Below are 54462 nucleotides of genomic sequence, written 5' to 3'. Positions count from 1 at the left end.
TACGGGGTTTGGCGCAAGGCTGCCTGCCGGTTCGGCCGCATTCCGCCATGCATTCCAGGGCCGCGGCAGGCGGCCCCGGTGCCGGAAGGCTGTCCGGTGCCCGCGCGACCACGCGCGCGAGGCGTTCTGGAACCTTTGATTAAACGCCGCGCAAAAGTTCTTCAGAAGTTTCACGCGGCATGGCACGACATTGCGCGGCTCGATGCCGCGCCCGCCCGCCGGGCCTAATCAGAGGATCCGTGTGCGCGCCGACGGCGGCTCGGGCGGCACGGCCGGATGGTGACTTGGGCGTCACTGCCAGCGGTGCCTGCCAGCTCGTGTGGCGCAGGCGTTGCCGAAGATCGGCAACAGGTAATGATACCTTATAATTCCCCCTGTTTCGGGGGCATTGGCCTCGAAAAAACCTGTAACTTTGTCCAACCGGGGCGCACTGCCCGGCACCTCCGTGGTGCCGGCCGGCTGTCCGCGCCGCGGTCGGTCCCGCACTCTAGCACGCCATGGCCCTCGACCTTTCCGACGTCAAGCGTATCGCCCACCTGGCCCGCATCGAGATCAGCGATGAGGAGGCCGGACAGACGCTGACGCAGCTCAACAATTTCTTCTCCCTGGTCGAACAGATGCAGGCAGTCGACACCGCCGGCCTGGAGCCGCTGGCCCACCCGCTGTCGGCGGTGCGCGAGATGTCCCAGCGCCTGCGCGACGACGCGGTGACCGAGGCCGACCGGCGCGACGACTACCAGCGCCCGGCGCCGGCGGTCGAGCGCGGGCTCTACCTCGTGCCCAAGGTCATCGAGTAAGCCAGGCCGGCGCCCGCGCCGGGGCCGACCGGCCCGCCGCGTTGCGCCGCCACCCGACCCGGCACGCCCCGGACCCGACCGGGCCGCCAGGCCACACCAGACGCCATCCCGATTGTCATGTCCCTTTCCGTCGATACCGTGACTTCCCTGCGCCAGCTCTCCGATGCCCTGGCGGCACGCACCGTTTCCGCCGAGGAACTCGCGCGCGAGTACCTGGCCCGCATCGAGCGCGCCGGCGCGCTGAACGCCTTCGTCGATGTGAATCCCGAGCTGACGCTGGCCCAGGCCCGCGCCGCCGACGAGCGCCGCGCGCGCGGCGAGGCCGGCGCCCTGACCGGCGTGCCCATCGCGCACAAGGACGTCTTCGTCACGCGCGGCTGGCGCGCCACGGCGGGCTCGCGCATGCTGGCCGACTACGAAAGCCCCTTCGATGCCACCGTGGTCGAACGCCTGGCCGCGGCTGGCATGGTGACGCTGGGCAAGACCAATATGGACGAGTTCGCCATGGGCTCGTCCAACGAGAATTCCTACTTCGGCGCCGTGCGCAATCCCTGGGACGCGGCGCGCGTGCCCGGCGGCTCCTCTGGCGGCTCGGCCGCCGCGGTCGCCGCCGGCCTGGCGCCGGCCGCCACCGGCACCGACACCGGCGGCTCGATCCGCCAGCCGGCGTCGTTCTCCGGCATCACGGGCATCAAGCCCACCTATGGCCGCGTCTCGCGCTACGGCATGATCGCCTTCGCCTCCTCGCTCGACCAGGGCGGCCCGATGGCCCGCAGCGCCGAGGACTGCGCGCTGCTGCTGTCGGCGATGGCGGGTTTCGACACGCGCGATTCGACCAGCCTGGCGCCCGAGCAGGGGGGCGTGGACGAGGACTTCACGCGGCTGCTGGGCCGGCCCTGGGCCAGTGCCGACGCCGCCAGGCCGCTGGCCGGCCTGCGCATCGGCCTGCCCAGGGAATACTTCGGCGCCGGCTTGTCGGCCGACGTCGAGCAGGCGGTGCGCGCCGCGCTGGCCGAGTACGAGAAGCTGGGCGCCACGCTGGTCGAGGTGTCGCTGCCCAAGACCGAGCTGTCGATCCCCGTCTACTACGTGATCGCGCCGGCCGAGGCTTCGTCCAACCTGTCGCGCTTCGACGGCGTGCGCTACGGCCACCGCGCCGCCGAGTACCGCGACCTGCTCGACATGTACAAGAAGACCCGCGCCGAAGGCTTCGGCGCCGAGGTCAAGCGCCGCATCCTGGTGGGCGCCTACGTGCTGTCGCACGGCTACTACGACGCCTACTACCTGCAGGCGCAGAAGATCCGCCGCATCATCGCCGACGATTTCCAGCGCGCCTTCGCCCAGTGCGACGTGATCATGGGCCCGGTGGCGCCCACGGTGGCATGGAAGCTGGGCGAGAAGAGCGCCGATCCGGTGCAGATGTACCTGGCCGACATCTTTACGCTGTCGACCAGCCTGGCCGGCCTGCCCGGCATGAGCGTGCCGTGCGGCTTCGGCGAGGCCGGCATGCCGGTCGGCCTGCAGCTGATCGGCAATTACTTCGACGAGGCGCGCCTGCTGCAGGCGGCGCACGCCTTCCAGCAGGCGACCGACTGGCATCTGCGCCAGCCGGCCGAGGCATGATGAAAGCGGGGCGCTGGCCGAGCCGAACGGCGCTGGCGGCGCTGCTGGCGCTGCTCGCCGCGCTGCTGGGCGGCTGCATCCCGCTGCCGCGCATCGGCGGGCCGACCCCGATCGCCTACCGCACCATCGACCTGGCCGGCGATTGCCGCCGCACCGAGGAAGACGGCTTCCGCGAGGATGCGCAGCTGCGCGTGGTCAACAACAATGTGCAGCAGCTCTCGTGGAAGCTGTGGGTGGGCAAGCGCGGTTCCTGCAGCTTCAACCTGGCCGACTTCCACCAGGTCAAGTCGCGGCCGAGCATCGCGCTGCGGGCCAATGACGGCAGCGCCTGCGAACTGATGATCTGGCAGGACCCGCGCCGCGTCACGCTGGCGCACGCCAACTGCCAGCAGCGCTGTACCCCGGGCATCTACGAGGAAGCCTGGCCGGTGCTGTTCGAGCCGGGTGGCGGCGGCTGCGCACAGACGAGGTGACAACGATGGGTGCCCGCCGATCCCGCTCCACCGCCACGCCGTGGCGCCGCCTGCTCCGCCTGGGCGGGAGCGTCGCCGCACTGCTGGGCGCGCTGGTGTGGTGGCAGGAGCCGGCGGCGGCCCACGCGCACGCCCATGCCGGCGCGCCGGGGCCGGCCGTGCAGGCGCTGCAGCTGCCCGGCGCGCCCGGCGAGCCGGACCTGCCCGCCTACTGGTTCCGCCCGTCGGAGCCCGAAGGCGTGCATGCGCCGCCGCAGCCGGTGGTGGTCGCGCTGCACGGCTGCGCGGGCCTGTACCGGCGCAGCGAGATGTCGGCGTCGGCGCTGGACGCGCGCTACCGCGACTACGCCCGCTGGCTGACCGCGCGCGGCTACGCCGTGCTGATGCCGGACAGCTTCGGCGCGCGCGGCAAGCCGCGCGGCATCTGCAGCGAGCGCTTCGACAGCCGCGCCATCGACGCCGCCACGCGCCGCGCCGATGTGCTGGCCGCGCTGCGCTGGGTGGCGCAGCAGCCCGGCGTCGACGCCGGGCACATCGTGCTGCTGGGCTGGTCGAACGGCGCGCAGGCGGTGCTGGCCACGCTCGACGGCAGCCGCGGCTGGCCTGTCGGCACGCCGTCGGTGGAGCGCGCGGTGGCGTTCTACCCGGGCTGCAACCAGGCGCTGCAGCAGCGCGACTTCCGGCTGCGCTCGCCGCTGCTGCTGATGATCGGCGGCGCCGACGACTGGACGCCCGCCACCCGCTGCGTCATGCTGCGCGACGCGGTGAAGGCGCGCCAGCCGGATGTGCGCTTCCAGCTGCAGATCTTTCCCGGCGCCTATCACGGCTTCGATGGCAGCGATGCCCTGCACCTGCGCCGAGACGTCCCTGGCGGCGCCCGGCCCGGCAAGGGCGTCACGGTGGGCGGCGATCCGGCCGCGCGCGATGCGGCGCTGCTGCAGCTCGATGCCTGGCTGGCGGCCGAGGAGCCCTGAGCGCCGGCGGCGACGCGCACGAAGACACGAATGAAGACGCCGCGCGGGCGGATGGCCCGGGCGGAACGAACGATAGTCAAGATCAAGATACGAACAGGAATACCGCCATGCAATGGGAAGTGGTGATCGGCCTCGAGACGCACACGCAGCTGTCGACGGCCTCCAAGATTTTCTCCGGCGCCTCCACCGCCTTCGGCGCGGCGCCCAACACCCAGGCTTCGCCGGTTGACCTGGCGCTGCCGGGCGTGCTGCCGGTGCTCAACCGCGGCGCGGTCGAGCGCGCCATCGAGTTCGGCCTGGCGATCGGCGCCACCATCGCGCCGCGCAGCGTCTTCGCGCGCAAGAATTACTTCTACCCTGACCTGCCCAAGGGCTACCAGATCAGCCAGTACGAGATCCCGGTGGTGCAGGGCGGCGCCATCACGGTCCAGGTCGAGGGCAAGAAGGGCGAGTTCTACGAGAAGACCATCCAGCTGACGCGGGCCCACCTGGAGGAGGATGCGGGCAAGTCGCTGCACGAGGACTTCGCCGGCATGACCGGCATCGACCTGAACCGCGCCGGCACGCCGCTGCTGGAGATCGTCACCGAGCCCGACATGCGCAGCGCGGCCGAGGCGGTCGCCTATGCCAAGGCGCTGCACTCGCTGGTGGTGTGGCTGGGCATCTGCGACGGCAATATGCAGGAAGGCAGCTTCCGCTGCGACGCCAACGTCTCCGTGCGTCCGCTGGGCCAGAAGGAATTCGGCACGCGCCGCGAGATCAAGAACCTGAACTCGTTCCGCTTCCTGCAGCAGGCCATCGAGTACGAAGTGCAGTGGCAGATCGCCGAGATCGAGGACGGCCGCAAGATCCAGCAGGCCACCGTGCTGTTCGATCCGGACACCGGCGAGACGCGCGCGATGCGCACCAAGGAAGACGCGCACGACTACCGCTACTTCCCCGATCCCGACCTGCTGCCGCTGGAGATCGGCGCCGACTGGATCGAACGCGTCCGGAGCGGGCTGCCCGAGCTGCCCGCTGCGATGCAGCAGCGCTTCACCGGCGACTATGGCCTGCCCGCCTATGACGCCAGCATCCTGACCGCCTCGCGCGGCATGGCCGACTACTTCGAGGCGGTGGTGGCGGAGGCCGGCGCGGCCAATGCCAAGCCGGCGGCCAACTGGCTGATGGGCGACGTGGCCTCCCAGCTCAACCGCGAAGGCATCGCGCTGGAAGCCGCGCCGGTCAAGCCGGCGCAGCTGGCCCGGCTGCTGCAGCGCATCGCCGACGGCACGGTGTCGAACAACACGGCCAAGAAGGACGTGTTCCCGGCCATGTGGGCGGGCGAGGCGGGCGGCGATGCCGACGCCATCATCGCCGCCAAGGGCCTCAAGCAGATGTCCGACTCGGGCGAGCTGGAGAAGATCATCGACGAGGTGCTGGCTGCCAACGCCAAGTCGGTCGAGGAATTCCGCGCCGGCAAGGAAAAGGCCTTCAACGCACTGGTGGGCCAGGCCATGAAGGCGACCAAGGGCAAGGCCAACCCGGCCCAGGTCAACGCGCTGCTCAAGCAGAAGCTGGGCTGACGGCAACCGGCGCGGCGGCCAGCGCCGCGCGCCGGCACGATATTGCTAAACTCCTGCGAGACCACCAGCCAGAACGCCATGAACGCCCAAGACGTCGCCGCCTACCTGCAAGCCAATCCGCAGTTCTTCGAGGAGCATGCCGAGCTGCTCGCGACCGTGCAGCTGACCAGCCCGCACAGCCATCGGGCGGTCTCGCTGCAGGAGCGCCAGATGGAGATCCTGCGCGAGAAGAACAAGGGCCTGGAGCTGCGCCTGGCGGACCTGGTCCGGCACGGGCACGACAACGACCGCACCCAGCAGCGCCTGCACGGGTGGCAGTTGCGCCTGCTGGCGGAGGTCGACTCGCATGCGCTGCCGTATGCGGTGCAGGATGGCCTGCAGCAGGCCTTCGACGTGCCGGCGGTGGCGCTGCGGCTGTGGGGCCTGGCCGAGCCCTACCAGCACATGGAGGTGGCGCAGGGCATCCACGACGATGTGCGCCTGTTCGCCGACGGCCTGCGCGCGCCGTACTGCGGTCCCAACAGCGGCTTCGAAGCGGCCGCGTGGCTGGAGCGCGACGACATCGCTTCGCTGGCCATGGTGACGCTGCGCGCCCCGGCGCGCGAGGCCGCCGCCGGCCCGGCCTTCGGGCTGCTGGTGCTGGGCTCGCCCGACGCGCGCCGTTTCCACGAAGGCATGGGCACGGCCTACCTGACCCGCATCGGCGAAGTCGCCGGCGCCGCGCTGGCACGCCTGCGCGACTGAGGCGGAGCGGGACGGGCCGCGCCGGCACCGTCTCCGCCCCCATCCCCGCCACCACGCGCTCCCGGCATGGCCACCCGCAAGCCCACCACCCGCGCCAAGGTCCAGGCAGCACCCGAGACCGCGGCGCCCCCCGCCTCCCCTCCCGCCCCGCTGGTGGTCGCCTACCTCGACTGGCTGGCCACCGGCCGCAAGCTGGCGGCCCACACCCTGTCCAACTACGCGCGCGACCTCTCCGTGCTGCAGGCCCAGGCGGCCCGCCACGCGCCGGGGGTGGCGCTGACGGCCCTGCAGACCCGCCACATCCGCGCCATGGCCGCGCGCCTGCACGGCCGCGGCCTGGCCGGCAGCAGCATTGCGCGCACGCTGTCGGCCTGGCGCGGCTTCTTCCATTGGGCGGCGCTGCATGGCCACGGCGTCGAGGCCAATCCGGTCGACGGCGTGCGCGCGCCCAAGATGGGCAAGCCGCTGCCCAAGGCGCTGGCGGTGGACCAGGTGGTGGCCCTGGTCGAGCACCCGGCCGGCGACGGCGCCGAAGGCCGGCGCGACCAGGCGGTGTTCGAGCTGTTCTATTCGAGCGGGCTGCGGCTGTCCGAACTGGTCCAGCTCGACCTGCGCTATACGGAAGACGGCGACTACCGCTCGGCCGGCTGGCTGGACCTGGCCGGCGCCGAGGTCACCGTGATCGGCAAGGGCTCGCGCCGGCGCACGGTGCCGGTCGGCAGCAAGGCGATGGCAGCCCTGCGCGCCTGGCTGGCCGTGCGCGACACGCTGCTGTCACCCGCCGCATCGCCAGCCGACGCCGCCGCCCTGTTCCTCAGCGCGCGCGGCCGGCGCCTGCCGGCGCGCACCGTGCAACTGCGTCTCAAGCAGCATGCCCTGCGGGCCGGGGTGCCGGCCGATGTGCATCCGCACATGCTGCGGCACTCCTTCGCTACCCATGTGCTGCAATCCTCCGGCGACCTGCGCGCGGTGCAGGAGATGCTGGGGCATGCCAGCGTGGCGACCACGCAGATCTATACGGCGTTGGATTTCCAGCATCTGGCCAAGGTCTATGACCGAGCGCATCCGCGGGCGAAGAGGGAGGGGCCGGCTGCGGCGGTGGGGCAGGAGGATGAGGATTGAGTGGGTTGGGGGGCTTGTTTCGGCTCTCGTAACTTGACGCTTGTCGTGTGGGTTCTGGCGTTGTCGGTTTGCGAGGCAACAGCCTGTTTCGACTCCCCTGCGGGGAGCCGACCTACTTTCTTGTCTTGCCAAGAAAGTAGGCAAAGAAGGCGCGCCGGGTGCGGCTCAAAGACTCCTCGCGTGCTGAGGCAAAGAGCGGCCGGGCCCCAACTCGGATCGCCTTAAGGCGATCCTCAGACAGGGGGCCCTCTAATCCGCTCTTTGCCCCAGCACGCGAGGCGCCGCACACGGCAGGGAACAGACGCCACGCCTCGCTTCGCTTCGGGTGGGGGGTGTGCGGCCAGCTTGCTGGCCGCACACCAATGCACTCGTGACTTGATGCCTTGTCGCTTGTCTTCGGGCGGTGTTGGTTTGCGAGGCAACGACCTGTTTCGACTCCCCCTGCGGGGGAGCCGACCTACTTTCTTGGTCTTGCCCAAGAAAGTAGGCAAAGAAGGCGCGCCGGGTGCGGCTCACCCCCCCCCTCGCGTGCTGGGGCAAAGAGCGGCCGGGCCCCAACTCGGATCGCCTTAAGGCGATCCTCAGACAGGGGGCCCTCTTTTCCGCTCTTTGCCCCAGCACGCGAGGCGCCGCACACGGCAGGGAACAGACGCCACGCCTCGCTTCGCTTCGGGTGGGGGTGTTCGGCCAGCAACTGGCCGAACACAAAGGCTCAGCAAACCTGGCCGCTATGCAAAAGTGAGCCCGCTCGCAGACCAACGGTTGGCCTTTCCCTCCCGTGTGCGGCGCCTCGCGAATGGGCCCCGGCCGCCGATGAAGCCCGTCCGCTGTCTGAGCGGCCGCAGGCCGCGAGTTCGGACGGGCGCGGCGGCCGGGGCCCATTCGCGAGGGGGGGCGCCGCACCCGGGTCGCCTTCTTTGCTTACTTTCTTGGGCGAGACCAAGAAAGTAAGTCGGCTCCCCGCAGGGGAGTCGAAACAGGCTGTTGCCACGCATACCAACACCACCCGAAGACAAGCACAGAGTCACGAGAGCCGAAACAGGCTGTTGCCTCGCAAACCAACACCGCCCGAAGACAAGCACAGAGTCACGAGAGCCGAAACAGGCTGTTGCCACGCATACCAACACCGCCCGAAGACAAGCACAGAGTCACGAGAGCCGAAACAGGCTGTTGCCACGCATACCAACACCACCCGAAGACAAGCACAGAGTCACGAGAGCCGAAACAGGCCGTTGCCTCGCAAACCGACACCGCTCGAACCCACACGACAAGCCCTAAATCACCGGCGCCCAAACACCCCCGAAACTCACCCCTCCCACCGCTTCAACACCTCCCGAAACGCCGCCATCTCCGGCAACAGCCACTCCCGGAACGCCTTCACCTTTGGCAGTTCCAGCGTGCCCGGCGCACAGACGAAATACAGCAGCCAAGGGCAGGGAATGCTGACGTCGAACAGCCGTACCACCCGCCCGGACAGCAGGTCGTTATAGGCCAGCGAGGAGCGGATCAGGGCGATGCCCTGGCCTTCGGCGGCGGCCTGCAGCAGCAGCGAGGAGTCTTCCAGCAGCAGGCCCTTGCGCGGTTCGGGCAGGTCCAGGCCGGCGGCCTCGAACCAGGGCCGCCATGGATCGCCTTCGCCGCGCAGCAGGGGCATCCCGGCCATCTCGCGCGGCGTCCGCGGCAGCTTGCCGCTGTTGAATTGCGGGCTGCATACCGGGAAGAACACATCGTCCAGCAGCTTTTCCACATAGAGGCCCGGATAGTCGCCGCTGCCCATGCGCAGCGCCAGGTCGACCTCTTCGCGTGCGAAGTCGACCAGGCTGTTGGAGGACAGCAGTTCGACGTCGAGTTCGGGATGGCGCTCGATGAAGCTGCCGATGCGCGGCGTCAGCCAGCGCGCGGCGAAGGAGGGCATGGTGCTGATGGTCAGGCGCTTGTCGCGCTTGCCGGCCTGCAGCACGCGGGTGGCGTCGGCGATCTGCAGCAGGGCGTCGCGCACGCGCTCGGCGTAGACGCGCCCGCCGGGCGTCAGGCTGACGCGCTTGCCGTGGCGTTCGAACAGGGGCTGGCCCAGTTCGGCTTCGAGCGCGCGGATCTGGTGGCTGATGGCGCCATGGGTGACGAACAGCTCGGTGGCGGCCCGCGAGAAGCTCTCATGGCGGGCGGCCGCCTCGAAGGCGCGCAGCGCGCCCAGCGCCGGCAGGCGGGGCAGTTCACGATGCCAGCCGCGCGGCAGGTCCTTTTCCGAAGCGCTCTTCCAGGCCATGGCGGTCCCTCTTTTTATGTGAGGATATTTAGCAAGTAGACGGAAAATATATCGTTTTGAGGGTGCGCCGGCAATCACTAGAATCCAATGCACCGATAGCGAAAATGCCTGGAAAAACTGATCAGGCAAATGGACCAGGCCAGTTTCGGCGCGCTATGCCGGTGCCTGCCGTGCGGAGAACATCATGGAAGCCCTGCTCACAACGACCCAGTTCACACTCGCCCCCGGTGAAGTCGCGTCGCTGTCGATCCACGCCGCCCAGCGGCTGCATGTGGAGGACGCGGCGGGTATCGACCTGTGGCTGACCCGCGAGAACGATTCGGAAGACTATTGGCTGCGCTGCGGCGGCAGCCTGCAACTGGCGCACGGCGACCAGGTCGTCCTCAGCGTCGATCCGCGCGCGGCACGCGCCGTGCGCCTGGCGCTGGCGGCCGAGGCGCGCCAGCCGGCCGCCACCCTGGCGGACGTCGCGCATGCCCTGTACCGCATCGTGCGGCGCCTGGTGCGCGGCACCGAATGGACGCCTTCCCAGGACGATCCGAAGGTCGCCTGAGCCCCGTCTGAGCCTCATGAGCCCCACCTGAAGCCCACCTGAGACGCCTGGGCCACACCCCCCGGGCCGTCCCGGCCGCCTCGCGCGGTGGCCGGCGGGGCCTGGGCCGGCGCGCCCACGCCCTTTTCGCTACACTGGCGGCATGCACGAAATCCAAGTCATCGAGCGGGGCCGCGAGGACTACCAGCCCTGCTTCGACGCGATGCGCGCCTTCACCGACGCGCGCAATGCCGATACTCCCGACCAGATCTGGCTGGTCGAGCATCCACCGGTCTACACCCTCGGCCAGGCGGGCGATCCTTCGCACCTGCTGGCGCCGGACCCGTCGATTCCGCTGGTGCGGATCGATCGCGGCGGCCAGATCACTTACCACGGCCCGGGCCAGGTGGTGGCCTACCTGCTGCTCGACCTGCGCCGCCGCAAGCTGATGGTGCGCGAGATGGTCCACGCGATCGAGCAGGCCGTGCTCGATACGCTGGCGGCGTATAATCTGGCCGCCGAACGCAAGTCCGGCGCCCCCGGTATCTACCTGTCCGACGGGCCGCACCGCGGCGCCAAGATCGCCGCGCTGGGCCTGAAGATCCGCAACGGCTGCAGCTATCACGGCGTCAGCCTGAACGTGCAGATGGACCTGGCGCCGTTCCTGCGCATCAATCCTTGCGGCTACGCCGGCCTGGAAACGGTCGACATGGCCAGTGCCGGCGCGACCGTCGCGCTGCCGGACGGGCAGGGCGGCGTGCTGCGCCAGCCTGTCGGGGCGGCGCGGCAGGGCGAGGTGGCGCAGCGCCTGGCCACGGCGCTGTGCGAGGTGCTGGCAGCGGCACAGGCACGCAGCCTGGCGGCGCAGGCCGTGCCGGCTGCACAGGCGGCCGAGGCCTGAGCCGGATCCCGGCCCCGTGTCACCGACCCGAACCCCGAACCGGCCACAGCGGCCGCAGACCGAACAGAACTGGCACGCCGAATGCGTGCGGAGAACATCATGAGCGACGCCCTGAGCGCCCCTTCCAGCCAGGCCCCGCAAGGCCAGGCGGCCCCCCAGCCCGAAGCCCAGACCCAGTACGATCCCACCCGCAAGCAGAAGTCGGCGGACAAGACTGCGCGCATCCCCATCAAGATCGTGCCGGCCGAGAAGCTGAAGAAGCCGGAGTGGATCCGCGTCAAGGCGGCCACCGGCAATTCGCGCTTCTACGAGATCAAGGACATCCTGCGCGCCAACAACCTGGTCACGGTGTGCGAGGAGGCGAGCTGCCCCAATATCGGCGAGTGCTTCGGCAAGGGCACCGCCACCTTCATGATCATGGGCGACAAGTGCACGCGCCGCTGCCCCTTCTGCGACGTGGGCCATGGCCGCCCGGACCCGCTCGATACCAATGAGCCGGGCAACCTGGCGCGCACCATCGCCCAGCTCAAGCTGAACTACGTGGTCATCACCAGCGTCGACCGCGACGACCTGCGCGACGGCGGCGCCCAGCACTTCGCCGACTGCATCGGCCAGACCCGCGAACTGTCGCCGGTGACCCGCATCGAGGTGCTGGTGCCCGACTTCCGCGGCCGCCTGGACAAGGCGCTGGACATCCTGCAGGCCTGCCCGCCGGACGTGATGAACCACAACCTGGAAACGGTGCCCCGCCTGTACAAGCAGGCGCGCCCGGGCGCCGACTATGCGCACTCGCTGACGCTGCTGAAGGAGTTCAAGCAGCGCTGCCCGGATGTGGCGACCAAGTCCGGCCTGATGGTGGGCCTGGGCGAGACCGACCAGGAAATCCTCGAAGTGATGCGCGACATGCGCGCGCATGACATCGACATGCTGACCATCGGCCAATACCTCGCCCCGTCGAACCACCACCTGCCGGTGCTGCGCTACGTCCATCCGGACACCTTCAAGATGTTCGAGGAAGAGGCCTACAAGATGGGCTTCACCCATGCCGCCGTCGGCGCCATGGTGCGCAGCTCGTACCACGCCGACCAGCAGGCCCACCAGGCCGGCTTCGCCTGATCCCCCGCGCCCCGGCGCGCCGTGTGCGCCGGGGCCTGCCGCCTCGCCGGGCCTGCCCGGTCTCTCTCCCCGTTTCTCGCCGTGCCGGCTGGCACTGTCCGCCGACAGCCGCGATGCCGTGATGCCGTGATGCCGCGATGCCGTGATGCACGGTGTCCCTGATCGCACCCCTCATCAGGCACCCCGCCAGATCCCACTCCGCCTTCGGCTGTTGCATTGACGCAACGTCCGCGGCATTGTTTTCCGATCGATCCATCCAGCGCCGTGATCCGGGCCGACTGCCCGGGACATGGGCGCTTGCACCATCCGGGTGCCGTGCGCGCCTGCGCGGGCCCGGGTGGCGAGTCGTGCCCGCGCGCCGCGCACCAGCCCGGTTCGCCCTCCAAGCCCCCTGCACCCACGGCGTGCGCCGTGCCGAAGCGCTGCCCGGACGGCAGGGCCGGGGGCTAGGGTCAATCCCTAGCCCCACCTTGTCATCATTTCGTTATGATTAATTTATCGATAAATTGTCAATTAAACGGATGTGATTCGCTTGGCATGCCGGTCGGGAAGGTGTCCTGCCTGACGACTGCTGTGCTGCCGCCTAGACTGCAGGCAGGCCCTTCACCGCGATGTGCCCATGACCCGATGTTCCGTTCACCGCCTGGCCGAACAGGCGCTGCTGTGCAGCGTGCCGCCGCCGGCTTCCCTCGACGTCCAGCGCCGCATCTGGGCGATGGCGCAGCGGGCGGTCGGCTGGCGCGGCGTGGTGGACGTGGTGCCGGGCATGAACAACCTGATGCTGGTGTTCGATGCCGAGGCCGATGCCGAGGCGCTGGAGCGCAACCTGAAGCTGGCCTGGGCCTCCGGCGAGTCGCGCGAGGCGGTGGGCAGGCTGGTGGAGATCCCGGTGCGCTACGGCGGCGAGGACGGCCCCGACCTCGCCGAGGTGGCCGCCCATACGGGGCTGGCGCCCGAGGAAGTGGTGCGCCGCCACACCGCCGGCGAGTACGTGGTCTATTTCCTCGGCTTCCAGCCCGGCTTCGCCTACCTGGGCGGGCTCGACCCCGCGCTGGCCACGCCGCGCCGGCGCGAGCCGCGCCTGGCGGTGCCGGCCGGTTCGGTCGGCATCGGCGGTGAGCAGACCGGTATCTACCCGGCCAGCGCGCCGGGCGGCTGGCAGCTGATCGGCCGCACCGACAGCGCGCTGTTCGACGCGCGCCGCGATCCGCCTTCGCTGTTCGCGCCCGGCGATACCGTGCGCTTCATCGCCGAGCGGGTGGCCGCGTGATCGAGATCCTGCGCCCCGGTGCGCTCGCCTCGGTCCAGGACCTGGGCCGCAGCGGCTTCCGCCATGTCGGCGTGGGCTTGTCCGGTGCGCTCGACCGCATGGCGCTCGCCACCGGCAACCTGCTGCTGGGCAATCCCCGCGGGGCGGCCGCCATCGAGTTCACGCTGGGCCGCGCGGCGCTGCGTTTCCATGCCGACCTGCGCGTGGCCCTGGCCGGCGCCGACTGCGCTGCCCACCTCGACGGCGAGCCGGTCTGGTCCTGGCATGCCTTCGATGTGCGCCGCGGCGCCACCCTGGTGCTGGCGGCGGCGCAGGGCGGCACGCGCAGTTATCTGTGCGTGGCCGGCGGCATCGACGTGCCGCTCGTGATGGGTTCGCGCAGCACCGACCTGAAGGCGGGCTTCGGCGGTTTCGCCGGGCGCGCGCTGCGCGAAGGCGACCGCCTGGCGGCGGCCGGCCCGGGCCAGCCGGCGGCTGCCGCGCGCGGCGTGGCCGCGCCGGCCTGGGCGATGCCGCGCGCACGCCTGGAGCGGGCCTGGCCGATCCGCCTGCTGCCGGGGCCGGAATACGAGGCGTTCGACGAGGCCGCGCGCGACGCGCTGTGGCAGTCGGCCTGGACCGTCACGCCCAACAGCAACCGCCAGGGCATGCGCCTGCAGGGTCCGGCGCTGGCGCGCACCCCCGGCCGCGACGCCGACCTGCTGTCGCACGGCGTGCTGCCGGGCGTGGTCCAGGTGCCGCCGGCCGGCCAGCCCATCGTGCTGATGGCCGACGCGCAGACCACCGGCGGCTACCCCAAGATCGGCGTGGTGATCGGCGCCGACCTGTGGCGCCTGGCGCAGGTGCCGCTCGGGGCGTCGCTGCGCTTCGTGCCGGCGACGCTGGCGGAGGCTGCCGTGGCGCAGGCGGAACTGGAGCGCTACCTGCAGCAGGTGGCGCAGTCATTGCGCTGGCAGGAGGGCGGCATGGACATTGCAGCGCGCCGCCGCGCGCAGACACGTGCCGCGGCCTGAACGGGGCGCGGCGGATACGGACTGGACGGCGTCGAAGGACGACCGCGGACGACAAAGTACGAAGGAGCAAGGCAATGCAGATCGATTTGAACGCCGACCTGGGCGAAGGCTGCGATAACGACGAAGCGCTGCTCGGCCTGATCAGCTCGGCCAACGTGGCCTGCGGCTGGCACGCGGGCGACGCCGCCACCATGCTGCAGACGGTGCGCTGGGCGATCGAGCGCGGCGTGGCCATCGGCGCCCACCCGAGCTATCCCGACCGCGAGAATTTCGGCCGCACCGAGATGCAGCGCGCCCCCGAGCTGGTGTACGCCGAAGTGCTGTACCAGATTGGCGCGCTGGCCGCGATGGTGCGCGCGCAGGGCGGCGAGCTGGCCCACGTGAAGCCGCACGGCGCGCTCTACAACCAGGCCGCGCGCGATCCGGCGCTGGCCGAGGCGATCGTGCGCGCGGTACGCGATTTCGACTCCGACCTGGTCTTCTTCGGCCTGGCCGGCAGCGCCATGGTCAAGGTCGCGCGCGAGGCCGGCCTGCGCGTCAAGGAGGAAGTGTTCGCCGACCGTGGCTACAACCCCGACGGCTCGCTCGTCAAGCGCGGCACGCCCGGCGCGCTGCACGAGGACGAGGCCGTCGCGCTCGACCAGACGCTGACCATGGTGCGCGAGCAGCGCGTGCGCGCCATCGACGGCAGCTGGGTACCGATCCGCGCCGAGACCGTGTGCCTGCACGGCGACGGCGCGCACGCGCTGGCCTTCGCGCGCCGCATCCGGGAACGGCTCGGCGCCGAGGGCATCGCGATCCGCGCCGGCAACTGAGGCAGGGGGCGCGCCAGCGCCTCCTGCCCCGGCTGCCGGGCTCCCCCCGCGGCGCGCACCCCTGCCGGCCCGCTTTGCAGGCCGGGCGGGCGCTGCGCCTGCTTCCTCCCTCCTTACTGGTGTCTCACATGGAACACGCAGTCAATCTTTGGCCCCTGCTCGGGGTCGGCGTCATCATCCTGGGCTTCGTGCTGCGCTTCAACCCGATGATGGTGGTGGCGATCGCCGCGATCGTCACCGGGCTGGCCGCCTCGATGCCGGTCGTGCAGATCCTCAGCGCGATCGGCACTGCCTTCGTCAAGGCGCGCAATCTGCCGCTGATCATCCTGCTGCCGCTGGCGGTGATCGGCCTGCTGGAACGGCACGGCCTGCGCGAGCACGCGCAGGCGTGGATCTCGCGCATCGCCTCGGCCACGGTGGGCCGGCTGCTGATCGTCTACCTCGGCGTGCGCGAACTGACCGCGGCGGTGGGCCTGACCAGCCTGGGCGGCCACCCGCAGATGGTGCGCCCGCTGCTGGCGCCGATGGCGGAGGGCGCGGCGGAGAACCGCTTCGGCGCCTTGCCCGAACCGGTGCGCCAGCGCGTGCTGGCCTTCTGCGCCGCCACCGACAACGTCGGCCTGTTCTTCGGCGAGGACATCTTCGTGGCCTTCGGTGCCATCGCGCTGATGCACACCTTCCTGCTGTCGTCGAACATCGACGTGGAACCGCTGCACATCGCTGTGTGGGGCATCCCGACCGCGGTGTGCGCCTTCCTGATCCACTCGGTGCGGCTCAGGCGCCTGGACGGCTGGCTCGAGCGTGAACTGGGCGGCCAGCGCGCCGCCGCCGCCGCCGCTGGCGGTAACGGTAACGGCAGCGCTGCCAAGCACACGGCCAAGAGCGGGGAGTAAGCCATCATGATCATTTCCATCGACTACCTCTACTGGCTGGCCGGACTGGTGCTGGCCATCACCGCGCTGCTGACCTTCGCCGACCGCACGCATCCGCGCCGCTTCACCACCGGCCTGTTCTGGCTGCTGTATGCGGCCGTCTTCCTGGTCGGCGACAAGCTGCCGCCGGCGGTGGTCGGCGCCGGTGCCGTGCTGATGGCGCTGATCGCCGGTTTCGGCGGCGTGGGCCTGGGCAAGCACGACACGCTGCCCGAGGCCGAGCGCCGCGCCAGCGCCAAGCGCCTGGGCAACAAGCTGTTCGTTCCCGCGCTGCTGATCCCGGTGGTCACGGTGCTGGGCACGGTGCTGTTCAAGGACGTCAAGATCGCCGGCCTGGCGCTGCTCGATCCGAAGAACGTGACCTTCGTCTCGCTTGGCATCGGCTGCCTGGTCTCGCTGGCCGTGGTGTGCTGGCTGACACGCGACAGCGTGGTCCAGGGCGTGCGCGAATCGCGCCGGCTGACCGAGTCGCTGGGCTGGGCGCTGGTGCTGCCGCAGATGCTGGCCATGCTGGGCCTGGTGTTCGCCGACGCCGGCGTGGGCAAGGCGGTCGCGCACCTGACCACGGCCTACATCAACATGGACTACAAGCTGGTGGCGGTGGCGGTCTACTGCGTCGGCATGGCCCTGTTCACGGTGATCATGGGCAACGGCTTCGCCGCCTTCCCGGTGATGACCGGCGGCGTCGGCGTGCCCATCCTGGTCGGCACCTTCAACGGCAATCCGGCGGTGATGGCGGCCATCGGCATGTTCTCGGGCTACTGCGGCACGCTGATGACGCCGATGGCGGCCAACTTCAACATCGTGCCGGCCGCGCTGCTGGAACTGCAGGACAAGAACGCGGTGATCCGGGCGCAGGTGCCGACCGCGCTGGCGATCCTGGTGGCCAACATCGCGCTGCTCTACTTCCTGATGTGATGCGATGTGAGCTGATGTGACGCGAGGCGATGCGGCGGGCGGGTCCCGCCGCATCGCCTCCGTCGCCCCACCCGACATCAGCAGACATCAGCAGACACCGGCCGACATCCCCTGAGACCACCCGACTGCCCAGCGAGGTCCATCATGCCTACCGTCCTGCTCACCGGCTTCGAACCCTTCGAGGGCGAACCGATCAATCCATCCTGGGAGGCGGTGCGCGCGCTGGACGGCGAGCGCTTCGGCGATGCCGCCATCGCGGTACGCCAGATGCCCTGCGTATTCGGTGCCGCCATCGACGCCATGGCGCAGGCCATCGACGCGCTCGATCCCGTGCTGGTGATCGCGGTGGGGCAGGCGGGCGGGCGCAGCGAGATGTCGGTGGAGCGCGTCGCGATCAATGTCGACGACGCGCGCATCGCCGACAACGCGGGTGCCCGTCCCATCGACGAGCCCGTCGTGGCGGGCGGGCCGGCGGCCTATTTCTCCACGCTGCCGATCAAGGCCATGGTGCGCGACCTGCGCGCGGCCGGTATCCCCGCCGCGGTGTCGCAGACCGCCGGCACCTTTGTCTGCAACCATATCTTCTACGGCCTGATGCACCTGCTCGCCACGCGCGCGTCAGGCGCGTCAGGCGCGCCAGGCATGTCAGGCGCGCCGCGGGCGCGCGGCGGCTTCATCCACATTCCCTATCTGCCCGAACAGGCCGCCCAGCATCCGGGCCAGCCCAGCATGGCGCTGCCGCTCCTGGTGGCGGGCCTGCGCCGCATGGTGCAGACGGCGCTGGCGACCGAGGTCGACGTGCGCGAGCAGGGCGGCCAGACTCACTGAGCGTCGCGCGGCGGACGGTTCGGCTCGCCAGGCTCGCCAGGCTCGCCCGGGGTGTCCGGGGTGCCGGGTGCCGCCGCCGCCGCCGCGGCCGCGGCCGCGGCCTTGCGCCTGGCCTGGCGCCTGGCGCGGCGCAGCGCGTGGCGGTCCAGGTTGAACTGCTCGAAGCGCCAGACCAGGTAGCTGGCCGCCGCGAAGGGCCAGACCCAGCCCAGCCACTGGGCCAGGCTGTTGAAATGGATCAGGCGGCCCATGCGCCAGCCCTGCTCCGAGATCCAGGCATAGGGATTGGGCGGCAGCAGGTTGGTCAGCAGCACCAGGCCGATCAGCGCCAGCAGGGCCAGCAGGCCGCGCAGCCAGCGCGGCAGCTGCAGCAGCAGCGCCAGCACCAGCGAACCCGTCAGCAGCGCGAAGCGGCCGCCTTCGGACAGCCAGTTGAAGGGCGTGTCGTCGGGGAACTGCAATTCCGCCACGGCTGCCTTGAGCAGCAGCGCGCCGGCCAGCAAGGCGGTCAGGATGCGCAGCATCGGCGCATGGCGGCGCATCGCCACCGAGGCGAACAGCCCGGTGCCCACCCAGCTCAGCGCGGTGACCAGCGATTCCAGCAACTGGCGGTTCTGCATGTCGTCGGGGCCCAGGCCGATGTCGGCCTGCCAGTCGGCCAGCGCCGGCACCACCGACTGCAGCACCTGCATCGGCCACGAGTCGGGGTCGGTGAGCCACTCGCGCACGATCGCGCCCATGCCGAACAAGTGTTCCTGCGGGAAGATCTGTGCGAACGGCCACAGCAGGACCAGGATGATGGCGAAGCTGGCATAGGGCTCGAACCAGGCCAGGCGCAGCCGGCGCAGGTTGCTGCGGTCGATCAGCGCGGCGCAGAAGGGGGCGGTCAGCGCCGCGCCCAGCAGCGCGCCCATCGCATTGGTGGCGAGGTCGATATTGGACGGGATGCGCGTCGGCAGCCAGGTCTGCAGTCCCTCCATCACCGCCGACAGCGCCGTGCCTGCCGCCAGCGCGGCCAGCACCGCCGGCACGCCGCGCACGCGCGGGTACAGCGCCAGCACCGCCAGCGCGCCGAAGGGGCTGTAGCCCATCACATTGGTCAGCAGGTCGAAGCTGGTGATGTAGCGCGGCTTGGGTGCGGTCAGGTAGGCCCATGGCGCGATGCCGTTGCCGGTCCAGCCGCTGAACGGGTACAGGCTGGCGTAGATCACCAGCAAGGTGAAGCACAGCAGGCCGACGCGTGCCAGCGGAGAGTGCCGGGGCACCGCATCGTCGCCGCGCGGCGCGGGCGGCGGGACGGTTTCCATCACGGCATCCTCGGCATCCCGGCCGTCCTCAGTTCAGCGGCAGGGTGGCGACCCAGTCGAGCATGGCCCCGACCAGCGCGTCGGACCCCGCGGCCAGCGCCTTGACCCCGCCGGCGCCGTCCGGCGTCGGCGCGGGCTGCTCCACCACGAAGGTCTTCTGCCCGATCATGCGCTCGCGGTACACGGTGGCGCGCGCGCGGATCAGGCCGTGGCTGGCACTCTCGCCGTCGAAGACCTGCTCGAAGGTGATCAGGTCGACGTGCAGCGCGGGCGCGCCGGTGTTGCCCTGCCAGGCCAGCGTGCCGCGCGCGGCGACCGCCTCGCGCAGGCGTTCGTCGAGCAGGCGCGCCGGCGACATGACCCAGCGCTGCGTCGCATAGGGCTGCAGGAGTTCGACCTGGGCATAGCGCAGCCGGTAGAAGATGGAGTTGCTGTCGAGCCAGGCGGGGCTGTCGGTCTGGGTCACGCGCAGCGGTGGCAGCGCATGCGCGGCAGGGGCCGTGCCTGCCGTCGCGGCCGAAGGCGGCGCGCCCGCGGCAGGTCCGAGATCGTAGCTGATGGTGGGGCGGCCGGGCGTCAGCGCGCAGCCGCCGAGCAGGGCCAGCGCGGCAAGGGCTGCGGCGCCGGTGGCCGGGCGCAGGCTGCCGGCGGGGAAGGGGAGGATGCGCATCATGTCGGGCCTCGGGTCGGTGGCTGGCGGCGGTTGGCGGCGGATCAGGGCGCCCGGAAGCCGGGCTCGCCCGGGCCCGGCGCCGGTGCCGGTGCGCCGAACAGCACGCTGCCCGGGCTGTCGTTGAACTGGCTGGCGGCGCGATCGATGCTGCGCACCGCCTGGCGCGCGTCGCGCGCCAGGCCGCCGACCTGCGGCAGCGTGTTCTGCGAGACGTCGCCGGCGGCGGACTGCAGCGATTCGCTGACCGCCTGCACATCGTGCCCGACCTTGTCGACCGTGCGCAGCAGCTGGCCGTTGGGGCTGGCGAGCTGCTCGGCCAGGTGGCGGGTCGCCGCCAGGGTGGCGTTGAGGTTCTCCGCCACCTGCGGCAGTTGCTGCGCGGCGGGCTCCATGGTGCGGGCCAGGTGCGAGTAACTCTCGGCGGCGCTGTGCACCGAGCGGATCGCATCCATCAGTTCGCGGCGGTTGTCGGCCTGGAACATGCTGTTGACCGAGCCCATCACGGAGTCGAGCTGGCTCAGCAGCGAGTCGCCGCGCCGCTCCAGCTCCTCGAAGAAGCCGGGCCGCATGGGGATGCGCGCCACCGCCTTGGCCGAGGTGGCCAGGCGTCCGGCCTGCGGGCCGGCGCCGGTGCGCGCGGCGGTGTCGTCCAGTTGCACGTAGGCGACGCCGGTCACGCCCTGCAGCCCCAGCGTGGCGTAGGTCGTGCCGGTGATCGGCGTGTCGTGGTCGACACTGATGCGCACGATGATCTGGCCCGACACTTCGGGATCGAACTTGATCGACACCACCTTGCCCACGTCCAGGCCGCGGTACTTGACGTCGGCCTGCGGGCCGAGGCCGTTGACGGTCGAGCGGGTGACCAGGTCGTACGGCACGCGCACGGTGTGGTCGCTGCTGAACCAGAAGATGGCGAACACCACCAGGATGGCCAGGCCCAGCGTGAAAACGCCGGCCAGGAAGGCATTCGACTTGTTTTCCATCATGCTTCTCCAGAGGGCGCGTGGGGCGGCGGCAGGGCCGTCAGGGCGCGCCGGGCCCGTTCACCGAGGAAGTACTCGCGGATGAACGGGTGGTCGATGTGCAGCAGCTCCGGGATCGGTGCGGCCGCCAGCACCTTGCGGTCGGCCAGCACGGCCACGCGGTCCGACAGCGCCACCAGCGTGTCGAGGTCGTGCGTGACCATCACCACGGTCAGGCCGAGCTCCTCGCGCAGCTCGCGGATCAGTGCCACGTAGTCGTCGGCGCCCATCGGGTCCAGTCCGGCGGTGGGCTCGTCGAGGAAGACCAGCTCCGGCTCCAGCGCGAGCGCGCGCGCCAGCGCCACGCGCTTGACCATGCCGCCGGACAGGTCGGCCGGCATCTTGTCCGCATCGCGCGCCGACAGTCCGACCAGCTGCAGCTTGAGCAGTGCCGACTGGCAGATCAGATTGTCGGGCAGGGTGCGAAGTTCACGCAGCGGCAGCGCGATATTGTCGATCACCGACAGTGCGGAGAACAGCGCGCCGCGCTGGAACTGCAGGCCCCAGCGGTTGCGCAGCGCCTGCATGCGCGCCGGCGGCAAGGTCATCACGTCCTCGCCGAACACGCGGATGGTGCCCGAGGTCGGGCGCTCCAGGCCGACGATCTGGCGCAGCAGCACGGTCTTGCCGGTGCCGGAGCCGCCGACGATGGACAGCAGCTCGCCGCGGTAGACCTCCAGCTCGAGCCCGTCGTGCACGACGTGGTCGCCGAAGCGCTTGACCAGCTTGTGTACCTCGATGATGGCCTGGCGCCGGGCGGGCGCCGCGCCGGTGCCCGGGACCAGGCCGGCCGGGGCGGGGGCGGTGCTCATAGGCCGATGTCCTTGAACAGGATGGCGAGGACGGCGTCGGCCAGGATCACGGCCGTGATCGACGTCACCACCGAGGCCGTGGTGCCGGTGCCCAGGCTGGTCGTATTGGGTTTGATGCGCAGGCCGAAATGGCAGGCGACCAGGGCGATCAGCATGCCGAACACCACGCCTTTGCCGAGGCCGAACCAGAGATTGGCCACCGGTACCGCGTCGGGCAGCGTGCGCAGGAAGAAGGCGGCGCTGATGCCTAGCTGGGAGTGTGCCGCCAGCATGCCGCCGGCCAGCGCCATCAGGTCGGTCCAGGCCACCAGCAGCGGCATCGAGACCGCCAGCGCCAGCACGCGCGGCATGATCAGCCGGAAGCCGTGCGAGATGCCCATCACGCGCATGGCGTCGAGTTCCTCGGTCACCCGCATCACGCCGATCTGCGCCGTGATGGCCGAGCCCGAGCGGCCGGCGATCAGGATGGCGGCCAGCACCGGGCCGAGCTCGCGGATCACCGCCATGCCGAGGATGTTGACGATGAACAGGCTGGCGCCGAAGGTGCGCAACTGGTTGGCCGACAGGTAGGACAGCACGATGCCGATCAGGAAGCCCACCAGCGCGGTGATGCCCAGTGCCTTGTAGCCGATGCTGTAGATATTGGCCGAGATCTCGCGCCAGGGGCCGAGGTGCGGCGCGCGCGCGAAGCGCAGCAGGTCGAAGGTGAACTGGCCCACCATGGTGACGCCGCTGACCAGCTGGGCCAGCAGCGACAGCGTCGAGCCGCCCAGCAGCGTGACCGGGTTGAAGCGCTCCACCACGTGCTTCTTCCAGCCATCGGGGCGCAGCGACATGATGCGGCCGAACACGCGCCGTTGTTCGGCGCTGACCTCGATGCCGAGCGGCAGCTTGCCGTCCCAGGCCTGCCACATCAGCTGGGCGCCGATATGATCGAGGCGGCCGACGCCGGCCAGCGACCAGCGCGTGGCGCCGTGCGCGCCGGCGCCGTCGAGGCCGCGCATGGCTTCGCGCAGTTCGCCGGCGCGTCCGCATTCGGCCAGCGCGAGCGCCGTCCAGTCGCCGCGCAGTTCCACGCTGGCGGCGCCATCCTGTCGCGTGATGTGGAGGGCAGGCGTGATCAGACTGTCCAAGGCAGGCATGATGTGATGGGACAGTCCCGATTCTAATCCATGCCGCCGGCCAGGCTGCCGCGCTGCAGCAGGGCTACAATGCGGGCTGGATGGCGCCCGCCAGGCCCGCCAGGCCGCGAGCGGGCGCCGCGTCTGTCCGGTGGACCGTCGCGCCCGTCCGCGGCGCACGCTACCGGACCGCCCGACTGCCCGACTGCCCGACTGCTCGACCGCCCGCCCCCCGACCCCCGCCCCCCCTGATCGCCCGACCGCACCTCCATCCCATGACAGCCCCCAGCCCGAACGATGCCGCGCCGCCCGCCAAGACAGCCACCGAGGCCGCCACGCTTGCCGCCTCCGGCGCCTGGCGCATCGATGCCGCCGCCCTGCGCGCCGCGCTCGATGCCGGCGCCGCGCGCGGCTGGGCCGTGGCGCTGGTCGAGGAGACCGGCTCGACCAACGCCGACCTGACCCAGGCCTGCCGCCAGGCCGCCTGGTCGGATACCGCGATGGTGCGCCTGGCCTATCGCCAGACCGCGGGTCGCGGCCGCCAGGGACGTCCGTGGCAGGGGCAGGCAGGCATGACTTTCTCGGTGGCGCTGCCCTTGCCGCTGGCGCCGGCCCGGTTGAGCGGGCTCAGCCTGGGCGTCGGCCTGGCGGTGGCCGAAGCGCTGGCGGACTGCGATGCCGGCCTGGGCGCCGCGGTCGGCCTCAAGTGGCCGAACGACCTGCAGATCGACGGCCGCAAGCTGGCCGGCATCCTGATCGAATCGGTGCCGTCGGGTCCGCAGCAACTGTGGGCGGTGATCGGCATCGGCCTCAACCTGGTGCGCGATGCCGCCATGGAGGCCGCGCTCGGGCGCCAGCTGTCGGGCGTCAGCGAGCGCATGGCGGCCTTCGATCCCGCGCGCGACCCGACCCGCCTGCTGGCTGCCATCCTCGGCCGGCTGGCGGAGATGCGCCAGGCCTTCGTCGCCCATGGCTTCGCGCCGCTGGCGCCGCGCTGGTCGGCGCGCGATGCCTACCGTGACCAGCCGGTGCGCCTGCTGCACGACGGCCGCGTGCTGTGCGAGGGCATCGCGCGCGGTGTCGACGGCGAAGGTCAGCTGCTGCTGGAGACCGCCACGGGGCTGGAACGCATCAACAGCGGCGAGCTGTCGCTGCGGCCGGCCGGAGGCGCGCAAGGATGAGCGTGCGGTCGTCCAACGCCACGGCGGCCGCGGGCCGGCCGCCGCGCCTGCTGATCGATGTCGGCAACACCCGCCTCAAGTGGGCCTGGAGTGTCGCCGGCGCCGGCACCTTGCCCACGCCCTGGCAGCAGGACGGCGCGGTCGCGCATGGCGAGACGGCGGCGCTGGCCGAGCTTGCCGGGCGCTGGCGCACGCTGGCAGGCGCCGGGCCGGCGCCGGAAGTATGGGCCAGCAATGTGGCCGGCCCGGCCATCGCCGGTGAGGTCGACGCCCTGGTGGATGCGGCTTTCGGGGCCGCGGCGAGTGTGCGCTGGGTGCGCGCCGAACCCCGCCACGACGGCCTGGTCAACGGCTACCGCGAGCCGGCGCGGCTCGGCGTCGACCGCTGGGTCGGCTGTATCGGTGCGCGCTGCTGGCAGCCCGATGGCACGCTGCTGATCGTGACCGCCGGCACCGCCACCACGCTTGACGTGGTCAGCGCCGCGCCGGCCAGCGTCGGCGCGGCGGCGCAGGCGGTGCGCGGGCGCTTCGAGGGCGGGCTGATCCTGCCGGGGCTGGAACTGATGTTGTCGTCGCTGGCGCGCAATACCGCGCAGCTGCCGGCGCTGGAGGTGAGCGAGGCCGAGTCGGCGCCGCCCTGGGCCGACAACACGCACGATGCCATCGCGGCGGGTTGCCTGGCCGCGCAGGCCGGCGCGGTCGAACGCACCTGGCGCGTGCTGCAGGCGCGCGGGCCCACGCGCTGCCTGCTGTCCGGCGGCGCGCGGCACGTGCTGGCGCGCGCGCTGTCGATGCCGTTCGAGATGCACGATAATCTGGTGCTGCTCGGCCTGCACACGATGGCGGGGCATCGTCCCGCGGCCCGCTGAGGCGCGCCGCGCCTGTCCGTCTTGTTCCACCGGGACCCCGATCGCGCCATGCCCTTCCGAGGCCTGCTCCCGACGCTGCTGATCCTGCTGTGCCTGCTCAACGCGCTGCTGCTGGCGGCGGCGCTCGGTGCCTTCGGCCGCGAGCCGCTGGCCGGCCGGCTGGAGAGCCCGCGCGAGCCGCAGCGGCTCGGCCAGCAGGTCCGCGCCGAGCGCTTCCTGCCGGCGGCGTCCGAAGCGGCATCCGAAGCGGCATCGGCCGCAGCCGGCGAACCGGCGAGCGCGCCCGCGACCGCGCCGGCAGGCGCTTCAGGTCCGGTCGCGCCGGCGGCGGCCAACCCGGCTGCCCGGCCGGCCGCAGCGGCGCCCTTGGCCGCCTCTGCGATCCAGGCGGTGGCCGCACCGGCCCAGCCGCTTGCGGCGGGGCGTCCGCTGCCGTGCGTGGAGATCGGCGGCTTGAGCGGCGATGCCGCGCGCGAGCTGTCGCAGGCGCTGGCCGGTGCCGGCCGTGTCGAGGCCTTCGAGCGGCAGGAGCAGGTGCGCTGGTGGGTCCACCTGCCGTCGCAACCGAGCCGCGAGCAGGTGCAGCGCAAGCTGGGCGAACTGCGCCGGCGCAACGTTACCGATGTGTCGGTGGTGGCGGCGGGAACGCCGCAAACCTTCACGGTGTCGCTCGGGCTGTTCCGCGAGCGGGAACGCGCCGAGCATTATCTGGAAATCCTGCGTGGCCTCGGCGTACGGACGGCGGTGCTCAGCGACACGCCGCACCAGCTGACCCGGCAGTGGCTGCGCGTACGCGACGTGGATGCGGCGCAGCGCACGCGCCTGGAGGCGATCCGGCGCCGTTTCGGCGCCGCCGACCTGCAGGCCTGCGCCTGAGCGGGCGGCCCGGCGCGGCGGCTTACTGGCCCTGGCGGACCTTGGCCACCAGCTTGGTGGTGGAGCGGTCGTGCAGGAAGGGGATGGCAACCGCATGGCCGCCCCAGCTGCGTACCAGGCGGGTCTCTTCCAGCGTGTCGATGTCGTAGTCACCGCCCTTGACGTAGACGTCGGGGCGCACCAGGCGGATCAGTTCCACCGGCGTACGCTCGCGGAACATCGCCACCAGGTCGACCGAGGCCAGCGCGGCCAGCAGCGCCATGCGGTCGGATTCCTGGTTGAGCGGCCGGTCGTCGCCCTTGCCCAGCATGCGCACCGAGGCGTCGCTGTTGACGCCCACCACCAGGCTGGCGCCCAGTTCGCGGGCCTGCGCCAGATAGGTCGCGTGGCCGCGGTGCAGGATGTCGAAGACGCCATTGGTGAACACCAGCGGACGCGGCAGCGCGGCGATGGCCGCGGCCAGTGCCTGGGTGTCATCGGCGGGGACGAGCTTGGATTCGAAACGGGGTGCGGACATGGCGGAAGGCGGGAAGGCGTTGGCCCGGTGGAAGCCGGGCAAAACAAAGCCCCATCGCGGGATGGGGCTTGTCTGGCTGCCGGCGCGGGCTCAGGCCTGCGCGGGCTGCAGGCGCGCGTTCAGTTCCTTGCGGTAGCGGTTCAGGTCCTGCACGCTTTCGAAGGTGCGCTCCATCAGCAGCGACATATTGTGCAGGATGCGCTCGATCACCTTCTTCTCCCAGCCTTCGTCGAAGCGGATCTGCTCGTCGAGCCAGCGTTCGAGCCAGTCCGGGTCCGGCAGGCGCGACTGGATGGTGTCGTGCGGGAACAGGGACTTGTTGACGTGCAGGTTGGTCGGGTGCAGCGGCTTTTCCGTGCGGCGGGCCGAGGCCATCAGCACGCCGATCTTGGCGAAGGCCGAGCGCGCGCTGTCGCCGAACTGCGTCAGGTACTTCTTCATGTAGCGCAGGTAGGCGCCGCCGTGGCGGGCTTCGTCCTGCGACAGCGTGCGGTAGATATGCTTGATGACCGGTTCGGTGTGCCACTCGGCGGCACGGCGGTACCAGTGGTTCAGACGGATCTCGCCGCAGAAGTGCAGCATCAGCGTTTCCAGCGGCGGGGCCGGATCGAACTCGAAGCGCACCGCGTGCAGCTCTTCCTCGGTCGGCACGAGGTCGGGGCGGAAGCGGCGCAGGTATTCCATCAGTACCAGCGAGTGCTTCTGTTCCTCGAAGAACCAGATGCTCATGAATGCCGAAAAGTCCGAATCGTGCCGGTTGTCGCGCAGGAACATCTCCGTGGCCGGGAGGGCGGACCACTCCGTGATGGCGTTCATGCGGATGGTCTTGGCCTGGTCTTCGGTCAACAGGCTGGCGTCGAAACTATCCCAGGGGATGTCCTTGTCCATGTGCCAACGCACCGATTCAAGCGATTTGAACAGTTCGGGGTAGAGCATGTTAAGCCTTTGAAATTACGGGCAGATTCTACCAGATGCGAATTATTCTCTATTCCCTTTTTTAGGTGGAAAGCGAGTGAATGCAACCGTTTTGATGGTTTTCTGCGAATTTTCCTGGCAATTGGGTCGACCCCGCCGCTTGCAGCGGGCAGCAGATGCCCAATCGGCGCCTGCCTTGGCGCTGGTGTCTCAGGCGAGCGCGGGCGCCGGCGGCTCCCGGTCCAGCTCGGCCTGCGGCCGGTGCGGCGTCGGGATCACGCCATACAGGAAGGCGGCCAGCTCGTCCTCTTGCGCCGCCGCATCACGCTCGCCCAGGGCCAGCAGCGCCTGAGTGAACTCGGGCTCGAACAGCAGGTAGCTGGCGAAGGCGGCGCCACGCGCCTCGGTGCCGCCGAGCGGTGTCAGCAGCGCACGCACCGTGCGCGGCAACCGCTCCACATGCTCGGCGGCGATGGCCTCGATCGGTTCGCTCGGCGAGACGGTCATCACTTCCACGGGGCGCCAGCCCTCGCTGTCGCTGGCCAGCTCCGGCATGCGCGCCAGCAGGCTGTTGATGTGCTGGAGCCGCTCCAGGTCGGCCGACAGGCCGTCGAGGAAGATGCTCGCCAGCGCCTGTCCGCCGACCTGCGCGAGCGAGGGATAGCCGCCGGCCGGCACGGTGTCGAACCAGCCCGGCCGCTGCCGCGAAGCCGCGCCGATGGCGAGGACGCGCGAGGCGCCCAGGTGGATGGCCGGCGACAGCGGCGACATCTGCCGCATGGTGCCGTCGCCGAACCACTCGTGGTGCCCTTCCAGCTCCAGCGGCATGGCCGGGAACAGGAAGGGGATGGAGGACGAGGCCAGCAGGTGGTCGACGCCGATGCGCGCCTCGACCGCCATGCGCTGGCTGCGCCGCCAGGGATGGATGCGGTGGTGCGACTGGTAGAAGGTGACGTGGCGACCGGTGGTATAGGACAGCGCGGTCACGGCGAAGGCCTGCAGCGACCCGGCGTCGAGGCTGGCCTGGACCCGCTCGGTGTCGAACAGCTCGCCCAGCATGGCGCCCAGTGGCGCGTTGTCGAACAGGGCGCGCGGGGCGCGCTGCACGGCCCAGCCCAGCGCCAGCGCGGACAGCCAGCGGGCGCCCGACACGCCCACGCGCAGCACGTCGGTGCGGTAGACGTCATCGGCATGGATGCCATGCCACAGGGCGGCCAGCCGTTCGGCGGCCGCCTGGAAGTCGTGGGCATGGATGGCGAGCCCGGCACCGTTGATGGCGCCTGCCGAGGTGCCGCAGATGATCTCGAAAGGAATGCGCACATGGTCGAGCCCGTGGCGCCGGGCGATGCGCGCCAGTCCCCGCAGCACGCCGGCCTGGTAGGCGGCGCGCGCGCCGCCGCCCATCATCACCAGGGCCGTGAGGCGCGGCGCACCGTTGCGGCGGGGGCTGGCCATGCGTGTCAGGCCTTGCCTCCGGCCTTGCCGCCGGCAGGCTTGGCGGCGCTTTTCCTGGCGGCCGGGCGCTTGGCCGCCGGCTTGCGCGCGGCGGTGCCGCCGGTGGCCTTGGCGGCGGGCTTGGCCTTGCCGGTGTCGCCGGCGGCCTTGCCGGCCCCATCGTCCCCCTTGCCCGCCTCGCCCGCGCCGGATGCCGGCGCGGTCCCGAAGGCCGCCAGGTTGCCGAACGGCGCCAGGCTGGCGGCCGCGGCGCTGCTGGCGATCTGGTTGAACTGGTGCTGCAGCATGTCCCACCAGATGCCGGCGTTGGGCGGCGCCTCGCCGTGGGCGGCGCCGTTGCCCTGATGGGCGCCGGCCGCGCCGGGACGGGCGCCGGCTTCGCTGTCAGGCGCCGGGGCGTCGGGCTCGGGAGCGGGCTCCGGCCGGCTTGCGCTGCGGAAGACGGGCGCCTCGTCCCGGCTGGCGTGCTCGGGCGGTGCGGCGCTCGGCGCAGTGGCCGCGCGCGCTACGTTTTCCATGGCGTTCTGCATGGCTTCGGGCGACAGCGCGCTGCCGAAGGTCTGCAGCGCGACCAGTGTCGCGCGTTGCACTTCGAGGCCCTGGATGGTGGTGCGCAGCAGGTTGGTGTTGAGCTGCAGCCAGCTTTCCACGGCCTTCAGGTCATGGATGCGTTTGTCGAGCTCGTCGAGGTCCATCGGCGGCGTCATGGCCTGCAGGCCGGGCATCAGGCCGCCGGGCAGGCCGCTGGCGTTGCCCCAGAGCTTGCGCAGGAACTCGAAGCCGTTGGTGAAATCGGGAATCTGTCCGAACATGCGCTAACCCTCCTGGTGGGGCGCGCAGCCCGCGCCGGGCTGCGGCCATCGTAGTGTCTCGTGTACCGCTTACCTGAAGCCGGGCGGCCGCTTTTCGCGCAGGCTCGCCATGCCTTCGTGCACATCCGGGCCGGCGAAGCCCATGAATTCCAGGGCCAGCGAGGTATCGAAGGCGGGGCCGGCCATGCGCAGCCAGTTGTTGAGCGCGTACTTGGTCCAGCGGATCGCGCTCTGCGATCCCGCCGCGAGCCGCCGCGCCACCTCGAAGGCGCGCTCGACCAGCTCCGACTCGTCCACCGCCAGCGATACCAGGCCGATCCGCTCGGCTTCCTCGCCGCTGACCGACTCGCACAGCATCAGATAGTACTTGGCCTTGGCCATTCCGCACAGCAGGGGCCACACGATGGCCGCATGGTCGCCCGCGGCCACGCCCAGGCGGGTGTGCCCGTCGACGATGCGCGCGTCCCTGGCCGCGATCGAGATGTCGGCCAGCAGGCCGGCCACCAGGCCGGCGCCGACGGCGGGGCCGTGCATGGCCGAGACCACCGGCTTGTCGCAGTTGATGACGTTGTAGACCAGGTCGCGCGCCTCGTGCCAGACGCGGGTGCGGGTATCGAAGTCGTTGGCCATGTCCTCGACCAGCGACAGGTCGCCGCCCGCCGAGAAGCCTTTGCCCTCGCCGCGGATCAGCGCGACGCGGATGTCCGGGTCGGCCGACACGTCGCGCCAGATCTCGGCCAGCTCGCGGTGCATATTGGCGTCGGCGGTGGCGAGCTTGCGGTTGGCCGATTGCGCCGCGCCCATCACGATCTCGAGGATGGGGCCGTGGCGGCGCAGGGTCAGCGCCTGGTAGCGGTCATAGCGGGGCGACAGCTGGCTGTCGGCGGAAGACGGGGCGGAAGCGGTCATGTCAGCGGGCCTGTGGTCGGGCTTGCGGAAAGCGTGAGGGGAGCCGGGCGGGGCCCGGGGCGTGGCGGTCGCGCACCCCTGGCGGGATTCGTCGACCGAACGGTCGGTGAATTATAGGCAATCCCGCCATGTCGTGTCCCGCCCCGACCGGGGCCGCGCTGCCGGCACTCAGCCCTGCGCCACCGCCTGGTCGATCGCGCCGAAGATGGAAGCGCCCTCGGCATCGAACATCTCGATCTTGACCGCGTCGCCGAACTTCATGAAGTCGGTGACCGGCTTGCCGCCGTCGATGATTTCGAGCATGCGCTTTTCGGCGATGCAGCAATAGCCCTTGCTGCGGTCGACGTTGGAGATGGTGCCGGAACCGACGATGCTGCCGGCGCGCACATTGCGCGTCTTGCAGATATGTGCGATCAGCTGGCCGAAATCGAACACCATATCGGTGCCGCAGTCCGGCGCGCCCACCTTCTTGCTGTTCCACCACACCGTCATGGGCCGGTGCACCTTGCGCTCGCGCCAGGCCCCGCCCAGTTCGTCGGGCGTCACTGCCACCGGCGAGAAGGCGGTGGCGGGCTTGCTCTGGAAGAAGCCGAAGCCCTTGCCCAGTTCCGCGGGGATCAGGTTGCGCAGCGAAACGTCGTTGGCCAGCACCAGCAGGCGGATCGATTCGGCAGCCTGCTCGGGCGTGGCGCCCATGCGCACGTCGCCGGTGATGACCGCGACCTCGGCCTCGAAGTCGATGCCCCAGGCCTCGCTCGCACAGACGATGTCGTCCTCGGGGCCGAGGAAATCGTCGGAGCCGCCCTGGTACATCAGCGGGTCGGTCCAGAACTCGGGCGGCATCTCCGCGCCGCGCGCCTTGCGCACCAGCTCCACGTGGTTGACGTAGGCGGAGCCGTCGGCCCACTGGTAGGCGCGCGGCAGCGGCGCCATGCAGTGGGCCGGCTCGAAGGGGAAGGGATGGCGCGCGCGGCCGGCATTGAGGGCGTCGTACAGGTCCTGCAGCTGCGGCGCGTAGAACTGCCAGTCGTCGAGCGCGGTCTGCAGGCGGCTGGCGATGTCGGTGGCGTAGTGGGCAGTCTTCAGGTCGCGCGAGACGACGGCCAGCTGGCCGTCGCGGGACCCGTCCTTGAGGGTGGCAAGTTTCATGAGTGCAAGGCGAGGAGGATCGGATGGCGCCGGGACCGCGGTCCCGGCGCCTGGACTAGTCTACCGTGATGCCCTTGGCCTTGATCAGCTTGCCCCAGCGCTCGGCCTCGCTGCGCGCGTACTGGGCGAATTCCTCCGGCGTGCTCGACACCGGCTCCACGCCGATGCCCTCGAAGCGCTTCTGCACCTCGGGGCTCTTCAGCGCCTTGACCAGCTCGGCATTGAGCCGCGCCACCACCGGGCGCGGCGTGCCAGCCGGCACCACCACGCCCTGCCAGGCGTAGGCCTGGAAGTCGGCCGTGCCGGCCACGCCGCTTTCGGCGACGGTCGGCACATTGGGCAGCACGCCCAGGCGGCGCGGCGTGGCCACCGCCACCGGACGCAGCTTGCCGGCCAGCACGTTCTGCTGCCCCGAGGCGAGGTCGACGAACATCAGGTCGACCTGGCCGGCCATCAGGTCCTGCACCGCCGGGGCGGCGCCCTTGTACGGCACGTGGGTCATCTTCGTATGGGTCTGGTCCATGAACAGCTCCATGGCCAGGTGGTGCGGCGAGCCCGCACCGGGCGAGGCGAAGTTGACCTTGCCGGGATGCTGCTGCGCATAGGCCACGATGTCCTTGAGCGTGTGCGCGGGGAAGCCGGGCGAGGTCACCAGCACCAGCGGGAAGCGCGCCACCAGGCTGACGTGGGCGAAGTCCTTGTCGGCGCTGTAGGGCAGCTTTTTGTACAGCGACGGGTTGGCGGCCAGGGTGCCGGTGTCGGCGGTCAGCAGCGTGTAGCCGTCGGGCTTGCTGTGGGCGACGGCATCGGCGCCGACGATGGTAGCCGCGCCCGGGCGGTTGTCGACCACCACCGGCTGGCCCAGCGCCGGGCTGATGGCCTGGCCCAGCGCGCGTGCCACCACGTCGGTGCCGCCGCCGGCGGGGTAGGGCACGATCCAGCGCAGCGGCTGGCCGGGCCAGTTGTCGCCGGCGGCGCTGGCCGCGCCCGGCAGGCCCAGCGCGAGCGCGCCCAAGGCCAGCGCGGCCGGTGCGGCCAGGCGCCGCGACAGCAACGGAAGGGACAGCAAGGGAAGGAAAGCGGACAAAGGCCAGGGGTGGCGCGTGCGCGTCATCGGTTGTCTCCAGGGAGGGTTGGGGCATCGTCCGGTGCCGCTGCGTGGCGCGGCAGCCGGGAGCCGTTCTTGTGGTGGGAAAGTCTACCGGCGACTTAAAAATTGGTAAATCGGTTTCGCTATAGTAAATTCGATGTGGATGCCAAGCCGCTCTGCTCTGACGACCCGCCCCGGCCGGCCGGCGACCTGGCGCAGGCCGCACCCCGATGCGGCCGGCTCCTCTTCCTCTTCTGCTACTCTCGCGCGCATGAGTGAAATCGAAGACGACGACTCCAAGCTGCGTTCCGGCATCCAGTCCATCGAGGTCGGGTTCAAGCTGCTGCAGGCCCTGGCCTTGTCGCCTCGCGCCATGATGCTGCGCGACCTCGCCGCCGCCGCCGACATGAACCCCGCCAAGGCCCACCGCTACCTGGTCAGCTTCCAGCGCCTCGGCCTGGTGGCGCAGGATCCGGTCAGCGGGCGCTACGACCTCGGGCCCTTCGCCCTGCAGCTGGGGCTGGCCGGGCTGAACCGGCTCGACCCGGTCAAGAAGGCGCGCCCCATCCTGTCCCAGCTGCGCGATGACACCGACCTGACCGTCGGCATCGCGGTCTGGGGCAATCACGGGCCGACCATCGTGCACTGGGAGGAGTCCAGCCATCCGGTCACGGTCAGCCTGCGCCTGGGCGATGTGATGCCTATGCTCAACTCGGCCACCGGGCGCCTGTTCGGCGCCTTCCTGCCGAAACAACAGACGCTGCCGCTGGTCGAACGGGAACTGGCCGCGCGCGGGCAGGACGATATCCCCGACATGCCGCGCACGATGGCTGCCTACGAGGCGATCTGCAGCGAGGTGCGCGAGCACGGCGCGGCGCTGACCCGCGGTGGCGTGCTGCCGGGCATCAATGCCTTTTCGATGCCGGTGTTCGACGCCAACGGCCATGTCGCCATGGCCCTGATCGCGCTGGGCGCGCAAAGCGTGTTCGACGCCGACTGGGGCGGGGCGGTCGATCGCCGCGTGCGCGCGATCGCCAGCCAGCTTTCCTCGGAACTTGGCTACCTTGGCGCAGACGCCCGGGCCGGGCAAGACGGCCACTCCTGACGGTTTCCCCCGGCGCCGGCTGCGCTGGGTGGCGGTGCTCGTGCTGGTGCTGGCCGCGCACGCGCTGGTGCTGCTCGGCCTGGTCCACATACCAGGGCCGCTGGTTCCATTGCCCGCGACCGACGTGCCGGCACTCGAGGCCATCCTGCTGCCGCCGCCCGCGCCGCCGCAGCCCCAGCAGCAGCCCGCGCGGCCTGCCCCCCGGCCCGCGCCCAGGCCGGCGCCGCGTCCGGCACCGGTGCCGCGCCAGGCGCCCGAGGCGGCGCCCGCGCCGCCCGTGGCCACGGTGCCCGCGGGTGAGACCGAGACGGCCAGCGCCGGCGGCACCAGCGGCACCGCGCCGGCCGCTACCGAGGCCGCCGAGCCCACCCCCCCGGCACCGCCGGCGCCTGCGGTGCACTACGTCGTGCCGCCCCCGGTCACGCTGCACTACGCCAGCTATGTCAATGGCGTGCGCAACCCGGACGGCCTGATCCGCTGGCAGCAGGACGGCGGCCGCTACCAGCTCGCGGTGGAGACGCGCGTGCTGTGGTTCCGTTTCGCTTTCCACAGCGCCGGGGCGCTGGGGCCGGCCGGACTGGTGCCGCAGCGCTACGAGGAGAGCCGGCGCGGCCGTGTGGAAACCGCGCAGTTCGACCCCGCCGCCGGCACCGTGACCTTCGTCCCCGGCAATCGGCAGGTGCCGCTGCCGGCCGGTGCGCAGGACCGCTTCAGCGTGTTCCTGCAGATGGTCGGCCTGGTGCGAGGCAATCCCCGGCGCTATGCCGTGCCGGGCGTCACCGAGCGCTTCCAGGTGGCGGATACCCGCGACATCGAGCCGATGCAGGTACAGTATGTGGGCGAGGAGGAAGTCGAAACCGGCCAGGGTTTCCTGCGCGCCAAGCACTTCGTGCGCCTGCCGCGCCGGGCCGACGACCGCCGCCGCGTCGAGATCTGGCTGGCCGAGCCGCTCGGCTGGATGCCGGTCCAGCTGCGCCAGACCGAGCCGGACGGCACACAGATCGACCTGATCTACCGCGGCAGCGAGGCTGCCGCCGGCGGCGCCTGAGTCCGCAGCGCGTTTTCCGGCGCCGCCCGTCCGCCGTGATTCATCGATGCCAAGGAGGTTTGCCATGAGCGCCGAATCCACTGTCCAGCCGCTGCGCCGCGTGCCGGTCGACGACATCGAGTTGCAGGTCCGCGTCGATGGCAGCGACGGTCCCTGGGTCGTGATGGTCCATGCCCTGGGCGCCAACCATACCTTGTGGGACGCTGCCGCCCGCCACCTGGCGCCGCGTTATCGCGTGGCGCGCCTCGACCTGCGCGGCCACGGCGGCAGCAGCGCGCCGATCGGCGCCTATTCGATGCTGCGTCTTGCCGATGATGTCGCCGCCGCGATGGATGCCCTCCAGATCCCGCAGGCGCACTACGTCGGCATTTCCCTGGGCGGCATGATCGGCCAGGTGATGGGGGTGCGCCATCCGGAGCGCCTGCTCTCGCTGACGCTGGCCGACACGGTCGACCGCACGCCGCTGGAGGCACACCCGATGTGGCACGAGCGCATCGGCCAGGCCGAGGCGCATGGCATGGCGGGCCTGGTCGAGGCGACGCTGGCGCGCTGGCTGACGCCGGAGTTCCGCGCCGCGCAGCCCGAGGAGAGCGAGCGCATCCGGGCCATGATCCTGGACACGCCGGTGCACGGCTACGTCGGCGCCGCGCTGGCCATCCTGGCCTTCGACATGGCGAGCGCCATCCATCGCATCCAATGTCCGGCGCTGGTGGTGGTGGGTGACCAGGATGCCGGTTCGCCGCTGCCTGGCGCGCGGGCCATGGCCGCGGCGATTCCCGGCGCCCGGCTCGAAGTGCTGCCGCAGGCCGCGCACTTGGCGCCGATCGAGCGCGCCGAGCGCTTTCATGCGCTGCTGGACGCATTTCTCGGCCATTCCGCCTGCGGCGCGCAATGCGACATTCCGTGACCCGGCGCGCGTTTCGAGGCGGCATTCAAGAACTTGCACGCGGCGCCGTTGCCCAATGCATGAGGGATGCGATGGAACGATCGCGAGGGCGCCGGCCCCCTGGACTTGAATTGCCGGCGGGCATCCCCAGTTAGGAGAAGAAATCGCGGAAGGTAGCCAGGCTCGCGCTGGCGGCAGCAGTGAACCCCTTCCGCCCACAAGACGCCAGGAGGTATGCCATGCAAATGATCTACAACAGCGACAACTATTGTGTTGTCGAGTTTGGTGCGGACGTCGAGCATGCGCCTCTCGCCTCGGGCGGCTACGAGATCGTCGACAAGAACCTGAAACGCGAGATCTTTCTCGGCGGCTCTCTGGCCGAGCATTTCCGCGCCGACGTGAAACGTCTGATCGAGAGCGAGCCGTCGGTGGAAGAGGTGGACGATTTTCTCGCCAAGTTCGATACCGTGATGACCCATCCGCTGGTCATGCACTGATCCGGCATCGCGCAGCCGGGGACGCGGCCGCTGCCTGTCCCCGGGGAAGCAAAAAGCCCGCGGCCTGCCGCGGGCTTTTTGCTGGGCGACGCTGGCCCGGCTGTCTCGCCCCGCGCTGCCGGGGCATGCTGATCAGTACTGTTCCCAGGGCAGGCCGTCGTGGCGCCAGCCGTTGATCGTGTTGCGGTGGCGCTGGGTGTCGAGGTCGCCCTCGAAGCCGTGCAGCACGTTATAGACGCTGGCGAAGCCGGCGCCCTCCAGCGCGCGCGCCGCGGCCGTCGAGCGGTTGCCGCTGCGGCAGATCAGCAGCACCGGGCGGGCCGACACGTGGCCGGCCAGTTTCTTCACCGCCTGCACGAAATGCGGGTTGACCTCCCAGTCCGGGCCGTCGTTCCAGGGCACGTTGTGGGCGCCCGTGGGGTGGCCCACGAACAGGTATTCCATCTCGCTGCGGCAGTCGATGAACAGGGCGTCGGGGTTGCCCGCCAGCAGGGACTGGGCGTCCGCGGGGCTGAGGTGTTGCATGGTTTCCGGAATGATGTGCGCGACACATTGCAGTGTAGGCCCGCGACGCCCGCGCCGGCAACCGGCGCACCCGCGGCGGCGGCCCGCAAGGCCTTGACGGGACTGATAAAATCGACTCTTTCCGTCAGTCTTCCCGCCACGAGTCCCGCATGAGCGCCCCCTCTCCTTCCGCCGCCCGTCCCGCCGACCGTGCCGCCAGCACGCGCGCCTATACCCGGGCCGCCGACCTGCCCCGCCTGCTGCGCGAGCGCATCCTGATCCTGGACGGCGCCATGGGCACCATGATCCAGCGCTACAAGCTGGGCGAGGCCGAGTACCGCGGCGAGCGCTTCGCCGACCATGCGGTCGACGTCAAGGGCAACAACGAACTGCTGCTGCTGACGCGCCCGCAGGTGATCAGCGAGATCCACGAGCAATACCTGGCGGCGGGCGCCGACCTGATCGAGACCAATACCTTCGGCGCGACCCGGGTGGCGCAGGAAGACTACAAGATGGCCGAGCTGGCCTACGAGATGAACGTCGAGGCGGCACGCCTGGCGCGCGCGGCCTGCGACAAGTACAGCACGCCGGACAAGCCGCGCTTTGTCGCCGGTGCCTTCGGCCCGACGCCCAAGACCGCCAGCATCTCGCCCGACGTCAATGATCCGGGTGCGCGCAATGTCACTTTCGAGGAGCTGCGCGCGTCCTACTACGAACAGGGCAAGGCCCTGCTGGAGGGCGGCGCCGACGTGTTCCTGGTCGAGACCATTTTCGACACCCTGAACGCCAAGGCGGCGTTGTTCGCCATCGACCAGCTGTTCGAGGACAGCGGCGAGCGCGTGCCGGTGATGATCTCCGGCACGGTGACCGATGCCTCCGGCCGCATCCTGTCCGGCCAGACCGTGGAGGCATTCTGGAACAGCCTGCGCCACGCGCGGCCGATCACCTTCGGGCTGAACTGCGCGCTCGGCGCCACGCTGATGCGCCCCTATATCGCCGAGCTGGCCAAGGTGTGCGATACGGCCGTCTCGTGCTACCCGAACGCCGGCCTGCCCAACCCGATGAGCGACACCGGCTTCGACGAGACGCCCGACGTCACTTCGGCCCTGGTCGACGAGTTCGCCGCGTCCGGCCTGGTCAACCTGGTGGGCGGCTGCTGCGGCACCACGCCCGAGCACATCGCCGCCATCGCGCAGCGCGTGGCCGGCAGGGCGCCGCGCGCCTGGCCCGGCCAGTACCGCGACGCCGACCAGCGCGACGCCGCCTGAGCGTCGCTGCGACGCCCGTCCCGCGCATCCCGAATACACCAGGCCGCCCGCGCCTCCCGCATTCCAAGACAACGCTATGACCACCGCCAAGCTGCCGCCGCGCCCGATGCGCCTCTCGGGCCTCGAGCCCTTCACGATCGACGAGGGCACGCTGTTCGTCAACGTCGGCGAACGCACCAACGTGACCGGTTCCAAGGCCTTCGCCCGCATGATCCTGAACGGCCAGTTCGACGAGGCGCTGGCCGTGGCCCGCCAGCAGGTCGAGAACGGCGCCCAGGTCATCGACATCAACATGGACGAGGCCATGCTCGACTCCAAGGCGGCGATGGTGCGCTTCCTGAACCTGATCGCCTCCGAGCCCGATATCGCGCGCGTGCCCATCATGATCGACTCCTCCAAGTGGGAGGTGATCGAAGCCGGGCTGCAGTGCGTGCAGGGCAAGGCGGTGGTGAACTCGATTTCGCTGAAGGAGGGCGAGGAGCAGTTCCGCCACCATGCGGCGCTGATCCGCCGCTATGGCGCCGCCTCGGTGGTGATGGCCTTCGACGAGCAGGGCCAGGCCGACACCTTCGCGCGCAAGACCGAGATCTGCAAGCGCAGCTACGACATCCTGGTCAACGAGGTCGGCTTCCCGCCCGAGGACATCATCTTCGACCCGAACATCTTCGCGGTCGCCACCGGCATCGAGGAACACAACAACTACGCGGTGGACTTCATCGAGGCCACGCGCTGGATCAAGCAGAACCTGCCCTACGCGAAGGTCAGCGGCGGCGTGTCCAACGTGTCGTTCTCCTTCCGCGGCAACGACGCCGTGCGCGAAGCGATCCACACGGTCTTCCTCTACCACGCCATCGCCGCCGGCATGGACATGGGCATCGTCAACGCCGGCCAGCTCGGCGTCTATGACCAGCTCGATGCCGAGCTGCGCGAGCGTGTGGAAGACGTGGTGCTGAACCGCCGCGAGGACGCCACCGACCGCCTGCTGGAGATCGCCGACCGCTTCAAGGGCGGCGGCGCCCGCAAGGAAGAGAACCTGGCCTGGCGCGGCACGCCGGAAGCGCCGGTGGCCGTGGCCGAGCGTCTCGCGCACGCGCTGGTGCACGGCATCACCACCTTCATCGTCGAGGACACCGAGGAAGCGCGCCAGCAGATCGCCGCGCGCGGCGGCCGCCCGATCGAGGTGATCGAGGGCCCGCTGATGGACGGCATGAACGTCGTCGGCGACCTGTTCGGCGCCGGCAAGATGTTCCTGCCGCAGGTGGTCAAGAGCGCGCGCGTGATGAAGCAGGCGGTGGCTCACCTGCTGCCCTTCATCGAGGAAGAGAAGCGCCTGCTGGCCGAGGCCGGCGGCGACGTCAGGGCACGCGGCAAGATCGTCATCGCCACCGTCAAGGGCGACGTGCACGACATCGGCAAGAACATCGTGTCGGTGGTGCTTCAGTGCAACAACTTCGAAGTGGTCAACATGGGCGTGATGGTCCCGTGCAACGAGATCCTGGCCAAGGCCAAGGCCGAGGGCGCGGACATCGTCGGCCTGTCGGGCCTGATCACGCCCTCGCTGGAGGAGATGGCCTATGTTGCCGCGGAGATGCAGCGCGACGACTACTTCCGCCTGAAGAAGATCCCGCTGCTGATCGGCGGCGCCACCACCTCGCGCGTGCACACCGCGGTCAAGATCGCGCCCAACTACGAAGGGCCGGTGGTCTACGTGCCGGATGCCTCGCGCTCGGTCAGCGTGGCCTCCAGCCTGCTGTCCGACGAGGGGGCTGCCAGGTACCTCGACGAGCTGAAGTCCGACTACGACCGCATCCGCGCCCAGCACGCCAACAAGAAGGCCACGCCGATGGTGACGCTGGCCGAGGCGCGCGCCAACAAGACTCCGCTCGACTGGAGCGCCTACGTGCCGCCCAAGCCCAAGTTCGTGGGCCGGCGCGTGTTCCGCAACTACGACCTGGCCGAGCTGGCCAACTACATCGACTGGGGCCCCTTCTTCCAGACCTGGGACCTGGCCGGCCGTTTCCCCGATATCCTCAACGACGAGATCGTCGGCGAGTCGGCGCGGCGCGTGTACTCGGACGGCAAGGCCATGCTGGCGCGCCTGATCCAGGGCCGCTGGCTGAGCGCCAACGGCGTGATCGCGCTGCTGCCGGCCAACACGGTCAACGACGACGATATCGAGATCTATACCGACGAGAGCCGCAGCCAGGTCGCGCTGACCTGGCACAACCTGCGCCAGCAGAGCGAGCGTCCGGTGGTGGATGGCGTGCGCCGCCCCAACCGCTGCCTGGCCGACTTCGTCGCGCCCAAGTCCAGCGGCATCGCCGACTACATCGGCCTGTTCGCCGTCACCGCCGGCATCGGCGTGGACAAGAAGGAGGCGCAGTTCGAGGCCGACCACGACGACTACAGCGCCATCATGCTCAAGGCACTGGCCGACCGCTTCGCCGAAGCCTTCGCCGAATGCCTGCACGAGCGCGTGCGCCGCGACCTGTGGGGCTATGCCGCGCAGGAAACCTTGAGCAACGAGCAGTTGATCGCCGAGTCCTACCGCGGCATCCGTCCGGCTCCGGGCTATCCGGCCTGCCCGGAGCACACCGTCAAGGGCCCGATGTTCTCGCTGCTCGATGCCGGCGACATCGGCATGGGCCTGACCGAGGCGCTGGCGATGACGCCGGCGGCGTCGGTCAGCGGCTTCTACCTCGCGCATCCGGAGTCGACCTACTTCTCAGTGGGCAAGATCGGCCAGGACCAGCTCGACGACATGGTGGCGCGGCGCGGCGAGGAACGCGCTGTGCTCGAGCGCGCGCTCGCGCCCAACCTGTAACCGCATGCAAGGGGCCGTGCGGCGCCGTCGGCACGCGCAGCCCCTTGAATGCGCGGGGAAAACGCGCGAAGCGGCGGGTGCGCCATGCGCACGGGCCCCTCACCACTCCTTACACAGCATTACAACTGCTCACAGACCGCCGCCCGGCGCGTCCCTAGACTGAGGGCTCGTTTCCAAGCAAGCCGCGGCGAATCTCTCCCGCGGTGTAGACCGAAAGGAGTCTTCCGATGAAAAAGCTGCTGCTCTCCCTGTCCGCCCTGTCGATCGCTGCCGCCACCTCGCTGGCCATGGCCCAGGGCGCCGGCGCCCAGGCCGAGGCCGGCCTGAACGCGGCGGCCAAGCCCGCCGTGGCCGCCGCCGCCGACCAGCAGGGCCAGGCCGCGCAGGCGCCCGAGGTTGCTCAGGCGAAGCCGGCCGCCAAGGCCAAGCATGCGAAGACGCACAAGGCACACGAAGCGAAGGCCGGTGCCAAGGCCGAGGCCAAGAGCGAAGCCCTGGGCGACGCCAAGGTCGATGCCGGCACCAAGCTGCAGTAAGCCGGCGGGCGCGCGCCGCCCGTGTGTCGTGCCGGCGCCAGCAGGCGCCGCGCGCGAGGTGGGAGAAGAAGGGGACGGCAGCGCCGTCCCTTTTTTCTTGCTGGCGGACCTGCCGTGCGGCGCGGCTCTGTCGGTGTCAGCCTGACACCGACAGAGCCGCGCCGGCAGCCGCACTACAATGCAGTTTGCCCCCGGGCGAGGGCCGAGTCGCTTTGCCGTCGCGCCGCCTCGCGGGCCAGGGGGCAACCACATCAGACGGAGGCAACCATGATCCGCGTCCTGATCGCCGACGATCACGAGATCGTGCGCGCCGGGCTGCGCCAGTTCATTGCCGATGAGCCCGACATCCAGGTGACCGGCGAGGCCGGCAGCGGCGATGAAGTGATGGCCCTGCTGCGCAATGCCGAGTTCGATGTCGTCGTGCTCGACATCTCCATGCCGCAGCGCAACGGCATCGACGTGCTCAAGCTGCTGCGCCAGCGTTTTGCCGACCTGCCGGTGCTGATCCTGTCGACCTACCCGGAAGACCAGTACGCGATCAACCTGATCCGCGTCGGCGCCTCCGGCTACCTGACCAAGGAGAGCGCCGCGGACGAACTGGTCAAGGCCATCCGCACCGTGGTACAGGGCCGGCGCTACGTCAGTGCCGCAGTGGCCGAGCTGCTGATCGGCGGCCTCGGCAAGCCGACCGAGCTGTCGATGCACCAGTCGCTGTCCGAGCGCGAGTTCCAGATCTTCTGCAAGCTGTCGCGCGGGCAGACCGTGTCGGTGATCGCCGACGAACTGTTCCTGAGCGTGAAGACGGTCAGCACTTATCGCTCGCGCATCCTCGAGAAGATGGGCATGAAGACCAATGCCGACCTGACCTACTACGCGATCAAGAACGGCCTGGTGGAGTAGCCGGCGCGGCCCCCGGCACGCCTCGTCCGCCATGTAGGACGCGCGCCGATAGTGACCCGCCGCATCCCTGCCTATCATCCAACCATGCCTGATCGAGCCACAGTTCCCGCCTTCCCGCCGCTGCGCGTCCTGCTGATCGAGGACTCGGCGATGATCAGGGAGATGTTGCTCGAATATCTGCAGGCGATGCCCTATGTCGAACGGGTGGACTGGGCCGACACGGAACATCTCGGCATCAGCATGTTCGCCGCCGGCGGCTATCAGGTGGCGATCATCGACCTGCAGCTGCGCCAGGGCAACGGTGTCAATGTGCTGCGCGCCATGCAGCGCGCGCGCGCGCCTGGCATCCGCATCGTCTACACCAACCACGCGCAGGTGCCGGCCTACCGGCGCCAGTGTGCCGACGCGGGCGCGGACTATTTCTTCGACAAATCGCTCGAAATGGAAGAAGTGTTTCGCGTCATCGAGGAATACGCCGGCAGCCGGGCTGCCGGCGACCCATCCTGACCGGCCGCGGCGCCGCATCGGGCAGTCGTATCCAGGACGGCGGCAGGAGCCGCCGCATCACAGCAAGGAGGGACCATGAGAAAAGTACTGGCTTGGTTTGCCCTGGCGGGCGTGGTCGTGCTGACCGGCTGCAACACCATGGCGGGAGCGGGCAAGGATATCCAGCGCGGCGGCGAGAAGATGGAGGATGCCGCCCACGATGTGAAGCAGAAGATGTGATGCCTTGATGCCTTGATGCCACCGGGTGCGTCGGTGCGGGCCCGCATGCAGGTACGCGTCGGCGCCCGTCACGGCGCTCCGGTGTTCCGGCCGGCGTTGCCCGCGGTGCCGACATCGCCCTGCCCCTCGCGTTGGCCCTCGTCTTCGCTTTCCCCGGCCTCCTCGGTCTCGGGGGGAGCCACGACGGCATCGGTTAGCGGCACCTCCAGCCGGACGCAGACCCCGGCACCCGGCGGCGACTCCACGCGCAGGTTGCCGCCCAGTGCCGCCACGCGCTGTTCCATGCCGAGCATGCCATGGTGGCCGGCGGTGCGGCGCGCTTCGAAGTCTTCCGGCAGGCCGCGCCCATCGTCGCGCACGACCAGTGTCAGCAGTTCGCCGTGCCGGTGCATGGCGATTTCCACGTGGCGGGCGTGCGCATACTTGCTGGCATTGGTCAATGATTCCTGCACGATGCGGAACAGCGCGATGGCGGCCTCTTCGCGCAGCGCCGGCAGGTCGTCGGGAATATCCACCCGGGTCTGCCATTGGTTGCGCGTGCCGACTTCCTCGGCCAGTTGTCCGATGGCCTCCTTCAATCCCAGGTTGAGCAGGATGGTGGGCCGCAGGTCCTCGATCAGGCGACGCTTGATCTGGATGCCCTGGTCCACGTGCAGCATCACGCGCCCGAGCTTTTCCTGGACTTCCGGCACCGCCTCGCGGGTGCGCTGGCGCACCCAGTGCAGGTCGAGCTTGATGGCGGTGAGGATGGCGCCGAGTTCATCGTGCAATTCGCGCGCCAGGCGCGTCTTTTCGTCTTCGGTCACGCGCTGAAGGTGGGTCGCCAGCGCCGAGAGCTGTCGCGTGCGCGCGCGCACCATGTGCTCCAGGCGCGCGCTTTCCACTTCCAGCTCGCTGCGCTCGGCCTCGGCCGCCGCCAGCCGGCGCGCATGACGCAAGCCCAATACCACCAGCAGCACGATATTGGTGGCGGTCAGCAGGCCGACGCCCAGGCGCGCCATGCCGAGGTCGCGGTCCGCGCCCTCGAGGCTGTGCGAGACCGAGGCGGCCTCGCGCGCCAGCAGCTTCTCCAGCCCGCGCCGCGCATTGTCCATGGTCTGCTTGCCGAAGTCGGTGCGGATCAGGTCCAGCGCCACGCTGACGTCACGCTTGCCATAGACCAGGGTGAGGTCCATCTCGTTGAGCTTGCGGCCGATCAGTTGCGAGGTCTCGCCGAACTGCTTGAGCGCCTCGGGGTCGTCGGCATAGTGAGCGCGGATCTGCGCCATCAGCTGGGTGATGTGCGGCAGGGCGCGATAGTAGGGGTCGAGATAGCCTTCCTTGCCGGTCAGCAGGTAGCCGCGCTGGCCCGCCTCGGCATTGACCAGTTCACCGAGCAGCGTGCTGATGTCGCGCTGCACCTGCTGCGAGCGGATCACCTGGGTATAGCCGTCGCGCAGCCGCTGGTTGCCGGTTTCGGAAGTGATCAGCACGATCACCGTCAGCAGGATGCCTCCGGCCAGCAGCAGGGTGGAGCGCAGCGATGAGGACTTGAACATGATGGCTTCCCGTTGGCTGGCGCCGCGGCGCGGACGTGCCGCCCGCCGCCGCGCCTGGTTGGCGGCCGCCGGCCTTGCCAGGCGCCCCGGCGTCTGCGCGCAGCGGGGATGGCCAGGGCCCGGTTGCGTCGATGGGATCACATTGACGGTAGATGGTCAATTCGTGATCGTTTGCCCGCATCTTGCCGCAAGGCTTGCTTGGTGCAGGGCTCCTTTGACGGCGTAGGACTCCACTGACGCGCGAATCGGTGCCGGGGCGCTGCCGGCGGCCGGCCGCTCTCTCTACAGTAGCCTCATACGCGTGGCCATCCCGGCGGCGCGCTTCATCCTGGCACAGGAGGCGACGATGCGGAAGCGGGCGCTCGTCTTTGCGCTGGCTTCGCTGCTGGCAGGCCTGCTCGGCAGCAGCGGCATCGCGGCCGGCGCGGCGGGCATTGCCAAGTTGCTCTGCCTCATCTTCCTGGTGCTGTTCGCGGTGTGCCAGCTGCTCGGGGTCACGGTCTTCAGGGCGCTGAAATAGCGCGGGCCGCGCAGGCGTCCACGCTCAACTGCAGGGAGTCCAACCATGCTGCACTACGCCGTCGTCTTCTTCGTCATCGCACTGGTCGCGGCCCTGTTCGGCTTCGGCGGCATCGCCGCGGGCGCCGTCGAGATCGCCAAGATCCTGTTCTTCGTGTTCCTGGTGGTCGCAGCCGTCACCCTCGTGCTCGGCCTGGTGAGCCACTGAGGACGGCGGCGCGCTTCGCCTGCCTTTTTCTTCCTGCCACCAAACGAGGTCGACATGCTGAACCGACACCCAGAGATCCGCAAGGAAGTCCGACACCTGGCCGACAGCGCGCAGGACACCGCGCGCGAAGTGCGCCGGGCGGCGCGCGAGGCCCGCGCCGCCGCGCAGCCGGTCTCCGAACAGGCCCGCGATCTGCTGGCCCAGCTCGAGCGCACGATCGCCGTGATGGCCAGCGAGGGCTCGGCCGAGGCCGCGCAGAGCCGCGCGCGGCTGCAGGCGCGCGCGAGCGCACTGGCCGGGCAGCTGGGCGGCCAGGTGCGCGAAGGCGCGCGGCTGGCCGGCGCGCGGGTGAATGATTCGATCGCCGGGGTGGAGCAGCGGGTCGCCACCGCGCCGTGGACGGCGCTGGGGGTGGCTGCGCTGGCAGGGGCCTGCGCGATGCTGCTGCTGTGGTCAGGCCGGCGCGACTGAGCCACGCGCGCCGGCGCCTGCGCTAGACGCCCCACATGACATCCGCGCCTTCGCGCTGGGAGGCGCGCAGCATGTCGAGGAAGGGGAAGGCGCGCTGGCCCAGGTGCAGGGGTTCGTCCTGATCCTCTTCCTGCCCGGGATGGACGGCCGACTCCGCCGGATGCGCGCGCTTGGCGTCGCTGACGGCGGCTTCCAGCTTCTGGATGGCGCGCGGCATCTCTTCGCTGGTGATCACCCCGCGTTCCCCGAGCTGTTTGCCGATGATGCCCAGCAGGGTGATGGCCAGGTCCTTCATCATGATCAGGTCCTGTGCCGCGTGGGATTTGAAGGTGATCAGCATGATGTTTCCTTTCCTGGGGGAGGCGCCCCGGAAGTGCGGCCGGGATGGCTGCGACGGCCGGAGCATGGTGTCAGCATAGCACCTGATAAAATTCCGCGTTCCGCAATTCGAAACCTGCCACGCGACGCGGCGTCCACTTGCCGAGTGGTGCCGCCCAGGGCCAAGACACCCATGCTGCCTGTTCAGACCTCCACTCTCGCCGCCGCGTTCACCGATGCCGTGCGCGCGCTCGCGCCGGCCGACACCGTCCTGCCGGCCGTCGCCTTCGAACGGCCCAAGGCGGCCGCGCATGGCGACCTGGCCTGCAACCTCGCCATGCAGGTGGCGCGCACGCTGAAGACCAACCCGCGCGAGCTGGCCCAGCGCCTGGTCGAGGCCGTGCAGGCCGACCCGCGCGCGGCCGGCCTGGTCGCGGCGATGGAGATCGCCGGCCCCGGCTTCATCAACCTGCGCCTGGCGCCCGCCGCCAAGGCCGCGGTGCTGCGCGCGGTGCTGGACGAGGGCGACCACTACGGCGCGCAGATGCGTGGCGTCAACGGCCAGGTGCTGGTCGAGTTCGTCTCGGCCAACCCGACCGGGCCGCTGCACGTGGGCCACGGCCGCCAGGCGGCACTCGGCGACGCGCTGGCCAACCTGCTGGCATGGCAGGGCTATGCCGTGCACCGCGAGTTCTACTATAACGACGCCGGCGTGCAGATCCAGAACCTGGCCGTGTCGGTGCAGGCGCGCGCGCGTGGCCACAAGCCGGGCGACGCAGCCTGGCCCGAGGCCGCTTACAACGGCGACTACATCGCCGACATCGCCGCCGATTTCCTGGCCGGCAGGACCGTCAGCGCCTCGGATGGCGAGCCGGTCACCGCCTCGGGCAACGTCGAGGACATGGAGTCGATCCGCCGCTTCGCCGTCACCTACCTGCGCAACGAGCAGGACATCGATCTGCAGGCCTTCGGCGTGCGCTTCGACCGCTACTACCTCGAGTCGTCGCTGTACAGCGACGGCCGCGTCGAGGCCGCGGTGCAGTCGCTGGTGGCCAAGGGCAAGACCTACGAGAGCGAAGGCGCGCTGTGGCTGCGTACCACGGACGACGGTGATGACAAGGACCGCGTGATGAAGAAGAGCGACGGTACCTACACCTATTTCGTGCCCGACGTGGCCTACCACACCACCAAGTGGGAGCGTGGCTTCACCAAGGTCATCAACGTGCAGGGCAGCGACCACCACGGCACCATCGCCCGCGTGCGCGCCGGCCTGCAGGGGCTGGACATCGGCATCCCCAAGGGCTACCCCGACTACGTGCTGCACAAGATGGTCACCGTGATGAAGGACGGCCAGGAGGTCAAGATCTCCAAGCGTGCCGGCTCCTACGTGACCGTGCGCGACCTGATCGAGTGGAGCAACGGCGGCGACGAGACCATCCGCGGCTGCCTGGACGCCGGCGTGGCGGAGTGGCCGGCCCACTTCGCGCGCGGGCGCGACGCGGTGCGCTTCTTCCTGCTGTCGCGCAAGGCCGATACCGAGTTCGTCTTCGACATCGACCTGGCGCTCAAGCAGAACGACGAGAACCCGGTGTACTACGTGCAGTACGCACATGCCCGCATCTGCTCGATCTTCGAGTCGTGGGCCGGTGCCGACTGGGAGGCGCGCCTGGTCGAGCTGGCGCGCCTGAGCGACGACGAACTGGCCGCCGTGACCGGCGCCGACGCCGGTCCGCAGGCGCTCGCGCTGGGCCGGCGCCTGGCCGAGTTCCCCGACATGCTGGCCGCCGCCGCCGGCGAGCTGGCGCCGCATGCGGTCGCCTTCTACCTGCGCGACCTGGCCGGCGACTTCCACGCCTTCTACAACGCCGACCGCGTGCTGGTCGACGACGAAGCGGTCAAGCGTGCCCGCCTGGCCCTGCTGGCGGCCACCCGCCAGGTGCTGCGCAACGGCCTGGCGGTGATCGGCGTCTCCGCCCCGCGCCGCATGTAAGGCGCCGCGCCGCGCGGGGCAGCGCGGCCGGTAACGATCTGTCATGATGCCTGCTGCCGGAGTGGCTCTATAATCCCGGCAACATGCAAGAGGACTTCATGCAACAGCAACGCAAGCGCGCCACGCGCCAAGGCCGCCGCGATTCGCAGCGCGGCGGTACGTTCCTGGGCCTGGTGCTCGGCCTGATCATCGGTCTGGCCATCGCGGTGGTGGTGGCCCTGTACATCACCAAGTCGCCCGCGCCCTTCCAGCAGAAGGGGGCGCCGGCGCCCAAGCCCAGCGAGCCGGGCAACGTCGTCAGTACGCTGCCGAGCCCGGCGCAGGCCCCGCAGCAGGCGCCGTCGGACCCGAACACGCCGCTCTGGAGCAAGACGCCGCCCAAGCCGGTCGGCCCTGCCGAGCAGGAGCCGCAGGCCGACCAGGGCAGCACGCCCGGCGCCGGCACCGCTGTGGCGCCGGTGCCCGAGCGGCATGCGCAGCTGACGCCGGCGCGGCCCGCCGACAGGCCTGTCGAGAAGCCTGCCGACAAGCCCGCCGAAAGGCCTGCCGACAGGCCGGTGGAGAAGCCCGCGGAAAAGCCGGCGGAGAAGCCGGCCGACACCCGTCAGGCAGCCCGTCCCGCCGAGAAGCCCGTGGCCGACCCGATCGCCGAGATCGCCATGGCCGACGCCAATCGCTCTTCGGCCGGCTACCTGCTGCAGGTCGGCGCCTTCCGCTCGCCCGACGACGCCGACCGCCAGAAGGCCAACCTCGCCATGCAGGGCTTCGAGGCCAAGGTCACCGACCGCGATGTCAACGGCGTCAAGATGTACCGCGTCCGGCTCGGGCCGTTCAACAAGATCGAGGACATGAACCGCGTGCGCGACCGCCTGCAGGCGGCCGGCTTCGAGGCTTCTGTCATCCGTTTCACCCGGCAGTAGCGTTAGGGGTTTGACGGCGGGGCGCTGAACCGCGGCGCCCCGCCGCTGTCATAGGCTCATCGTCCCAACTCGAGATCCGCGCAACATGAAGAAATTCGCCGCCCTGTTTGCCATGCTTGCCGCTGTCAGCGGCCTGCTGATGTCCGCACCCGCCCAGGCCGTGCCCGTCGAAGGCAAGGACTACCAGGTGCTGAAGAACCCGCAAGCCGCGCCGGCCGGCAAGGTCGAGGTGATCGAGTTCTTCTGGTACGGTTGCCCGCACTGCTTCGACTTCGAGCCCGAACTCGAGGCGTGGGTCAAGCGCCAGGGCAAGGACGTGGTGTTCAAGCGCGTGCCGGTGGCATTCCGCGACGACCTGCTGCCGCACACCAAGATCTTCTATGCGCTGGAGGCGCTCGGCAAGCTCGACGCCATGCACGCCAAGGTCTTCAATGCCATCCACGTCGACCGCAAGCGCATGGTCGATCCCAACGAGATCGCCGACCTGATGGCCAAGAACGGCATCGACCGCAAGGCCTTCCTCGACGCCTACAACTCGTTCTCGGTCAATACCAATTCGCAGCGTGCCAACAAGATTGCCGATGCCTACAAGATCGACGGCGTGCCGACCGTGGTGATCCAGGGCAAGTACGAGACCTCGCCGTCCATCGCAGGCAGCAAGGCCGCGGCCATCCAGGCCATGGACTTCCTGGTCACCGGCGTGCGCGACAAGAAGATGTGATGCGGCGCGGGCCGCGCGACGCGGCCCGCTTTGCCGGTCCGGATTCCGGGATCGCCCCGATCCCCCCGGATCCTCCGGAGTACCCGATCCCGATGCGAGCCCAGAAGGTCTTCCTCACCGGTGCTTCCAGCGGCCTGGGCCAGGCGCTCGCCAGGGAATACGCCGCCCGCGGCGCCATTCTCGGGCTGGTCGGCCGCCGCGAGGCGGCCTTGCGGGAACTCGCCGCGAGCCTGCCCAACCCCAACGCGGCGCGCGTCTACGCCGCCGACGTCCGCGATGCCGATGCGATGGCAGCGGCCGCGCAGGATTTCCTCGACCATTTCGGCTGTCCCGACATCGTCGTCGCCAATGCCGGCGTTTCCGTCGGCACCGTGGCCGGCGAGCGAGAGGACCTGGCTGCCTTCCGCCTGGTGATGGACACCAACTGGTTCGGCGTGCTCACCACCTTCCAGCCGTTCCTGCAGCCGATGCGCGCCGCCGAACGCGGCGCCGGTGGCTGGCGCGGCACGCTGGTCGGCATCGCCAGCGTGGCCGGCGTGCGCGGGCTGCCGGGCGCCGGCGCCTACAGTGCCTCCAAGTCGGCGGTGATCAAGCTGCTGGAAAGCCTGCGGCTGGAAGAGCGCGCCAACGGTATCCGCGTGGTCACCATCGCGCCCGGCTACATCCGCACGCCGATGACGGCGCACAACCCCTACCGCATGCCCTTCCTGATGGATGCGGACGTGTTCGCCCGCAAGGCCGTGCGGGCCATCGCGGCGGGGCGGCGCTTCGCCGTCGTTCCCTGGCAGATGGGCGTGGTGGCGGGCATCCTGCACGTGCTGCCGCGCTGGCTCTACGATGCCCTGGCCGCCCGCGCGCCGCGCAAGCCGCGCAAGCCGGACCCGGGCAGCGCGCCGCCACCCGGCGCTTCCGCCTGATGTGGCGCGACGCCGCCGGCCAGGCGCACGGGCGCGCCGGCGCGGGCGCCCGCATCGCCTCGCTGGTACCGTCCATCACCGAACTGCTGTGGGCGCTCGGCCTGGGGCCGCAACTGGTGGCGCGCACGGGCTTCTGCGTCCATCCGGCGCCACAGGTGCGCGCGGTCCCGAAGGTCGGCGGCACCAAGGACGTGCAGCTGGAGCGCCTGCGCGCGCTGGCGCCGACCCATGTGGTGGTCAATGTCGATGAGAACCGGCGCGAGACGGTGGAGGCCATCCGTGCCTTCGTGCCGCACGTGATCGTCACCCATCCCTGTGCGCCGGAAGATAACCTGACACTGTACCGGCTGCTCGGCGGCATCTTTGCGCGCGAGCGCGAAGCCGAGGCCCTGTGCGGCCGGCTGGAGGCGGCGCTGGCCGCGGTGCGGGCGCAGTCCTGGCCGGCCCGGCGCGTGCTCTACGCGATCTGGCAGGATCCCTGGATGACGGTGTCGCGCGACACCTATATCAGTCGCATGCTGTCCCTGGTCGGCTGGCAGACCTGGCCGCCGGCGGAGCTGGCGGCGGCAGCGGGGGAGGCCTGCGCCGGCGGCGACTGTGCCCGTCCCAATGCGCCCGGCGCGCGCTATCCCAGCTTCCGCTGGAGCGGGGCGCTGGTGCGCCAGCTCGACCTGGTGCTGCTGGCGAGCGAGCCCTACCGCTTCACCGAAGACCACGCCGATGCGCTCGAGCGACAACTCGGCATGCCGGTGCTGCCGATCGATGGCGAGATGGTTTCCTGGTACGGCAGCCGCGCCATCGACGGCATCGCTTACCTGGCGGCCTTCGCGCGCCAGGCCTGAGGGCGGCGGGCCTGAGGGCGCCGGGACCGGCCCGGCGCCGGCGCTCACGCCGCGCTGAAGCGGATCACGCCGTCGGCATCGAGCCGGCGCACCACGCGGCCCTCGTGCCATAACAGATGCAGGTGGGCCAGTGCCTCGCCCATGGCGAAGGTCATCTGGTGGATGTCGAACTGGCGGCGGAACATCACGCCGACGATGTCGTGCGCGCTGCACGGCTTGGCGGCACAGGCTTCCAGGGTCTCGGCCAGCCGCTCGACGTGGTGCTCGCGCAACTGCAGGATGCGCGTGTGCAGGTTGCGGAAGGGGCGGCCGTGCGACGGCAGGATCAGCACCTCCGCGGGCAGTCCCTCGTACTTGCCGAGCGAGTCGAGGTAGAGCTTGAGCGGATTGCCCTCCGGCTCCATGTCGAACACGCTGACATTGGTGGAAATGCGCGGCAGCACCATGTCGCCGGAGATCAGCACCCCGGTGGCGTCGTTGTACAGCGCCACGTGCTCGGGCGCGTGGCCGTAGCCGGTGATCACGCGCCAGCCGGCGCTGGCCGGGTCGGCGCCGATCGCCACGGTGTCGCCATCCATCAGGCGGCGGTATTGGGTGGGCAGGTCAGGCACCAGCGAGGGGTAGTAGCTCTTGCGCGCGCGCAGCTTCTCCAGGCTGTCGGGGTCGTTCAGGCCGTGGCGGGCGAAGTGGCTGGCGGCAAAGTCGCCGCCGGCATTGGAGCCGGCACCATTGCCGCCGCCCATGACGCGCGCGCTCATGTAGTCGCCCAGGCTCATCCACAGGCGCACGTCCCAGCGCTTGCACAGCCAGGCCGCCAGGCCGACGTGGTCGGGGTGGCAGTGCGTGACCAGCACGCGCAGCACCGGCAGGCCCTCCAGTTCGTTCGCGAACACTTTCTCCCAGTTGGCCTGGATGGTGTCGTTGCTGATGCCGCAGTCGACGATGGTCCAGCCGTCGCGCCCGTCGAGGCGGTCGCGCAGCAGCCACAGGTTGATATGGTCGAGCGCGAACGGCAGCGGCATGCGCAGCCAGTACACGCCGGGGGCCACCTGCTGCCGCGTGCCGGGCTCGGGCATGGTGTCGCCGAACGGGTATTGGAGTTGGTGTTCGAGTGCGTTCATGGGGAGTCTCGCTGGTCTTGAGCCCTGCGCTTGCTGGGCCGGCGCTTGCCGGCGGGCGGGCTTCTCGTGGTGCTTGCTGTCGTGGCCGCGGCCGATCCGGGTGGGTTGTCTCCCGCGGTTGCCAGCCGCCGGGCTTGACGCTAACGTTAACGTCAATCCGAACGGCGCGTCGTCCATCTTAAGCGAAAACTTCATTACATATCGAACGACCGTTCATTTTTTCGAAGCCTCATGTCATCCAGCCAGACCACGACCTACACCATCACCGAGCTCTCGCGCGAGTTCGAGGTGACGCCGCGCGCCATCCGTTTCTACGAGGACCAAGGTCTGCTGGCACCGGAGCGGACCGGCTCCGGCGGCCGCACGCGGGTCTACAGCGCGCGTGAGCGGACCCGCCTGAAGTTGACGCTGCGTGGAAAAAGGTTGGGACTCACTCTCAATGAGATCCGCGAGATACTGGATCTGTATGAGTCGCCTGGCGATACGGTGCCGCAGCTCGAGCGTTTCCTGCATGCGTTGGCGGACCATCGCGGCGCGCTCCAGCGGCAGCTGGAAGACCTGCAGGCCCAACTGGCCGAGATCGACCAGCACGAGCGCCATTGCCGTGACCTGCTGCAGGAGCAGCTGCGGGGGCAGCGGCCGGCACGAGCCTGATCCGGCTCTTATCGCTCGGCGCAGAGGTTCTCACGCGCTCTCATGCGGATGCCGGAGGACCGCTCCCGGCCGGCTGCGGCAATCAAGTTGACGTTTACGTAAACGTCAATAAAATAGAGCGGCTTCCACGGATGCCGGACGAACCAGGATTTCCCCATGACCGCCTTGCCCGACGCTTCCATCCCGCCCAAACCCCAGACCCTCGGCGCGCAGCGCGCCGACGCGATCGCCACCAGCTTCGCGCGCCAGGGCCTGATGACCACCTTCGGCGCCACTCTGACACGGGTCGCGCACGGTGAGGTCGAGATCGCGATGCCCTGGTCCGAGCGCGTCACCCAGCAGCACGGTTTCTTCCACGGCGGCGCGGTCGGCGCGCTGGCGGACAGCGCCTGTGGCTATGCGGCGCTGTCGGTGGTGGGCGAGGGCGAGGCCGGGTTGACCGCCGAGTACAAGATCAACCTGCTGTCGCCGGCCCAGGGTGAGCGCCTGGTGGCGGTGGGCCGGGTGGTCAAGCCGGGGCGGACGCTGATCGTGGCCCAGGGCGACGTTTTCACCGAGAGCGGCGGGCGGCGCAAGGCTGTGGCGACCATGTTGATGACCTTGTGCGTGGTGCGCACACTGGATCACGTCTGAGGCAACGCGGCGGACGAGGCGCCGCCGCCGCGCGGGCCGCCGGCCCGGTCCGCACGGCGCGCGCCGGCGCGAAGCCGCGAACGAACCCCATTACAATTCCCGTACCGCCGCCGTTTCCGCGCCCGCCATGTCCCATTTTCCCAAGCTGCTCTCGTCGCAGATCGCCTTCGATGTGGCGCGGACCATGCTCGACGGCTTCGACAAGCATTACCGGCTGTTCCGCGAGGCCGGGCAGCAGGCCAAGGCAAGGTTCGAGGCCGGCGACTGGCAGGGCCTGCAGCAGATCCAGCGTGATCGCATCGACTTCTACAATGAGCGCGTGCGCGAGACCAGCCTGATCCTGGAGGATGAGTACGACGCCGAGCGCATCGAGAACGGTATCTGGCAGCAGATCAAGCTGCACTACATCGGGCTGCTGACCAACCACCACCAGCCCGAACTGGCCGAGACCTTCTTCAACTCGGTGTGCACGCGCCTGCTGCACCGTTCCTATTTCAACAACGACTTCATCTTCGTGCGCCCGGCCATCTCGACCGAGTACATCGAGAACGAGGAGTCGCCGACGCGGCCGACCTACCGCGCCTACTATCCCGGCAGCCGCGAAGGCATGGCCGCCTGCTTCGAGCGCATCGTCCACAATTTCCAGCTCGAGCGGCCGTTCGAAGACCTGCCGCGCGACATCGGCTACGTGGTGCGCGCGATCGGCGAACAGTTCGGCG

General features: G+C 70.1%; 57 protein-coding genes (1 of these 57 cut by a window edge). 40 read left to right on the top strand and 17 right to left on the bottom strand.

Going from position 1 to position 54462, the window contains the following annotated elements; all coding sequences use genetic code 11:
- Nucleotides 1-497: 497 nt before the first annotated feature.
- The 7 genes from gatC to BKK79_RS09960 all read left to right on the top strand — a co-directional run bounded on the left by gatC (nt 498) and on the right by BKK79_RS09960 (nt 7298).
- On the top strand, nt 498-797 hold the full coding sequence (gatC, locus tag BKK79_RS09990; RefSeq protein WP_071010683.1) for an Asp-tRNA(Asn)/Glu-tRNA(Gln) amidotransferase subunit GatC: 300 nt from the start codon (nt 498-500) through the stop codon (nt 795-797).
- Between the two features lie 117 nt (nt 798-914).
- On the top strand, nt 915-2420 hold the full coding sequence (gatA, locus tag BKK79_RS09985) for an Asp-tRNA(Asn)/Glu-tRNA(Gln) amidotransferase subunit GatA (RefSeq protein ID WP_071010684.1): 1506 nt from the start codon (nt 915-917) through the stop codon (nt 2418-2420).
- On the top strand, nt 2420-2893 hold the full coding sequence (locus BKK79_RS09980) for a hypothetical protein (protein WP_071015979.1): 474 nt from the start codon (nt 2420-2422) through the stop codon (nt 2891-2893). Before gatA ends, BKK79_RS09980 begins: the two co-directional genes overlap by 1 nt.
- A 5-nt stretch (nt 2894-2898) precedes the next feature.
- Nucleotides 2899-3867 (top strand): dienelactone hydrolase family protein, encoded by a 969-nt coding sequence (locus BKK79_RS09975; RefSeq protein ID WP_071037617.1) that lies wholly within the window; start codon nt 2899-2901, stop codon nt 3865-3867.
- A gap of 107 nt (nt 3868-3974) precedes the next feature.
- Nucleotides 3975-5432 carry an Asp-tRNA(Asn)/Glu-tRNA(Gln) amidotransferase subunit GatB gene (gene gatB, locus BKK79_RS09970; protein WP_071010686.1) on the top strand — a complete coding sequence of 486 codons (1458 nt, stop codon included), beginning with the start codon at nt 3975-3977 and terminating at the stop codon, nt 5430-5432.
- A 78-nt stretch (nt 5433-5510) separates the two neighbouring features.
- The gene (locus BKK79_RS09965; RefSeq protein ID WP_071010687.1) at nt 5511-6176 is read left to right on the top strand and encodes a DUF484 family protein; all 666 of its coding nucleotides are present in this window, start codon (nt 5511-5513) and stop codon (nt 6174-6176) included.
- Between the two features lie 66 nt (nt 6177-6242).
- Entirely contained in the window at nt 6243-7298 is a 1056-nt protein-coding gene (locus BKK79_RS09960) for a tyrosine recombinase XerC (protein WP_071037616.1), read from the top strand.
- A gap of 1306 nt (nt 7299-8604) precedes the next feature.
- Here the strand turns inward: BKK79_RS09960 and BKK79_RS09955 are convergent.
- The gene (locus BKK79_RS09955) at nt 8605-9564 is read right to left on the bottom strand and encodes a transcriptional regulator GcvA (RefSeq protein ID WP_071010689.1); all 960 of its coding nucleotides are present in this window, start codon (nt 9562-9564) and stop codon (nt 8605-8607) included.
- 184 nt (nt 9565-9748) lie between these two features.
- On the opposite strand from BKK79_RS09955, the gene BKK79_RS09950 reads away from it, so the two are divergent.
- The 9 genes from BKK79_RS09950 (at nt 9749) to pcp (ending at nt 17889) form a co-directional block, all read left to right on the top strand.
- On the top strand, nt 9749-10117 hold the full coding sequence (locus tag BKK79_RS09950) for a DUF2917 domain-containing protein (protein ID WP_071037615.1): 369 nt from the start codon (nt 9749-9751) through the stop codon (nt 10115-10117).
- 142 nt (nt 10118-10259) lie between these two features.
- Nucleotides 10260-10997 (top strand): lipoyl(octanoyl) transferase LipB, encoded by a 738-nt coding sequence (gene lipB, locus BKK79_RS09945; protein WP_071037614.1) that lies wholly within the window; start codon nt 10260-10262, stop codon nt 10995-10997.
- A gap of 99 nt (nt 10998-11096) precedes the next feature.
- Nucleotides 11097-12113, top strand: coding sequence for a lipoyl synthase (lipA, locus tag BKK79_RS09940; protein WP_071038488.1), 1017 nt, complete (start codon nt 11097-11099; stop codon nt 12111-12113).
- A gap of 619 nt (nt 12114-12732) precedes the next feature.
- A complete protein-coding gene (pxpB, locus tag BKK79_RS09935; protein WP_071010692.1) occupies nt 12733-13383 on the top strand; it encodes a 5-oxoprolinase subunit PxpB in 651 nt (216 codons plus the stop codon).
- On the top strand, nt 13380-14396 hold the full coding sequence (locus tag BKK79_RS09930; RefSeq protein ID WP_071010693.1) for a biotin-dependent carboxyltransferase family protein: 1017 nt from the start codon (nt 13380-13382) through the stop codon (nt 14394-14396). Before pxpB ends, BKK79_RS09930 begins: the two co-directional genes overlap by 4 nt.
- 74 nt (nt 14397-14470) lie before the next feature.
- Entirely contained in the window at nt 14471-15211 is a 741-nt protein-coding gene (pxpA, locus tag BKK79_RS09925) for a 5-oxoprolinase subunit PxpA (RefSeq protein WP_071010694.1), read from the top strand.
- 128 nt (nt 15212-15339) lie between these two features.
- Nucleotides 15340-16104 (top strand): DUF969 domain-containing protein, encoded by a 765-nt coding sequence (locus BKK79_RS09920; RefSeq protein ID WP_071037613.1) that lies wholly within the window; start codon nt 15340-15342, stop codon nt 16102-16104.
- A 6-nt stretch (nt 16105-16110) separates the two neighbouring features.
- Nucleotides 16111-17061, top strand: coding sequence for a DUF979 domain-containing protein (locus BKK79_RS09915; protein WP_071010696.1), 951 nt, complete (start codon nt 16111-16113; stop codon nt 17059-17061).
- A gap of 144 nt (nt 17062-17205) precedes the next feature.
- Nucleotides 17206-17889 (top strand): pyroglutamyl-peptidase I, encoded by a 684-nt coding sequence (gene pcp, locus BKK79_RS09910; RefSeq protein WP_071037612.1) that lies wholly within the window; start codon nt 17206-17208, stop codon nt 17887-17889.
- Here the strand turns inward: pcp and BKK79_RS09905 are convergent.
- The 5 genes from BKK79_RS09905 to BKK79_RS09885 are packed head-to-tail and all read right to left on the bottom strand — an operon-like array spanning nt 17883 to nt 22845.
- Nucleotides 17883-19196, bottom strand: coding sequence for a VanZ family protein (locus BKK79_RS09905; RefSeq protein WP_071010698.1), 1314 nt, complete (start codon nt 19194-19196; stop codon nt 17883-17885). The genes pcp and BKK79_RS09905 overlap by 7 nt on opposite strands.
- Nucleotides 19197-19224: 28 nt before the next feature.
- Nucleotides 19225-19869, bottom strand: a complete 645-nt coding sequence (locus BKK79_RS09900; protein WP_071037611.1) for an ABC-type transport auxiliary lipoprotein family protein — start codon at nt 19867-19869, stop codon at nt 19225-19227.
- 41 nt (nt 19870-19910) lie between these two features.
- Nucleotides 19911-20855, bottom strand: coding sequence for an MlaD family protein (locus BKK79_RS09895; protein WP_071010700.1), 945 nt, complete (start codon nt 20853-20855; stop codon nt 19911-19913).
- The gene (locus tag BKK79_RS09890) at nt 20852-21703 is read right to left on the bottom strand and encodes an ABC transporter ATP-binding protein (protein ID WP_071010701.1); all 852 of its coding nucleotides are present in this window, start codon (nt 21701-21703) and stop codon (nt 20852-20854) included. The genes BKK79_RS09895 and BKK79_RS09890 overlap by 4 nt, the downstream gene beginning before the upstream one ends.
- Entirely contained in the window at nt 21700-22845 is a 1146-nt protein-coding gene (locus BKK79_RS09885) for an MlaE family ABC transporter permease (RefSeq protein ID WP_083383911.1), read from the bottom strand. Before BKK79_RS09885 ends, BKK79_RS09890 begins: the two co-directional genes overlap by 4 nt.
- Nucleotides 22846-23099: 254 nt before the next feature.
- Between BKK79_RS09885 and BKK79_RS09880 the strand changes: the two genes are divergently transcribed.
- Genes BKK79_RS09880 through BKK79_RS09870 form a run of 3 tightly spaced genes read left to right on the top strand, consistent with a single transcriptional unit; the run spans nt 23100 to nt 25750 of the window.
- A complete protein-coding gene (locus tag BKK79_RS09880) occupies nt 23100-24005 on the top strand; it encodes a biotin--[acetyl-CoA-carboxylase] ligase (RefSeq protein WP_071010702.1) in 906 nt (301 codons plus the stop codon).
- Nucleotides 24002-24874 (top strand): type III pantothenate kinase, encoded by an 873-nt coding sequence (locus tag BKK79_RS09875; protein WP_071010703.1) that lies wholly within the window; start codon nt 24002-24004, stop codon nt 24872-24874. Before BKK79_RS09880 ends, BKK79_RS09875 begins: the two co-directional genes overlap by 4 nt.
- Nucleotides 24875-24922: 48 nt before the next feature.
- Nucleotides 24923-25750 carry a hypothetical protein gene (locus BKK79_RS09870; RefSeq protein WP_071038487.1) on the top strand — a complete coding sequence of 276 codons (828 nt, stop codon included), beginning with the start codon at nt 24923-24925 and terminating at the stop codon, nt 25748-25750.
- Between the two features lie 22 nt (nt 25751-25772).
- Here the strand turns inward: BKK79_RS09870 and rfaE2 are convergent, their stop codons facing one another.
- The 7 genes from rfaE2 to BKK79_RS09835 form a co-directional block, all read right to left on the bottom strand.
- Complete coding sequence (gene rfaE2, locus BKK79_RS09865; RefSeq protein ID WP_071015985.1) at nt 25773-26267, bottom strand: D-glycero-beta-D-manno-heptose 1-phosphate adenylyltransferase; 495 nt, start codon at nt 26265-26267, stop codon at nt 25773-25775.
- A gap of 90 nt (nt 26268-26357) precedes the next feature.
- Entirely contained in the window at nt 26358-27203 is an 846-nt protein-coding gene (locus BKK79_RS09860; RefSeq protein ID WP_071010705.1) for a ferritin, read from the bottom strand.
- Between the two features lie 189 nt (nt 27204-27392).
- The gene (locus BKK79_RS09855; protein WP_071010706.1) at nt 27393-28637 is read right to left on the bottom strand and encodes a patatin-like phospholipase family protein; all 1245 of its coding nucleotides are present in this window, start codon (nt 28635-28637) and stop codon (nt 27393-27395) included.
- Between the two features lie 5 nt (nt 28638-28642).
- Nucleotides 28643-29449: a PhaM family polyhydroxyalkanoate granule multifunctional regulatory protein gene (locus BKK79_RS09850; RefSeq protein WP_071037610.1), complete on the bottom strand. Its 807-nt coding sequence runs from the start codon at nt 29447-29449 to the stop codon at nt 28643-28645.
- Between the two features lie 69 nt (nt 29450-29518).
- Nucleotides 29519-30358, bottom strand: coding sequence for an enoyl-CoA hydratase/isomerase family protein (locus BKK79_RS09845; RefSeq protein WP_071010708.1), 840 nt, complete (start codon nt 30356-30358; stop codon nt 29519-29521).
- Between the two features lie 168 nt (nt 30359-30526).
- Nucleotides 30527-31507 (bottom strand): fumarylacetoacetate hydrolase family protein, encoded by a 981-nt coding sequence (locus BKK79_RS09840; protein ID WP_071010709.1) that lies wholly within the window; start codon nt 31505-31507, stop codon nt 30527-30529.
- Between the two features lie 55 nt (nt 31508-31562).
- Nucleotides 31563-32621: a Bug family tripartite tricarboxylate transporter substrate binding protein gene (locus BKK79_RS09835; protein ID WP_083383912.1), complete on the bottom strand. Its 1059-nt coding sequence runs from the start codon at nt 32619-32621 to the stop codon at nt 31563-31565.
- A 247-nt stretch (nt 32622-32868) separates the two neighbouring features.
- Between BKK79_RS09835 and BKK79_RS09830 the strand changes: the two genes are divergently transcribed.
- The 4 genes from BKK79_RS09830 (at nt 32869) to BKK79_RS09815 (ending at nt 36133) form a co-directional block, all read left to right on the top strand.
- Nucleotides 32869-33702, top strand: coding sequence for an IclR family transcriptional regulator (locus BKK79_RS09830; protein WP_071010710.1), 834 nt, complete (start codon nt 32869-32871; stop codon nt 33700-33702).
- 34 nt (nt 33703-33736) lie between these two features.
- Nucleotides 33737-34750 carry a DUF3108 domain-containing protein gene (locus BKK79_RS09825; RefSeq protein WP_232346307.1) on the top strand — a complete coding sequence of 338 codons (1014 nt, stop codon included), beginning with the start codon at nt 33737-33739 and terminating at the stop codon, nt 34748-34750.
- Nucleotides 34751-34814: 64 nt separating this feature from the next.
- Nucleotides 34815-35657, top strand: coding sequence for an alpha/beta fold hydrolase (locus tag BKK79_RS09820; RefSeq protein WP_071010712.1), 843 nt, complete (start codon nt 34815-34817; stop codon nt 35655-35657).
- A 218-nt stretch (nt 35658-35875) separates the two neighbouring features.
- On the top strand, nt 35876-36133 hold the full coding sequence (locus BKK79_RS09815; RefSeq protein ID WP_071010713.1) for a BTH_I0359 family protein: 258 nt from the start codon (nt 35876-35878) through the stop codon (nt 36131-36133).
- Between the two features lie 132 nt (nt 36134-36265).
- On the opposite strand, the gene BKK79_RS09810 is transcribed toward BKK79_RS09815, so the two are convergent.
- Nucleotides 36266-36658 carry a rhodanese-like domain-containing protein gene (locus BKK79_RS09810; RefSeq protein ID WP_071010714.1) on the bottom strand — a complete coding sequence of 131 codons (393 nt, stop codon included), beginning with the start codon at nt 36656-36658 and terminating at the stop codon, nt 36266-36268.
- A 149-nt stretch (nt 36659-36807) separates the two neighbouring features.
- Here BKK79_RS09810 and BKK79_RS09805 point away from each other — a divergent pair, with 149 nt between their 5' ends.
- The 6 genes from BKK79_RS09805 (at nt 36808) to BKK79_RS09780 (ending at nt 42891) form a co-directional block, all read left to right on the top strand.
- Complete coding sequence (locus tag BKK79_RS09805; RefSeq protein WP_071010715.1) at nt 36808-37905, top strand: homocysteine S-methyltransferase family protein; 1098 nt, start codon at nt 36808-36810, stop codon at nt 37903-37905.
- A gap of 76 nt (nt 37906-37981) precedes the next feature.
- Nucleotides 37982-40729 carry a methionine synthase gene (metH, locus tag BKK79_RS09800; protein ID WP_083383913.1) on the top strand — a complete coding sequence of 916 codons (2748 nt, stop codon included), beginning with the start codon at nt 37982-37984 and terminating at the stop codon, nt 40727-40729.
- A 227-nt stretch (nt 40730-40956) separates the two neighbouring features.
- Nucleotides 40957-41265, top strand: coding sequence for a hypothetical protein (locus BKK79_RS09795; RefSeq protein ID WP_071037608.1), 309 nt, complete (start codon nt 40957-40959; stop codon nt 41263-41265).
- A 267-nt stretch (nt 41266-41532) separates the two neighbouring features.
- Complete coding sequence (locus BKK79_RS09790) at nt 41533-42165, top strand: response regulator (RefSeq protein ID WP_071037607.1); 633 nt, start codon at nt 41533-41535, stop codon at nt 42163-42165.
- Nucleotides 42166-42249: 84 nt separating this feature from the next.
- Nucleotides 42250-42672 (top strand): response regulator, encoded by a 423-nt coding sequence (locus tag BKK79_RS09785; protein ID WP_071010718.1) that lies wholly within the window; start codon nt 42250-42252, stop codon nt 42670-42672.
- A 75-nt stretch (nt 42673-42747) separates the two neighbouring features.
- Nucleotides 42748-42891: an entericidin A/B family lipoprotein gene (locus BKK79_RS09780; RefSeq protein ID WP_071010719.1), complete on the top strand. Its 144-nt coding sequence runs from the start codon at nt 42748-42750 to the stop codon at nt 42889-42891.
- A 68-nt stretch (nt 42892-42959) separates the two neighbouring features.
- On the opposite strand, the gene BKK79_RS09775 is transcribed toward BKK79_RS09780, so the two are convergent.
- Entirely contained in the window at nt 42960-44429 is a 1470-nt protein-coding gene (locus BKK79_RS09775) for a CHASE3 domain-containing protein (RefSeq protein ID WP_083383914.1), read from the bottom strand.
- A gap of 301 nt (nt 44430-44730) precedes the next feature.
- On the opposite strand from BKK79_RS09775, the gene BKK79_RS09770 reads away from it, so the two are divergent.
- Genes BKK79_RS09770 through BKK79_RS09760 form a run of 3 tightly spaced genes read left to right on the top strand, consistent with a single transcriptional unit; the run spans nt 44731 to nt 45627 of the window.
- The gene (locus tag BKK79_RS09770; protein ID WP_418235877.1) at nt 44731-44949 is read left to right on the top strand and encodes a DUF1328 family protein; all 219 of its coding nucleotides are present in this window, start codon (nt 44731-44733) and stop codon (nt 44947-44949) included.
- A gap of 45 nt (nt 44950-44994) precedes the next feature.
- Nucleotides 44995-45156: a DUF1328 domain-containing protein gene (locus tag BKK79_RS09765; protein ID WP_071010720.1), complete on the top strand. Its 162-nt coding sequence runs from the start codon at nt 44995-44997 to the stop codon at nt 45154-45156.
- Nucleotides 45157-45210: 54 nt separating this feature from the next.
- Nucleotides 45211-45627, top strand: coding sequence for a hypothetical protein (locus BKK79_RS09760; RefSeq protein WP_071037606.1), 417 nt, complete (start codon nt 45211-45213; stop codon nt 45625-45627).
- A gap of 22 nt (nt 45628-45649) precedes the next feature.
- Here BKK79_RS09760 and BKK79_RS09755 read toward each other — a convergent pair whose 3' ends face one another.
- Entirely contained in the window at nt 45650-45967 is a 318-nt protein-coding gene (locus BKK79_RS09755) for a DUF1840 domain-containing protein (RefSeq protein ID WP_071010722.1), read from the bottom strand.
- 171 nt (nt 45968-46138) lie between these two features.
- On the opposite strand from BKK79_RS09755, the gene argS reads away from it, so the two are divergent.
- From argS to BKK79_RS09730, 5 genes are all read left to right on the top strand, one after another.
- Entirely contained in the window at nt 46139-47935 is a 1797-nt protein-coding gene (argS, locus tag BKK79_RS09750) for an arginine--tRNA ligase (protein ID WP_071037605.1), read from the top strand.
- Nucleotides 47936-48033: 98 nt separating this feature from the next.
- A complete protein-coding gene (locus tag BKK79_RS09745; RefSeq protein ID WP_071038486.1) occupies nt 48034-48855 on the top strand; it encodes an SPOR domain-containing protein in 822 nt (273 codons plus the stop codon).
- 85 nt (nt 48856-48940) lie between these two features.
- Nucleotides 48941-49576 carry a thiol:disulfide interchange protein DsbA/DsbL gene (locus BKK79_RS09740; RefSeq protein ID WP_071010724.1) on the top strand — a complete coding sequence of 212 codons (636 nt, stop codon included), beginning with the start codon at nt 48941-48943 and terminating at the stop codon, nt 49574-49576.
- A gap of 92 nt (nt 49577-49668) precedes the next feature.
- A complete protein-coding gene (locus BKK79_RS09735) occupies nt 49669-50493 on the top strand; it encodes an SDR family oxidoreductase (protein WP_071010725.1) in 825 nt (274 codons plus the stop codon).
- A complete protein-coding gene (locus tag BKK79_RS09730) occupies nt 50493-51335 on the top strand; it encodes a helical backbone metal receptor (RefSeq protein ID WP_071037604.1) in 843 nt (280 codons plus the stop codon). Before BKK79_RS09735 ends, BKK79_RS09730 begins: the two co-directional genes overlap by 1 nt.
- A gap of 44 nt (nt 51336-51379) precedes the next feature.
- Here BKK79_RS09730 and BKK79_RS09725 read toward each other — a convergent pair whose 3' ends face one another.
- A complete protein-coding gene (locus tag BKK79_RS09725; RefSeq protein ID WP_071010727.1) occupies nt 51380-52456 on the bottom strand; it encodes an MBL fold metallo-hydrolase in 1077 nt (358 codons plus the stop codon).
- A gap of 231 nt (nt 52457-52687) precedes the next feature.
- Here BKK79_RS09725 and BKK79_RS09720 point away from each other — a divergent pair, with 231 nt between their 5' ends.
- From BKK79_RS09720 to aceK, 3 genes are all read left to right on the top strand, one after another.
- Nucleotides 52688-53110 carry a MerR family transcriptional regulator gene (locus tag BKK79_RS09720; RefSeq protein WP_071010728.1) on the top strand — a complete coding sequence of 141 codons (423 nt, stop codon included), beginning with the start codon at nt 52688-52690 and terminating at the stop codon, nt 53108-53110.
- Between the two features lie 156 nt (nt 53111-53266).
- Nucleotides 53267-53743: a PaaI family thioesterase gene (locus BKK79_RS09715; RefSeq protein WP_071037603.1), complete on the top strand. Its 477-nt coding sequence runs from the start codon at nt 53267-53269 to the stop codon at nt 53741-53743.
- A 127-nt stretch (nt 53744-53870) separates the two neighbouring features.
- Nucleotides 53871-54462, top strand: the start of a protein-coding gene (gene aceK, locus BKK79_RS09710; RefSeq protein ID WP_071010730.1) for a bifunctional isocitrate dehydrogenase kinase/phosphatase. It continues 1235 nt past the right edge of the window; only the first 592 of its 1827 coding nucleotides appear in the window; the start codon lies at nt 53871-53873; its stop codon lies beyond the right edge, outside the window.

It is taken from the genome of Cupriavidus sp. USMAA2-4 (assembly GCF_001854305.1).
In the GTDB taxonomy this organism is placed as follows: Bacteria; Pseudomonadota; Gammaproteobacteria; order Burkholderiales; family Burkholderiaceae; genus Cupriavidus; species Cupriavidus malaysiensis.
The sequence above is the reverse complement of the archived record's forward strand: the minus strand, read 5'-3'. Positions and strand labels throughout refer to the sequence as shown.

Bases quoted from the DNA above. Each gene is read 5' to 3' on its own strand.
- gatC (WP_071010683.1), top strand. From the start codon at position 498: ATGGCCCTCGACCTTTCCGACGTCAAGCGTATCGCCCACCTGGCCCGC.
- gatA (WP_071010684.1), top strand. From the start codon at position 915: ATGTCCCTTTCCGTCGATACCGTGACTTCCCTGCGCCAGCTCTCCGAT.
- BKK79_RS09980 (WP_071015979.1), top strand. From the start codon at position 2,420: ATGAAAGCGGGGCGCTGGCCGAGCCGAACGGCGCTGGCGGCGCTGCTG.
- BKK79_RS09975 (WP_071037617.1), top strand. From the start codon at position 2,899: ATGGGTGCCCGCCGATCCCGCTCCACCGCCACGCCGTGGCGCCGCCTG.
- gatB (WP_071010686.1), top strand. From the start codon at position 3,975: ATGCAATGGGAAGTGGTGATCGGCCTCGAGACGCACACGCAGCTGTCG.
- BKK79_RS09965 (WP_071010687.1), top strand. From the start codon at position 5,511: ATGAACGCCCAAGACGTCGCCGCCTACCTGCAAGCCAATCCGCAGTTC.
- BKK79_RS09960 (WP_071037616.1), top strand. From the start codon at position 6,243: ATGGCCACCCGCAAGCCCACCACCCGCGCCAAGGTCCAGGCAGCACCC.
- BKK79_RS09955 (WP_071010689.1), bottom strand. From the start codon at position 9,564: ATGGCCTGGAAGAGCGCTTCGGAAAAGGACCTGCCGCGCGGCTGGCAT.
- BKK79_RS09950 (WP_071037615.1), top strand. From the start codon at position 9,749: ATGGAAGCCCTGCTCACAACGACCCAGTTCACACTCGCCCCCGGTGAA.
- lipB (WP_071037614.1), top strand. From the start codon at position 10,260: ATGCACGAAATCCAAGTCATCGAGCGGGGCCGCGAGGACTACCAGCCC.
- lipA (WP_071038488.1), top strand. From the start codon at position 11,097: ATGAGCGACGCCCTGAGCGCCCCTTCCAGCCAGGCCCCGCAAGGCCAG.
- pxpB (WP_071010692.1), top strand. From the start codon at position 12,733: ATGACCCGATGTTCCGTTCACCGCCTGGCCGAACAGGCGCTGCTGTGC.
- pxpA (WP_071010694.1), top strand. From the start codon at position 14,471: ATGCAGATCGATTTGAACGCCGACCTGGGCGAAGGCTGCGATAACGAC.
- BKK79_RS09920 (WP_071037613.1), top strand. From the start codon at position 15,340: ATGGAACACGCAGTCAATCTTTGGCCCCTGCTCGGGGTCGGCGTCATC.
- BKK79_RS09915 (WP_071010696.1), top strand. From the start codon at position 16,111: ATGATCATTTCCATCGACTACCTCTACTGGCTGGCCGGACTGGTGCTG.
- pcp (WP_071037612.1), top strand. From the start codon at position 17,206: ATGCCTACCGTCCTGCTCACCGGCTTCGAACCCTTCGAGGGCGAACCG.
- BKK79_RS09905 (WP_071010698.1), bottom strand. From the start codon at position 19,196: ATGGAAACCGTCCCGCCGCCCGCGCCGCGCGGCGACGATGCGGTGCCC.
- BKK79_RS09900 (WP_071037611.1), bottom strand. From the start codon at position 19,869: ATGATGCGCATCCTCCCCTTCCCCGCCGGCAGCCTGCGCCCGGCCACC.
- BKK79_RS09895 (WP_071010700.1), bottom strand. From the start codon at position 20,855: ATGATGGAAAACAAGTCGAATGCCTTCCTGGCCGGCGTTTTCACGCTG.
- BKK79_RS09890 (WP_071010701.1), bottom strand. From the start codon at position 21,703: ATGAGCACCGCCCCCGCCCCGGCCGGCCTGGTCCCGGGCACCGGCGCG.
- BKK79_RS09885 (WP_083383911.1), bottom strand. From the start codon at position 22,845: ATGCCTGCCTTGGACAGTCTGATCACGCCTGCCCTCCACATCACGCGA.
- BKK79_RS09880 (WP_071010702.1), top strand. From the start codon at position 23,100: ATGACAGCCCCCAGCCCGAACGATGCCGCGCCGCCCGCCAAGACAGCC.
- BKK79_RS09875 (WP_071010703.1), top strand. From the start codon at position 24,002: ATGAGCGTGCGGTCGTCCAACGCCACGGCGGCCGCGGGCCGGCCGCCG.
- BKK79_RS09870 (WP_071038487.1), top strand. From the start codon at position 24,923: ATGCCCTTCCGAGGCCTGCTCCCGACGCTGCTGATCCTGCTGTGCCTG.
- rfaE2 (WP_071015985.1), bottom strand. From the start codon at position 26,267: ATGTCCGCACCCCGTTTCGAATCCAAGCTCGTCCCCGCCGATGACACC.
- BKK79_RS09860 (WP_071010705.1), bottom strand. From the start codon at position 27,203: ATGCTCTACCCCGAACTGTTCAAATCGCTTGAATCGGTGCGTTGGCAC.
- BKK79_RS09855 (WP_071010706.1), bottom strand. From the start codon at position 28,637: ATGGCCAGCCCCCGCCGCAACGGTGCGCCGCGCCTCACGGCCCTGGTG.
- BKK79_RS09850 (WP_071037610.1), bottom strand. From the start codon at position 29,449: ATGTTCGGACAGATTCCCGATTTCACCAACGGCTTCGAGTTCCTGCGC.
- BKK79_RS09845 (WP_071010708.1), bottom strand. From the start codon at position 30,358: ATGACCGCTTCCGCCCCGTCTTCCGCCGACAGCCAGCTGTCGCCCCGC.
- BKK79_RS09840 (WP_071010709.1), bottom strand. From the start codon at position 31,507: ATGAAACTTGCCACCCTCAAGGACGGGTCCCGCGACGGCCAGCTGGCC.
- BKK79_RS09835 (WP_083383912.1), bottom strand. From the start codon at position 32,621: ATGACGCGCACGCGCCACCCCTGGCCTTTGTCCGCTTTCCTTCCCTTG.
- BKK79_RS09830 (WP_071010710.1), top strand. From the start codon at position 32,869: ATGAGTGAAATCGAAGACGACGACTCCAAGCTGCGTTCCGGCATCCAG.
- BKK79_RS09820 (WP_071010712.1), top strand. From the start codon at position 34,815: ATGAGCGCCGAATCCACTGTCCAGCCGCTGCGCCGCGTGCCGGTCGAC.
- BKK79_RS09815 (WP_071010713.1), top strand. From the start codon at position 35,876: ATGCAAATGATCTACAACAGCGACAACTATTGTGTTGTCGAGTTTGGT.
- BKK79_RS09810 (WP_071010714.1), bottom strand. From the start codon at position 36,658: ATGCAACACCTCAGCCCCGCGGACGCCCAGTCCCTGCTGGCGGGCAAC.
- BKK79_RS09805 (WP_071010715.1), top strand. From the start codon at position 36,808: ATGAGCGCCCCCTCTCCTTCCGCCGCCCGTCCCGCCGACCGTGCCGCC.
- metH (WP_083383913.1), top strand. From the start codon at position 37,982: ATGACCACCGCCAAGCTGCCGCCGCGCCCGATGCGCCTCTCGGGCCTC.
- BKK79_RS09795 (WP_071037608.1), top strand. From the start codon at position 40,957: ATGAAAAAGCTGCTGCTCTCCCTGTCCGCCCTGTCGATCGCTGCCGCC.
- BKK79_RS09790 (WP_071037607.1), top strand. From the start codon at position 41,533: ATGATCCGCGTCCTGATCGCCGACGATCACGAGATCGTGCGCGCCGGG.
- BKK79_RS09785 (WP_071010718.1), top strand. From the start codon at position 42,250: ATGCCTGATCGAGCCACAGTTCCCGCCTTCCCGCCGCTGCGCGTCCTG.
- BKK79_RS09780 (WP_071010719.1), top strand. From the start codon at position 42,748: ATGAGAAAAGTACTGGCTTGGTTTGCCCTGGCGGGCGTGGTCGTGCTG.
- BKK79_RS09775 (WP_083383914.1), bottom strand. From the start codon at position 44,429: ATGTTCAAGTCCTCATCGCTGCGCTCCACCCTGCTGCTGGCCGGAGGC.
- BKK79_RS09765 (WP_071010720.1), top strand. From the start codon at position 44,995: ATGCTGCACTACGCCGTCGTCTTCTTCGTCATCGCACTGGTCGCGGCC.
- BKK79_RS09760 (WP_071037606.1), top strand. From the start codon at position 45,211: ATGCTGAACCGACACCCAGAGATCCGCAAGGAAGTCCGACACCTGGCC.
- BKK79_RS09755 (WP_071010722.1), bottom strand. From the start codon at position 45,967: ATGCTGATCACCTTCAAATCCCACGCGGCACAGGACCTGATCATGATG.
- argS (WP_071037605.1), top strand. From the start codon at position 46,139: ATGCTGCCTGTTCAGACCTCCACTCTCGCCGCCGCGTTCACCGATGCC.
- BKK79_RS09745 (WP_071038486.1), top strand. From the start codon at position 48,034: ATGCAACAGCAACGCAAGCGCGCCACGCGCCAAGGCCGCCGCGATTCG.
- BKK79_RS09740 (WP_071010724.1), top strand. From the start codon at position 48,941: ATGAAGAAATTCGCCGCCCTGTTTGCCATGCTTGCCGCTGTCAGCGGC.
- BKK79_RS09735 (WP_071010725.1), top strand. From the start codon at position 49,669: ATGCGAGCCCAGAAGGTCTTCCTCACCGGTGCTTCCAGCGGCCTGGGC.
- BKK79_RS09730 (WP_071037604.1), top strand. From the start codon at position 50,493: ATGTGGCGCGACGCCGCCGGCCAGGCGCACGGGCGCGCCGGCGCGGGC.
- BKK79_RS09725 (WP_071010727.1), bottom strand. From the start codon at position 52,456: ATGAACGCACTCGAACACCAACTCCAATACCCGTTCGGCGACACCATG.
- BKK79_RS09720 (WP_071010728.1), top strand. From the start codon at position 52,688: ATGTCATCCAGCCAGACCACGACCTACACCATCACCGAGCTCTCGCGC.
- BKK79_RS09715 (WP_071037603.1), top strand. From the start codon at position 53,267: ATGACCGCCTTGCCCGACGCTTCCATCCCGCCCAAACCCCAGACCCTC.